Consider the following 57,671-nt stretch of genomic DNA (forward strand, 5'->3'; position numbering starts at 1 on the left):
AAACATAAACTTGGCTCCCCCTCCCCGACTCGAACGGGGGACCTGCGGATTAACAGTCCGTCGCTCTAACCAACTGAGCTAAGGGGGAAGCGTCTTGCCTTTCAACGGGGCGAAATATTAATGATGGAGCCGCAAAGTGTCAACATATAAAAGTCATAAATTGAAAAAAGAGGTTTATTCGTTGTTTTTGTGTTCGATCTGCGTGATTTATAGCTCTATTAAAGCTGTTTTTTTAAGAATTTAAGAATACTAATGCGAGTTTTATTATTGTTGAGTCTTTAAATTGGTTAAATTAAACACGCCATTAAAGCCACTTGTAATTAAAAAACAACTCAAAAACATAAAATTTCATTTTTTACTTTGGGGTATTCTTCGTATTTATTTACTTTTTTATTTTAATTTTCTAAAAATATACCTGCACGAATAGTCATAAAAGTATTTTTCCCTCTTAATAGTGATCCAATTTTGATCTATAAATTGAGCATTTATTATCTTCGCTCAAAAATAGAACAATCAATAACTTAACTTTGTATTAAACGTTTTTTATTTACTAACGTATAACTATGTTAAGAAGAAAAATCGGCAAGCTTGCGTTTTCAGTGTGAGTTTATAAAAATGCCACAATTAGCAAATCAACAATTGGTTGGACCTCAGCGAAAATTGCGAGTCTCTCAAGGCCTTTATAAATGCGGCTTTGAATGAGTTATCCACGGTTTCTGTGGATAACTCTGTTTATGAAACTTTAAGAACATCATCGGCACCAATGTTTTAGGGTGCTACAACGATTTCAAGCTTTTAAATCACTATTTTTTATTCATTGTAAAACAGTAGGTTATGTTTTGGTGGCTAATAGATGTAACTCCATGAATGAATTTTTTCGTAACGATAAACCAAGTAGTTGCTTTGTGTAAAAAAGCATCAGATAACACAGGGTGTTTGTAATAAAAGTTATAAAAATGTGTTTTAATTGTTTTTTGGCGTGTTTAGGCTCTATTTTAACAAAAAGATGTAAAAATCAAGTTTTACTATTTTTTAGAATATTTACTTCCGTAATTACATCAATTGTAGTGATAAATCCGTGGCTTGAACTGCCTTGATGCTTTAAAATGATTCGTTCAGTAAAAAGAGGCCTATTTATTTCATGCGCGCAATTTCAAAATCTCAGACTCGCCCAGATTTACTAAACGATCCTATCTTGCCTACATTAAAGACGATGACCATACCGATGATATTCGGCATGATCACACTAATGATGTTCAATATTGTAGACACCTTTTTTATAAGCTTACTTGGCACCGAACCACTAGCTGCCGTGAGCTTTACATTTCCGGTTACTTTTACCGTTATCAGCTTAGCAATAGGGCTGGGGATCGGTACATCAGCAGTAATAGCGAAAGCGCTCGGCAGTAATAAAATTGATGAAGCACGTTTTGATGCCAGTATTTCTTTAATGGTTGGTGTGGTTCTGGTTATTGTGTTGTCATCTGTTGGATATTTACTGATTGACCCCATATTTACTTTGCTAGGAGCGGGCGCGCAAGTATTGCCGTTAATACACGAATACATGAATGTATGGTTTATCGGTAGCGTATTTTTAATAACCCCAATGATTGGTAATTCGGTACTGCGTGCCAGCGGTGATACCAAAACGCCAAGTATAGTAATGGGCGGAGCCGGGCTAATAAACGCCGTACTTGACCCAATACTTATATTTGGCTTTGGGCCGGTACCCGCGTTAGGAATTCAAGGCGCTGCCATAGCAAGTGTTGTTGCATGGTCGGTCGCTGTGGTTATTATTTTATATATATTAGCGGTTAAAAAACGTTTGTTGAGTCTCAAAGCGGGCAAGCAAACTGTAACTGGCGCTATTCGTAAAATATTAAAAATTGGTTTACCTGCTGCAGGTGCAAACATGCTTACACCCGTTGCAATGGCCGTAATGACCGCCTTAGTAGCGCATCATGGGCCAGAAGCCGTGGCCGCATTTGGAGTAGGAAGCCGGATAGAATCTATTGCAAGTATATTAGTGCTTGCGCTATCGATGACATTACCGCCATTTGTGAGTCAAAACTTTGGGGCTGGCAAATTATGCCGTGTTAAAGAAGCGTATACCGGCACACTAAAATTTGTGATGGTATGGCAATTTGCCATTTACGTATTACTAATTGCATTTTCAGGTGTTATAAGCCAATTATTTGGTAAAGAACAAGCCGTAATAGATGTAATTAAGCTCTTTATTTATACCATCCCACTAAGCTATGGCTTACAAGGGGTGATCATATTATCAAACTCATCGTTTAATGCTTTACACAAACCAATGAACGCATTGGTACTAAGCGTTATTCGTTTATTCATATTTTATGTACCATTTGCTTATATCGGCAACGAAATAGCCGGATTATTAGGGTTATTTATAGGCGCTGCCATAGGTAATTTATTTACAGCAATAGTGGCATATAAATGGTTTATGAAAAAACTAGAAGCGCTGAGCGGCGAATCGTTACAGGAGTGCAATAATTGAGCGACCATTTTCAGTTAAAATCACATTTCAAACCAGCAGGCGATCAGCCTACCGCCATTAAACAGCTATGCGAAGGGTTAGAAGCGGGGCTTGCACACCAAACGTTATTAGGTGCCACCGGTACAGGTAAAACCTTTACTATGGCCAATATTATTAGCGATTTAAATCGTCCAACAATAATAATGGCGCACAATAAAACATTGGCTGCGCAGCTATACGGCGAGATGAAAGAGTTTTTTCCTAAAAACGCGGTTGAATACTTTGTATCGTATTACGATTACTACCAGCCAGAAGCCTATGTTGTATCTAGCGACACATTTATTGAAAAAGATGCTTCGATAAATGAGCACATAGAGCAAATGCGTTTAAGTGCGACCAAAGCATTGCTTGAGCGTCGCGACACCATTATTGTGGCATCGGTATCGGCTATTTATGGTTTGGGTGACCCTAAATCGTACATGAAAATGATGCTGCTTTTAAAAGTGGGCGAAAAAGTAGATCAACGCGACATGCTACGCCGCCTTGCTGAAATACAATATACCCGCAATGATATAGATTTTAGCCGAGGTACATACCGTGTACGTGGCGAAGTAGTTGACATATTCCCAGCAGAATCAGACACATTTGCTGTACGAGTAGAAATGTTTGATGATGAAATAGAACGCTTAAGTATTTTTGACCCGCTTACCGGTGCAATTGAAAAGCACATAGTGCGCGCTACTATTTATCCTAAAACGCACTATGTTACCCCGCGTGAAAAAATACTTGGCGCTATCGAAAAAATAAAAGAAGAACTAAAAGAGCGACGCGCCCAGTTACTCAGTGCAAACAAGTTAGTAGAAGAGCAACGTGTAGCACAGCGAACGCAATACGATATAGAAATGATGACCGAGCTAGGTTATTGCTCGGGTATAGAAAACTACAGCCGTTATTTATCGGGGCGTACGCCAGGCGATCCGCCGCCAACATTGCTTGATTACCTACCTGATGACGCATTAATGATTATTGATGAATCGCATGTAACCGTATCGCAAATTGGCGCAATGTATAAAGGCGACAGAAGCCGTAAAGAAAACCTTGTTGAGTATGGTTTTAGAATGCCCTCAGCAATGGATAATAGGCCACTGCGCTTTGAAGAATTTGAAGCCATAGCACCACAAACTATTTATGTATCGGCAACGCCTGGCGACTTTGAGTTAGAACGCTGCGCGGGCGAAATTGCAGAGCAAGTAATTCGCCCAACAGGGCTGCTCGACCCACTTATAGAAGTACGTCCTGTGGGCGATCAAGTTGATGATTTACTCTCAGAAATATACAAAAGTGTGGAGAAGGGCGAACGCGTACTGGTAACTACACTTACTAAACGTATGTCTGAGGATTTAACAGATTACCTAAGCGAGCATAATGTAAAAGTACGTTACTTACATTCAGACATTGATACCGTTGAGCGCGTAGAAATAATTCGTGACTTACGAGCTGGCGTGTTTGATGTGTTAGTGGGCATTAACTTACTGCGAGAGGGCCTTGATATGCCAGAGGTGGCACTTGTTGCCATACTTGATGCTGACAAAGAGGGTTTTTTACGCTCGGCTCGCTCGCTGATACAAACTATTGGCCGTGCTGCGCGTCACTTAGATGGCCGCGCTATTTTATATGGCGACAGAATTACAAAATCAATGGCAAAAGCCATGGACGAAACAGCACGCAGGCGCGAAATTCAGCATGCATACAACGTTGAGCACGGCATAGAGCCTCATGCTCTGGCTAAAAAAATACTTGATGTAATGGATGTAGGCGAAGAAGCGGCCCCTAAAGACAACCTTAAACTTATTCGTAAAGAGTCTAAAAAGGTTCTTAGTGCGAAAGAAATTGCCGTGCAAATTAAGCAGCTTGAAACCAAAATGCATGCATACGCAAGCGACCTAGAATTTGAAAAAGCGGGCTCTGTTCGCGATGAAATACATGAACTACAACAACAGTTGATTAATTAAAAATGACAGCAAACTTTACACCTCTTATTACTGCGCTTGAAGACGCGCCAATTTTAAAAAATGAACTGTGTCGTGTTTTTCATGGCCGAGGCCACAGCGTCGAAGCATTAAGCCATATTAATTTAGACTTTTACCCGCCCAGTTTATTTTTGGTTTCGTACGACGAAATTGACGAGCAAACACTAAGCGAGCTCACCAATGTTGTGTGGCAGTGGGCACAAGAAAAACAGCCTGAGCTTATTACGTCACTTGTGTACCAGCAACGTGCTGGCGTACAAAGCCAAAACACCGTGGTTTATGGGCAATTACCTAACCCACATGTTGTAACCGAAAATGGCATTCGTTTTTTGGTTGATTTACAGAGCCGTCAAAATACCGGAATATTTCCTGATATGCGTAGCGGCCGTGAATTTGTAATGGCTAACAGCAAGCATGGCAAAGTGCTTAATTTGTTTTCGTATACATGTGGGTTTTCGCTTGCCGCCATGCAAGGCGGTGCAGATCATGTGATGAACATGGATATGAGCAAAGGTGTACTTAAAGTCGGCAAGCAAAACCATCAACTAAACGGTTTTGAGCGCGGGGTAAGTTTTTTACCTCACGATATTTTAAAGTCGTTTGGAAAGCTAAAAAAAGCAGCCCCGTTTGATTTAATAATAGTTGATCCGCCAAGCTTTCAAAAAGGCAGCTTTATATTAACTAAAGATTATCAAAAAGTGCTGCGCAGGTTGCCAGAGCTACTTTGCGACAGCACACAATTATTATTGTGCGCTAATAGTCCAGAGCTTAGCGAAGATGCGTTTAAAGCATTAATAAACGAGCACACCCAAGGCGCAATTGAATTTGTTGAGCGTCTAGCCCCCACCGAGCGTTTTATTGAAGTAGACAACGACAAAAGTTTAAAAGCGCTTGTCTATAAAACGTCACAAATACCTGATTAAATGAAGCTCAGTAAACGCCTAACTGCCATTGATAGATTAATTTCGCAGCATCACGATATTATTTGGGATTGTTGCTGCGACCATGGTTATTTAGGCATGGCGCTATTAAAACGCGCAGCTGCAAACCAGGTTATTTTTGTAGATATAGTCGCCACTTTAATGAACGACTTAGAAGCGCAATTATCATCTATTAATAAATTACAAAAAACCTGTGATAAAAATCCGCAGTGGCAGGTCTTATGTCAGGATGTAGGCAAAATTGAAATTGCTCAAAGTAAAAGCCAAGTAGTTGTAATAGCGGGTGTTGGTGGTGAGCTGTTGTTAAGTTTAGTACAACAAATTATTGCTAATAACGCAGTGGAACATTTAAATAATGTTCGGTTTATTTTATGCCCAGTGCATCACACTTATAAGTTGCGAGTGGGTTTAAAACAACTCGGTTTAGGGCTTATAAGTGAACAAATAGTTTACGACAACAAACGTTTTTATGAAGTGATTGAAGTGAGCTTTAATACTAATAATGAAATTAGCCATACAGGCAACAAAATGTGGGACCTTGCTAGTACAGAGCACACTATGTACCAACGACAACTCATAAATCATTATAATAAAATGCTCAATAAAGATAAGCCATACTATCAAAAAGTTATAACAGACTATCAAGAACTCACCGATAGTTAAAAAAGCCCAAAAGTAGGGCGTACATGTGATCTAATTACGACATTGACGACGTAATGTGTTCATAGTTTATATCGCACAACGCGAGTTTATTTGGTTTATTTATGTCAGATAACAAGAGTCACATTAATCATTTGCTTAGCAATGAGCAAAAATGGCAACACAGTTACGAGCAACCTATTTCTTATGCACCCCTTGTGCAATTAGCTAATAGCAGTTGGGTGGTGCCACAGCATTTTTTACGATACAAGCACACGCTTCAAAGCGTAAACGAAGTACTTGAGAGTATTGAGTTTTCGGCTCACTTTAGAGTGCTCGCTGCACAAAAAGGTGAAGAAATCTATCTGCAAGTAGCAGTGCTGAGCCCTGATAACTACCAAAAAAGCGCATCTACTAACGAAGCCAAGGCCAAAAAACTATTATTTGGCAGACGCTGGATTGTAGAGGAAAACTTACCTACTTCAGAACTTATTCAAACCGCATTTTTAGCGTTAAAAGTAGCGCGTGAACATGAAGTAAGAGAGCTTTTTCAGTTAATGCAAAGCAGCGCAACAAGCACGCCATTTAATAACCATCACGATTTACCTGTAATGGCGCAAAACCCTGAACTTGTTAAAAGCGAAACGGTTACAAGTAACGTTGATGAAGTGCTTAAACGTATTGTATTTGCAGGAAAAAGTATTGAGCTTAAAAGTCAGCAGCAAGTAGCCGAGCAACATTTATATACTGTTGAGCTGTTGTGTGAGGATTGCCAGCTTAGCGAGTTTAATAAAAAAACAATCGCGTTTTTAACAGCAGACTCATCCGCTAATAGCTTTTTACACGCCTTAATTGCAGCATTGGTGGCCACAAGTAATGACTATGTAAACGAGCAATTTAAGTACAAAGGTTTTGCCCGCTTTAGTAAGCACGTTGCAGTTGAACAAATAGGTAACTTAAGTATCGCTATGCGCTCGCCAAGCACCGTAGGGCTTTGCTCTATGGGTAAGCAACATGCTAATCAGTTAAACTTTGAGATAGACAGTGGGCGAGCACCACAGGGCTGCGGGCAAGCTATTGGTGGGTTTTTAGCTGCTCACGGCATTGAGCAGCCAGAAAATGCGCATTTATATCCAAATTACCTATAACAACTTAAAGTTTATTAATTTCATCTTTAACGTTAAAGCTTGAATCAGTAACAATAGCCTCAAGTGTTTGTACACGCTCTTTTAATGCAAGCACTTGCGCGTTTGTTTCAGCTAATTGTTTATTGGCATCGCTGTTGTTGTTTTGCATTTTATGCTTAAACTCAAGATGCTTTTTATACATATCGTAAACTACTCCTGAGCCAACCGAAATTAGCACAATAAGTACAATCATCGTAGTTCCAGACATAACCTCATTCCTTCTCATTTTATTATTCGTTTATGGCTAAAGTATAACCTTTAAGCGCTTTTGATAAAGCTGACAATTGTAACTTAATTTGTATACTTTATTTAATACCAATCTGCTTATATACGGGGTCTATTTAACGTTAAGAAAATTACGCTAGAACTAGGCAAAAGTTTTTGTATCTAGTGTTCTAAATAAAAAATTTTTAACGACGTTATAGTGCAATTTAATTCGTTAAATTGATCAAAGATTTATGCAGGTTGGTATAAGTTCAGCTTTGAGCGTGTTCATCATTTATACACTTTAGATATTGTTTAATAGCTACATAGCCACCATATAATAAACATAATTAGTCAATACAGTGAGTTGCCATGTTAAATAATAAAATTCCACCGGTTATCGTTGTGCTGTTTTTTGCAGGCATAATGGCGCTTATTGCGCATTACAGTGTTATTGATTTCACCGCTTTTATTACCTACCTAGCAGCAAGTTTGGTCATTATTGGGTGTGTTTTTTGTATTGCAGGTGTGGCGAGCTTTAAAATAGCAAACACCACAGTAAATCCTAATAAACCTGAGCAAGCGTCAAAACTTATTACGGGCGGCATTTATAAAATTTCGCGTAACCCAATGTACGTAGGTTTTGCATTTATTTTAGCAGGGTGGGGTGTTTGGTTAAGTTCCTTGTGGGCGCTTTTATGTATTATCGGGTTTATTGCGTATTTAACGTTTTTTCAAATAATACCCGAGGAGCGTGCGCTCACTAAATTATTTGGTGAAGAGTTTACCGCCTATAAAGCGCGCGTAAAACGCTGGCTTTAATCAATACCATTGACTTAAAACCTGACAAACAAAAAAGGCTATCGATGATAGCCTTTTTTTGTTTGCAGCAATTGTATTACTAATTAATTGCGGCTTATTCGTATTCTAACGGGTCTGTAATGTTATTTAGTGCAAATGCTTCAAGGCGTTCTTGGCACGCGCCACATTTACCACAGGCCTTTTCACGGCCGTTATAACAGGTCCACGTTTGGCTGTAATCTAAACCCATTTCAATACCGTCGGTCAAAATACCAATTTTAGTATTATTTAAATACGGGCTAAAAATTTCTACCGCGTCGTAGTTCGCAATACGACACACATCATCCATTTTTTGCACAAATTCAGGACGGCAATCAGGGTAAATAGCATGATCCCCAGAGTGAGCGCCGTAATAAACTTGGCTAGCTTTAAGTGATACCGCGTAACCAACAGCAAGCGAGAGCAAAATCATATTACGATTAGGTACAATCGTACTTTTCATGCTTTCTTCTTCGTAATGGCCTTCAGGTACGTCAATATCATCAGTAAGTGATGAGCCACCAATAAGTTGGTTAATCGCCGAAATATCAACAATTTTATGTGGAACGTTTAATTTTTCACACACACTTGCCGCTACTTTAAGCTCTTTTACATGACGCTGACCATAGTCAAATGAAAGGGCATATACATCATGGCCTTGTTGCAGGGCTTTATTTAATACGGTAAATGAGTCCATACCGCCGGAATAAATAACAACTACTTTTTGCGTCATATCTGTTTTGCTCTTAGTTTTAATAGAGGTTTATATCAGGGCGCGATATACTACACGGCCGCAGCTTAAATAACAATTTTTGCACAGCGCTTTTTGGTTTTTTAATAGTAGCAATTTGGCTGCTAGGTAGTAAGTGAGATCTCTTTTGTACAAAATTAATGAAGTGTTTGAAACCATTCAAGGTGAAGCTAGCTTTACTGGCACACCCTCAATATTTTTACGTCTGCAAGGCTGCCCAGTAGGTTGCTCTTGGTGCGACACTAAGCAAACGTGGGATGTTGATAATGTATATAAAGTATCGCTGGATGAAACCGTAGAAAAAAAAGCCGACTCAGATCATTGGGCTAACGCCAGTACAGAGCAAATTTTAGCGTTGTTTCAATCGCGTGGGTATACCGCAAAGCATGTTGTAATTACCGGCGGCGAGCCATGCATGTTTGATTTAAATCCAGTATGTAACTTATTACACGAACACGGTTTTAGCACACAAATAGAAACCAGCGGCACGTTTGAAATACTCGCCCCAGAGCAAACATGGGTAACGGTATCGCCAAAAATCAATATGCGCGGCGGTTACGAAGTACTTACCAGCGCGATGAAGCGTGCCAACGAAATTAAACACCCCGTTGCCATGCAAAAGCATGTAGAAGAGTTAGAAGAATTATTTGCAAAAACAGGCGTTAACCCAAAGCTTGTTTATTTGCAGCCAATTAGCCAAAAAGTATCAGCAACCAAATTAGCAATCGACACCTGTATTGCCAAAAACTGGCGCTTATCAATACAAGTACATAAGTATTTAGGAATTAGTTAAAGCCAGCTTAAAGTTATATTACGTATGTTGGGTAGAGCGAAGCTAAACCCAACAAACCTCTACTTCCGCACAATTTTCTAATAACGTTTTATAATATTTAAATACGTAGGTCGGATAAGCGAAGCACCACCCGACAACCCTAAAGCTCATATCTTCTTCGCTAATAGCCATAACTAGTTTACTATGCGCGACTTAAAAATATTCTACTACTTACCACTAGGCTTATATGTCCGCAAATGCGCTTTACACCGACCTTTCTGATTACTACGACTTAATGTGTGCAGATATTAATTATCAAGCCCAAAGCAATTCTATTCACAGGCTGCACCAAATTTTTGGTAATGGCGCAAACACCCATCTCGATTTAGCATGTGGCACCGGCCCGCATGTACGCCACTTTATTGATAACGGTTATAAAAGTAGTGGGCTTGATTTTAACCAGCCAATGCTCGATAAAGCAAAAGTTCGCTGCCCAGAAGCGCAATTTTCGTTGCAAAACATGAGTGAATTTAAGGTCACTGAGCACTTGGATTTAATTACCTGCTTTTTGTATTCACTGCATTACTGCGACGGAATTGATAAGTTAAAAGAGTGCCTTGCTAGCGTGCACAATGCATTAAATGTAGGTGGGATATTTTGCTTTAACACGGTTGATAAAAACAAAATCGACAGCGATTCATTTGTAGAGCACACCGCAACAAGCGAAAATAGCTTCTTCACATTTCGATCTGGCTGGCACTACGGTGGCACTGGCAGCAAACAATTATTAAAACTCAGCATAGAAAAAACCACCGCAGATAAAACACTCGTATGGCACGACGAGCACCCAATGGTGGCTTTTAGTTATACCGAGCTTAAAGAAGCCTTAAAACCGTACTTTGAAATCCACATATTTGAACATGACTACGACAAAATAACCCCATGGGCAGAGCGCTCAGGCAACGCCATTTTTGTCTGCGTAAAAATTTAAGATAAACACTCATCAAGAAGAGATAAAAGTTTGGGTAGAGCGCAGCGAAACCCAACGAACCTCCAATATCCACGCCCCTAATAACCCCGCATTATATATTTGAAAACGTAGGTCGGATAAGCGAAGCGCCATCCGACACAGTAAATTATTTGAATTTCTGTGCATATCAATACCTTATTTTTGATATAAAAGTTCATCTTTATAGCGTTACCCTTAATAAAAAATAGGGGGAGCAACGTTATTACCAACTATAACAAATTGACTTTATGAAAGATTTTCTACTTGATATCACAATTAAGATACTACATCATCAAGGTGGGTATTTTAGTTTTCTATTTAAAGGGACATATGAATGAATCTATTGCACTACCTAAAAAATGAAAAAGCCATATCGACAATTATAATTATTGGCGCAATTGTCGTATTTAGTGCATTTCCATTATTTTTTTGGAATGAGATTTCACTGAGTACTTCACGAAAAATTAATGCTGAGAAGTTCGGACAGTTTGGTGACTTTATAGGTGGCTTTATAGGGTCAATTTGGGCACTCGCTGGAGTGTTCCTATTTTATAAAGCCCTTGTAGAGCAAAGAGTTGATTTAGATAATAATCGTCAAGCATTAACACTTCAAGTTGCAGCGCTAGAGCAGCAAATTGAAGAGTTCAAATTGAATAGAAATGAGCAAAAGCTTAGTAGAAGAGTTTATGAAGAACAAAGCAAAACAGCAATGACACAACAATTTGAATCAAGCTTTTATTCATTATTAAACCTTTACTTAAATATAAAAAATAACTTAAATGTCATTAAACCAAGTTATTTTAAAAGCCTAGTTGATGAAGTACTTAACCACAGCGAAACTTATGATGCAAACCCGCTATTGCATAGGAAAAATCTTGTTAACTCGTTTATCGAAGTATATGACAAAAAAAGCGAGGAGCTATCGAGATATTTTAGATCTTTTTATAGGCTAATCATAATAATTGATGATTCACCTAACCTTACAGATAAAGAAAAATTTTATTATGCAAAGATTTTAAGGGCTCAATTATCTGATAATGAGCTCATAATTTTATCCTATAATTCATATACGTTTTTTGGTAAAAAAGTACAGTCCTTTATTTTAAAATATAACTTGCTAAAGCACCTGCCTATCCTACAGTTGCCCTCCTTAGCTAATTTTAAACCACAATGTGATGATGGCTCTTTGATTAATTTAGTTGATCTATTGAGTGCATTTTTAAGGAAAAATTTACCAAGATATTATGATGTTACTAATGATAAACCTAAAATAGAAGAAGATTTTGATGAGTTAAAAGTGATATTTGGTATCTACTTTGATGATGATATAAGCATAAAGCTGTACTTTCAAAATGAAATTGAGAATGGATTAAGCAATATTGATATCGGAGAGTTTATTTACTTATTTTCACATGAAATTTTAATTTTCCAAACATATCTGTTAGATAGAGAAATTACTATAGAAAAATCAAAAATAGAGTTTGAAGAAAAAATAGCATTTTGTATAACCATAAAGACAGATGAATTGATCAACCTTAATGAGGATGAATTTTAAATGGAAAAAACAACTAAAGCGGATCAATTCAGAGATGTTTTTCAGAGTTCATTAAAAATAACTTCTAGAAGCCTTTCTGTTAAAACTCTTTTAAGCGAAAGAAACCTGAAAAGAATAAATTATACTCCATACTACCAAAGGAATTACGTATGGGATAATCAAAAGCAATCATTTTTTATTGAAAGTGTCATTTTGGGTACTGAAGTTCCTCCACTAATTTTTTTCAAAGCTGGTTCAAAGGTCGAGGTCATTGATGGAAGGCAACGTTTTGAAACATTAAAGAAATTTAAAGAAAATGATTTTAATTTATCAAGTAAGGGACTCACAGACTTAATAGACTTGAGTAGAAATTCCTTCAATAAATTACCAGAGTTTTATCAAAGAACCTTTTTAGATTCTAATATTCGTGTGTTTGAATTTGAAGTTATTAATCATCCTACTTTAAACGAAGATATTATTGATAAAGTTAAGAAAGAAATATTTAGAAGGTATAATACTGGTATAACTCCATTGTCTCGAGATGAGTTAGATAACGCTAAGTATGATACAGATAGGTTTTCAGAATTGTTTAAAGATAGAATGAAAAGTGATGATTCATTTTTCATTTCATTTAATCAATGTTTTTTCCCAAAAATAGATTTAGATAAGGTTTATAAGGCTGATACTATTTCTCAAAACTTAGATACAATCAGAAAGTATCGAGTTTTTGATCAATTCCCGATAGCTAAATATGCAGGTTCAAGTGAGCGCACTTCAATAATCGATATTTTATACGATTTCACTAATAATAATTCGGAGGATATTGAAAAAGAATATAATGACTTTTATATTGTTATTAATGAAGTTTTAGATATTCATAATTCACCTTGGATGAAAAGTTACCGTGGTAATAAGTATATTTTTGAAACTTTATTATGGGCTCTTTCTATATTTTATAATGAAAATATTTCTTATAAAGTTGAACCTGATAAGTTTGCCAACTATCTAAAGAAAAATATTGATTACTATTCTACCGATAATGCTCATTATTATGGAAACACTATCTCGAGACATGAGGCAACTGCCCGTTATTTAGAGCAAGATGTTGAATTCGATTTCAGACCCTATATTCGCTCGAACACTTTCAGTAAAGATTTTAAAAATAAGAAACAAACTGCAGAAGAGACGGCCAAATCATTAGATGATCTGTCTAACTTAAGATTACATAAGCCGAACCCTACTTCTGTTGATATTGACGAGATTAGAGAGGATATTAAATCTTCAAACTATATTTTGCGTCCTTCCTATCAAAGGCAAGAGAAAATAAGTTTGTTAAAGTCTTCATCTATAATTGAAAGCATACTTTTAGGAATCAACTTACCTCCAATTTTTGTTTTTAAAAGGATCGATGGTGTCAAAGAGGTTGTCGATGGACAACAAAGGCTACTTTCAATAATTGGTTTCTTAGGCGAAAGTTATAAAAATGAATCAAATAAAGTCGTGTATTCAAAAAATAACAGTTTTAAGCTAAAAGGGCTTAAAGTCTTAGAAGGCTTAGAAGGTAAGAGGTATACCGATTTAGATGTTTTCCAGCAAGATAAAATACTTGACTTTGTTCTAGATGTAATTGTGATCGACGAGCTACAAAATGATAGCTTTGATCCTATAGATTTATTTATTAGGCTGAACTACAAACCTTACCCAATTAAACCAAATTCTTTTGAAATGTGGAATTCAATTGTAGCTCCGGATGTTATTCAAGAGATTAAAAACATTAGAAATAGCAACCTTTCTAATTGGTTTTTCTTTAGAGAAATAAAAGAGGGCAAGCCAGATAGAATGCTTAATGAAGAGCTTATTATTACACTTGCTTACATGCACTACAAAGGTGATCCTAAGGAAGTTATAGGTTTTTTTCCTAGGCAAAAAACTATTACTTGCCGCGTTAAAGATAAAAAAGGGTTTAGTGATTTTCTATTTGATTTAGATAGCACGGCTATTGAAAAACAAACATTTTTGAAAAGTATTAAAAAAACTAATGATTTAATTTGCTTACTTAATGATTTATTTGGTGGTAATACGACTAAAGATTTATTTACTGATTTCTTGAATATTAATAATAATAAATCTTTCAGGAGAACTCTTCAGGATTTTTATGTTACTTGGCTCATCTTGGTTAATGCATCTAGAGATAAAGTTTTAGCTAATAGAGAAGATTTTATTTTTGATATTAGACAATTATTAATGAAAAGGTTAAATCCCCACAATGTCCTGATTGATGAAAAGTACGTTAGTGAATTTCTAGAAATGGTGGAGGTTGCGCAGAAAAAATATTAATGTTTAGTAAAATTAAATTGACTAAACCCAAATATTTAATAACTAGCATAAAAAAAGCGTTGCCCTTGAGCAACGCTTTTCTGTATTTGTCTAATAGCTGGTAGCTAACTTACTCAGCCACAAACTTATTCTGCAGCTAACTTATTCTGCTGCGAGATAATCCAACACTACTTGATGGTGATCTTTAGTTTTAAACTTATCAAATAGGTGTTTAATTTTACCGTCTTGGCCTACTAAAAACGTCAAACGGTGAATACCATCGTACTCTTTTCCCATAAACTTTTTGTAGCCCCATACACCAAATGCTTCAGCAATGGCGTGGTCTTCATCGGCTAATAAATCAAAATTAAGCTCTTTTTTAGTTTCAAAGTTTTTAAGGCGCTTAATTGGATCTGGGCTAATACCTACAACGCGTGTGTTAAATTTAGCAAGCTGTGCTTGCTCATCGCGTAGGTTTTCGGCTTGTACAGTACAACCCGGCGTTGACGCTTTAGGGTAAAAGTACACAAGCACTTGTTGCTCTTTTAACAGCTCGCTTAATGTTACTGTTTCGTCGTTTTGGTTTTGTAGGCTAAAAGCGGGTGCAGTATCGCCAGCTTGTAATGGACTAATTGTGTTCATGTTTAGCATCCTTAACGAATTCGTTTAAAAATATAATCTACGTTTAGTGTGTGAGAAAGGCTCTCAAAACTAATTTTAAATTGATCTATATCTACATCAACAGGTATGTTGAATTCAAGTTCACAACGCATCTTTATGTTGTCTTCTTGGGAATAAGTGTCTGACTTAAGTGAGCAAATACTAATATTATTGTCGGCAAAAAAGCGCGTTACTTTGCTCAATGTACCAGGGGTGTCTATGCCTGTGTATTCTAGTGTGTAACCTGCACAAAACTCGCTAGGAGTATGACTTGCTGTACGCTTCATCATGGTTAGCAGGCCAAGTTCCATGGCTTTAGTGGGCAGTACGTGCTCTATGCGGCTTATTGCCGACATGTCGCCGCTAAGTAGCATTATGAAGGTAAATTCGCAGCCTAAAATAGCAATTCGGCTGTCAATAATGTTGCAGTGGCAATCGCTAACCAGTTGGGTTAGTTCACTTACTATACCGGGTCTGTCTTCGCCAATCGCTGTTAAAACAATTTGATGATTTGAAAATGCAGTCATGAGTTCAAATACCTTGTTACTTGGATTATATCAACCGAGTTGGCAACACCAAAAATACACACGAGAAGTTGCACGGCGGCGAAGTTTAACACAAAAAGGGCTCTAAACTACAGCACACGCTAATTAAGCGCTTTTAAAGTGCGGTGTTTCTTGTTTTTACTGGCACGGGAAAGTACCATAGCTAAAATTTGCTTATTTGCGCTTAGTTGCTTACTAAGTTGAAGTGCTGAACTTTATTGCATTTAGGCAGCCAAATAATAAATGTAAAGTTAATATTGATTTTACACTGAACCAAATCGGTATTACCCACTCATATATTTGTTAAAACAATTAAAGGGTATGCTAAGGAGAAATATCTGTGCAGTATTGGATCCCAAAAGCACTTGCAGTAAGTGTATTGGTAAGTTTATCAGGGTGTAGTGTATTTATTAATAAGGCACATGACGAACGTAACTATCGTACGCATGAGCCTGTAAAAGCACCAGCGTCGTTATCTCAACCAGCTCAAGACCCAGTTTATAAAATGGATGTAGGTCAATACGACAATAATCCTGAAGCTACAAATTACCGCCCACCGGCACAAGTATTAACAATTGCGAAAGGCAGTTGGGTAGAAGAGACAGATAAACAAGCGCGTATTTATTTTGATAAAAATGATGGCATTGCTGATTTAGATGAGTTTCTTTGGGATACGATTAAATCTGTCCTAGCTGATAATAATGCAGGAACTACTAAAGAAGATAAGCTACTTGGTATTATTGAAACTGATTGGTACTCAATCATTAAAACCGAAGAAGGTTTTTGGTGGTGGGGCGATGAAGTTAACGATGATTTAGAAAAGTTTAGATTCACTATTGAAGAAAAATCACATCAACGCACTGCGTCTTTACGTGTAGAGCTGATTGATTTTAAAGGTGATAAAACGCTAACAGACTTACTCAAGCAGCAGCTAGAAGTACGTGCGCTTAACCAAGTAGTGAGCGAGTTTGATTATCGTTACCGTCAACTTGAAGTTGATATGCGTAAACGCCAAGGTATTATTTCTCTTGAAATGGGCTTTGATAATAAAGGTAATGCAGCACTTGTAACTGAGCAATCTTACGAAGCTGTGTTTGACCGTTTCTCTGGGTTTTTAGAGCGCTTGTCGTTCTCTATTGTTGAAATTAACCCAGATACGGGCTTAATTACTGCAGATTATACTAAACCAGAAACAAGCGTTTGGGATTCAATTTGGGGTGATGACGTAGCTCAACTACCTATTGATGAAGGCCAATACCAAATTTTAGTAAGCAAAACTAAAGAAGGCGGTACTAGCTTAACGTGGATGGATGATAAAGGCGAAACGCTTGAGCCAGGTACTATGAATGGTTTACAACAAGCATTAGAAGCAGCACTCATTCAGCGCGGCATTAAAATTTAAATAATAATAAGTTTTACCACAAAAAGAGCGCTATGCTCTTTTTGTGGTTTTTATAGGTTAAACAATATGTCTCAGCTACCTGAACGTTCACACTATACGTGGCGCACTTGGTTTACTTTTTTGGTTCCTTCGTTAATTGGTGTGTTTTTATTTATGACACCCATTAGTACTTCGCAAGGGATGACTATTCCTATTGCCGTTATGGCAAAAGCGGTTCAAGCAATGATGCTTGGCTCTGCTCAAGCAATTATTACCCTCATTATTTGTATTACAGGGGTTATTTCTGTAATTACTAAAGTGTTTAAACCCGCCGCTATATGTAATTCACCTTTGTTAAAGCATTTATTTGATGTGAGCTGGACATGGCTGGTGGTACGCTTATTTGGTATGGCGTTTGGTTTAATGACGTACTTAAGCCTAGGCAGCGAGATGATTACCTCGGCCAATACTGGCGCGCTGGTATTAAATGATTTATTGCCTGTGTTGTTTTCGGTATTTATTTTAGCGGGCTTATTACTGCCGCTATTAATTAACTTTGGCCTATTAGAGCTTGCTGGTACGTTAATGACCAAAGTAATGCGCCCTGTATTTGGTGTACCAGGTAGAAGCGCGGTTGACTGTACTGCATCGTGGTTAGGTGATGGCAGTGTGGGTATTTTGATGACTGCAAGGCAGTACGATCAAAAGCATTATACACAACGCGAAGCGGCTATTATTGGTACTACGTTTTCAGCGGTTTCAATTACATTTAGTTTAGTGGTGCTTGGGCAAGTTAAACTTGAATACCTATTTGCACCGTTTTACGCAACGGTATGTTTAGCCGGTATTGTTGCCGCTATTATTGTGCCGCGATTACCGCCACTGCGCTTTAAAAAAGACTTACTGATTGATGGTACTGAGCCAGATAGAGACGCTGAAACAATTCCGGGTCATAAAACTTTATTTGGCCATTCGTTAGATGTTGCATTAGCAAAAGCTGATAACTCAACGGGTGTTAAAGGCACTATAAAAGAGGGCGTACATAACGCGCTTGATATGGTATTTGGTGTGTTACCTGTAGTTATGGCGGTAGGCACATTTGCACTGATAATTGCTGAGCATACGCCTATATTTCAGTATTTAGGTATGCCGTTTGTGCCATTTTTAGAGCTATTGCAAGTACCCGAAGCAGCCGCAGCGTCGCAAACTATTATGGTAGGCTTTGCTGATATGTTTATTCCGTCAATATTAGCAGCAGGGACTATTGAAAGTGATGTAACGCGCTTTATTATTGCCGCAATGAGTGTAACTCAGCTTATTTATATGTCTGAGGTAGGTGCACTTTTACTTGGCAGTAAAATACCGGTAAATATTTTAGAGCTATTTATTATATTTATTTTGCGAACGCTAATTACTTTACCTGTTATTGCGCTAATGGCGCATTGGCTAGTAGGCTAAATTAGCAAAAATATGATTTAGCGAATTGGTATTATTGAAAAAGCCCTGATTTATCAGGGCTTTTTTGTGTCTGTTGTATTTTTTATATTGGCGTTGGGCTTTATAAACTCCTGTTTTGCAGAGAGTCTAATCAGCGCAATATTACCAATGATAATGGCAAAAACAACAGCGACAATAATTACAATATGCCAAGTTTGCATCGCAGTATCACCTAATTTTTAGTACGTTTAAGTGTGACCGCTTTGCCCTATAACAGCAATTAATTTACTCCAAAAATACAATCAATAACGTTAAAAACGTCTCGCTACCGAAAGCGTTAAAAAGTTAAGCCCAGGGTTTGGCTCTTTAAAGCCTGCGTTTGAATAGTGAATAACGCGAAGGGCAACATTGGTGTGGCCAAAATCGGCTACAAGCCCTATGCGGTCTTCAAATTGGTAGTGAGTACTTATGTTTTTACCGGCAAACTGCGTTTCATCAATCAGTGATATACCAATACCTGCTTCTACATAAAATGGGGTGTTGTTAAAACTAAAGGCAGGAAATTGCAGCACAGGTGACATAGCAAATACTAGGTTTGATTGTGTTTCATCGCCGTGGCGGTATTCCCACATGTTTACGCTGGTTTCAAAGTAAAAGCGTGCATCACCAATAAGGTTTTGCATACCAGGTGCATGATACTGATACGCAAGCTTAACGCCGTTTACGTTACCTTCGCCTTTGAGGAAGTCAACGGCATAACCGTGGTCCGATTGAGCAAAAGCAAGCTTGCCAAAAAGTGAAACTACTAATACAAAAGAGATAATAAGTGTTTTAAGTGACGTTTTCATAGGTGCCAAATGTTCGTTTGATTTAAGTTGATAACTAAATGATAAGGGCGGCCTGTTAACAATTACAATGAGGACAAAATACCGGTTGTATATGAGCTGTTAATGGAGTTTTCTAACTGCTTGAATTTATTTTATTTATTCTATTGGTGCTAATTGGGCATTAATAAGTTGCTTATTTGTGCCTTTTTTATTGCGTATAGTTCGCGTAAATTACAGCCATCTTAATCACACAGACATATACAATTATGAAACTCTTTAAACTATTCGTTTTAGCTACTGCTTTTTTTAGCAGTTCGTTATTTGCACAAGCTCAGCAATCACCAGATCAGTTACTTGAATCGGTAGCCGACAAGCTTTTTGCAGATATTGGCCAAGTAAACTCAAAAGGTACAGCCAGCAAAGACGCGATGGCTGCCATTGTTGAAAAACGTTTAATGCCACATATTGACGTTAAGTTTGTGTCGTTTAAATTATTAGGTAAACACATTAAAGGTATTGAGCGCGAGCAAGCTGTTCAATTTATAGATGCAGTAGAGCATTACTTAACAGGCACATACGCCGGTGCACTAATGAAGTACACGGGTCAAAAAGTAGTATTTGAGCGTAATAACGCAAAAAGTGACTCTGAGTACGCAACAGTTAATACGCAAATTATTGAGCCAAATGCGCCTACTATCGACTTAAGCTTTAAGCTTCGTTTAGGTAAAAACAATGAGTGGAAAGTATACGATATTGTTGCTGAAGGCATTTCACTATTAAGTGCTAAACAAAAAGAGATTATTCAACGCATTTCTGATGTGGGTTTAGAGCAAGTTATTAGTGAGTTAAAAAGTAAATAGACTATTTGTCTGGCTCTGATTAAGCCCAACTCCAACCTCAAAAACGGCCAATTACTTATGTACTTGGCCGTTTTTATATTTTTGCTAAGGACAATACCAATCCACAGTAATACTTAATCATTTAGAACAACTAAATAATGAAATTTTTGCCTTGCTATCACACGGTTTTCTACCTCAAAATAAATCACTTAATTAAGCGAATTGTTATAATCCTAAAGGATTGTTGTTATTGCGTAATTTTGCGCTAGCAGCAAAACAAAGGTGTGCTAGAATATCGGCACTTTGATTAAGCGTGGTGTCAGCTTAAAACTGATATAACTTACCACCCCCAAGCCACACTGGAGTTGTGTTGTTTTAATGGAAAATGTACTGATTTGGCCAAAGGAATACCCATTACTTATTAAAGGACTGGTAGAACAAAACGGTGCCTTTATTTTAGATGCTTTGGAAGCTTGGCCTGCTTGTCGTTCTACAAATGAAGACGATGGTGTATGCACCACCGTGCTGCCACCTATTTATTATTTGGCATGGCTAACCCCGCTGGAGCCATTTGAAGAATGTTACTTTCAACATATCTCTGAATATGACGAAGACGCACAAGCGTATATTAGTGCGGTTAAAAGCCATTACTACGATAATGAATACACCCCTGAAAGCTTAGTGCTTATGCTGTGCCAGCGCCTTGAAAAATACGCAAGCGTGGCTGCACAAAATACAATAGATACGCCACTGTCTTTAGTCGATTTATTTTTTAGTAAACGCTACTTCACCTTAATTGAGCATGCGTTAAATAATAAAAGTAAACTCTCGGCAAAGGACACATTAGCGCTTTGGAAAGAAGTTGATTTTAGAGAGCGCCTAAGTGCGTTTATTCCAGAGTCTATTGCTGATTTAGATACTCTCTCTGAACTTGCCAGCGAAAAAGTAGCTGCGGGTAAAGACTATTTTACGCTGCTTACGCAGGTTTCTCCTGATGTTGACTCTGTTGTACTGCTAGAAAAAGCTTTGCTTACTCATTTACGTAAAAAAACAGCTAAGCAAACAATGGCTATGCGTTTTATTGAACAAGGCGCTACTGGTGTACTTGCTGATGAAAACAATAAAACAGCCTTTATGTGGGCCGCCGAAAAAGGCTTTGTAAATGTGGTTGAAACGCTACTGGCAAAGCAAGACAAAAAAGCGACAGATAACTTAGGTAATACTGCGCTTCATTATGCTGTGTTTGCTAAAAATGAGTCGTTAATGGTGCTGCTTATTAAAGCGGGCTATAACTTTAGAGCACGTAATAAAGAAGGTTTAAGCTGTTACCGTTTAGCGGTGAGTATTAAAGCTAATAACTTAGTTAAATGTTTAGAGCGTGACTTTGGTATTAAAGAACTTTCGCCAGAAGGGCAGTTCGATCGCATTAAAAAAGTGCATGTGCTACATGCTATTGTGACTATATTGCTGCCTTTACAGTTGTTTTTCTTTTTTGATGAAACCCTCTCAATTAAAAGTGAGCTGACGCTGGGTTTAACTATGACTGCAGTGATTTGTTTTTTCTTTGCGACCACTTTAAAACGCTGTGCGCTATATCCACATATTAAACACCCTTGGGGTTTATTTGTGCTTAGGGGCTTTTCGTTTATTAGCTTAATTGCTCAAATAGGGTTGGCGAGTATTGTGGTGCTAGCTGCCTTGAGCGATTTAGTTTAGCTAGCTAGTTTTAAACAGTTAATAAAAAACGCGCTTAAATTACTTTAAGCGCGTTTTTTTGTATATAGCGTTTATGGTTAAGCCTTATTTACCGTGCTCATTTGCTGCTTTTTCTTCAGCTAATTCTTCTTTAAGCTTACGGATTTTTAAACCTTGTTCTTGTCCGCGATGTCTTGCGTAGTAAGTACAGCCAATAAACATAGATGATGCAAATACCAGTTCTAACAACACCCAAATTAATTCATCTGGTGCTGCCCACAGCATGGTAAGACCGTGGATAAAATAAAGCATTACAATAAAGTTAGCCCACGCATAGGTGTATGTGTTGTCTTGAATTATGCCTCTTAGCGGCAGTAGTAAAGGAATGATAGGAAAAAACAATGACACCCAACTAGTATTACCGTCTAGAGGGGGTACAAAATACATCCACAAAGGAATCAGAATAAGTAAACCAACATAGCCAAATAGTGCTGCACGTTGAAATTTTACCGTAATCGGCTTTTTAGCTGGACTGTCAGCTGTAGTCATTTAAGTTTTCTCGCAATGTGAGTAAGGCGTTTACCAACGCTTTGGCATATTTTAATTTCGTCTTTGCTTAGCTGTGCACTATTAGCGCTGCCAGCGACGTGTGTTGCACCGTATGGTGTTCCACCGGTTTGTGTTGCAAGTAGTTCGGGCACATCGTACGGCACGCCCATAAGCACCATGCCGTGGTGTAATAGTGGCAAAGATAAGTTAAGTAAGGTTGCTTCATTTCCTCCATGCATACTACTTGATGACGAAAATACACACGCTGGCTTATCGATTAATTGGCCTTTTAGCCATAAGTCGCTAGTGGTTTCCCAAAAGCTTTTTGCTTGAGAGGCCATCATGCCAAATCGAGTTGGTGTACCAAATGCTAAACCATCGCAATTTATTAAATCATCTTTAGTGATCACAATATCGTGCGCATTTTTAGCCACAAAGGTGCGAAGTAGTGCACTAGCACCTTGTTGCTCTATCGACTCTGCTATCTCGTGAGCCATTGCTTCAACTGAGCCATGGCTTGAGTGATAAAGCACCACTATGGTTGCACTCATTATAAAACGCTTAGTACGTTTTCTGGTGGACGACCAATCGCTGCTTTATTGTTATTAACTACGATAGGGCGTTCAATTAATTTTGGGTATTTAACCATAGCGTTAATAAGTGCGTCCTCATTTGTTTCATCTTTCAAATTAAGCGCTTTGTAGTCATCTTCTTTGGTGCGCATCATTTCACGTACGGATGAAAAACCAAGTTGGATTACAAGCGTTGAAATTTGCTCGTGAGTAAGAGGGGTTTTTAAATACTCTACAACACTTGGCTCTATCGCTTTACTTTGCAGTAGCGCTAGCGTTTCGCGTGATTTAGAACAACGTGGGTTGTGGTAAATAGTAACAGACATAAAATGATTCCAAAGTGTGAATTGCGTCTATTTTAGGGTAAGCGCTTGCAGACTTAAAGTCTTGCAAGCTCTTTTTGTAAAAGTCGATACTGGGTAAGTAGTGCTTTTAAACGTTGTTGCTTTACAAGTTCGGTTGGCTCTACGAAGTTAAGTGCTTTTTGTACTTCGTCTGCGGCTTTTAAATAAGCACCGTATTGAGCCAATACATCGGCGTTCGCTTCATGATATGAGGCTAATTTATCTTGTTTTTTATACGCATCAGCAAGAAGTTGCTTGCCTAGGTTATGATCTGGCTTTTCGAGTAAAAAACTCTTCAAAATATTTTCGGCTAGTTCATATTGCTCAGCTTCAAGTGCTGCGTTGGCATAGTTGAGCGTAATTACCTGATTATTAGGGCGATACTGATTTAAATCAGCTAAAAATTTTACGGCTTCATCTGCCTTTTTTTGCGCGATGAGTAAATCGGTATGGGTATCTATATAAAATAGGTTTTTAGGATCATTTTTTAAAAGCTCGTCTAGTATTGGGGCTGCTTCATCAAGCTTTTTTTGATCAAGTAAGCTAATAGCTAAACCGTACTTTAAAGCGGTGTTATCGTAGCTATTTTCGCGTAGTCGTTTTCTAAATAGGTCTTCGGCGTTTTCTGGTTTGTTGTCGTAGCGCGCAAGCACGCGGCTTTTAGCTAAATTAAACTCAAGACTGGCACTCATATGACGCACAGGAAATTGCTCTGCACGCAAACGTACATCAGATACTCGGCTCTCTGGTAATGGGTGAGTAAGTAAAAACGCAGGTGGTTTATATTTATAACGAATTTGCGCGGCAAGTTTAGTTAAAAATTCGCTCGATGCACGTGCATCAAAGCCTGCATTGTTAAGCGTTTGCATGCCTATGCGGTCAGCTTCTTGCTCGGCTGAGCGACTATGCGTTAACTGACTAAAAGCAGATTGTGTTTGGCTGGCAGATATAATCGCAATACCCGCATCTGGTGCAACAACGGTTGCTAATATTCCGGCTATCATACCGGCAATAGTCAGCGCGCTGTTATCTTGCTGTTGCTGTATTCTTCGCGCTAAGTGGCGCTGTGTCACGTGAGCAATTTCGTGACCAAGCACTGAGGCAAACTGGCTCTCGTTATCGGCTTGAGCTATTAACCCTGTATGTACGCCTACATGGCCGCCATAAAAGGCGAAGGCATTTATTTCTGAGTTGTTTATCCAAAAAAACGAAAACGGAAAGCGCACGTCATTAGCATTAGCAACGAGTTTACGACCAATAGTTGTGAGGTATTCATCTAGCACTGGGTCGTTTATTACTGGTGATGAGCCTCGTATTTGCATCATCATTACTTCGCCAATGGCTTGTTCTTTTTCGAGTGGCAGTGCTTGTAATGCAGATGTTCCTAAATCAGGAAGCGTAAAGTTGGTTTGCGCTTTTAAAGGTTCGCTTATTAATAAGCTAAACGTAAGCGCAGCACTGCATAAAGTGATAAATGCTGATTTTAGCTGCATTTTATTCCTTGTTAATTTGTTCGCCAATTGCAATTTTGGCTATGTCTATTTCGTCACTGCTTGCACGGCTGTCTTTTTCGCACAATTGGTACAGTTCTTTTATTGTGACTCCATCAAGCTTTACAACGTTCAATTCTCGCTGCAAAAAAGTAATAATTTTATGTACTACTTTGTGTGCATGTAAAATAATGGCTTTATCTGCTTTGTCGCCTCGTTCAAAATAAAAGCCAATAAACTTATGTAACTGACTTATTCTGATCAAGTTTTTCATTGAATGTGGGTCCCACACTCTAAATTCCATAAAGCGATTGTTTTTTATGTATTGATCAACAATAACATCTTTAGCATAAGGCTGTGCCCATAGCTCAAAGCCTCTGTCGGTAAATACTTGGTGCAGCGCAATACGTGGCTTATGTTTGGTATGTATTTCACCTAAGTTATCTTCATAGCCTTCTAATAAATCTAAGTTCCAATTGCGTTTATCTAAAAGTTGTTTAACTGCATTGTCGAACCCATGATCTAAAATTCCTTCTGATTCGCTTATTGATGAGGCAACAAGGTGATAAAAAGGAGGTAGTTCGCCCCAATTAATCTGCTTTTTAAACCAATTAATCTCTTTGAGTGTTGGATTACTTGGTAGTTGCGCTTTATTATGCGTGCCAGGCATTAACTTATCCTTACTGCTAGTTATGTTATAAGGATAAACTATTGCAGGAATTGTTTTAACAAAAAGTTACAACGGTTTGAGTACATAAATACGTAGACCGTAAATATGCGACTTATTATTCATTTACTATACGGATAAAGTAGTTATGGTAGAGCGCGATTTAAAAGAGTTTAAGTGTCCTCAGCAATTTGTGCAGTTCAAGCTTGCGCTTCGAAGTGCACAGTCATCAAAACAATGCATCACTTTTAGTCTTAATAAAGGTGAAAGTGCGAACGACATTGAACGTTTTTTGCAAAAAAATGCTTATAGTTACAATTTTGATAAACAACGTGGGTTGTTATTAGTGGAGCCATTACATGTTTGAATACGTAAAAACATGGTACGAAAGGAAGTTCTCGGATCCTCATTCGTCTACCTTATTATTTTTATTATTGGTATCAGTTGCCTTACTTTACTTTTTTGGCGCGTTAATTGTTCCTGTGCTTGTTGCACTGGTTATCGCTTATTTACTAGATTGGCCGGTTGTTCATTTAGAGCGTGTTGGCTTAAAACGTTTTACAGCAACAATTATTGTAATGTTGATATTTATTAGCATTATGCTCACCCTTATTTTAGTTATTGGCCCAGTGCTTTGGAAGCAAACCAGTAACTTAGTGCAAGAAACACCGCATATGCTAGAGCAGGGGAAGTCTTATTTAATGGCTTTACCTGAACAATACCCAAGTTTAATTAATATAGAACAAGTACAAGCAATTGTTGCAATCGTAGAAGCTAAAATTATTGAGTTTGGCCAAGCGGTATTATCGTTTTCACTTACGTCTTTAAAAGATGTTGTTGCTTGGCTTATATATTTGGTGCTTGTGCCGTTACTGGTGTTTTTTATGCTTAAAGATAAGCTGGAGCTGACAGGGAGTATAGCTAAACTGATCCCGCAGCAACGGCGCTTGATTTTACAAGTGTGGAACGAAATGAACCAACAAATTATGAATTACATTCGCGGTAAAGTATTCGAAATTTTAATTGTTGGTGGTGTGTCTTTCATTGCATTTACTGTTTTAGATTTGCGCTATGCAGCTTTACTTGGTGTGCTTGTTGGCTTTTCGGTATTAATTCCATTTATTGGCGCGGCACTCGTCACTATTCCGGTAGCGGCAGTTGCGCTGTTTCAGTTTGGATTAGAAACACAGTTTTGGACCATTTTAATTATTTACGGAATTATTCAGGCGCTTGATGGCAATGTACTTGTACCGCTGTTGTTTTCTGAGGCAGTTGATTTAAATCCGGTATTTATAATTGTCGCGGTATTATTTTTTGGTGGTTTATGGTGGTTTATGGGGGTTTTGGGGCGTATTTTTTGCCATCCCGTTGGCCTCATTAGTAAAAGCGCTAATAACAGCTTGGTCGTCAACGCACGAAGAGATCAGCAAAGAGCTCATTGAATAGTTAAGCAAACAGACTTTTAGTTTAAAAAAGCATAGTAAACGCACCTCTAGTGCTAATTGATTATTACTCATTACCTGTAAATTTATGTACTATTGGTAATAAGATATATTTTTTAGTAATAAGGTGCGTTTTTTAATGTCTGAGTTTTTATTGCACGATGAGCCAGTAAAACAAGTTTACCTTGATGCAAATGCAACGACCCCTGTGTTGCCTTGTATTGCTGCTGTTGTTTCTCATACCATGCAAATATGTTTTGGTAATCCTTCAAGCCCGCACATCACAGGTATTCAAGCCAAGCATTTATTAGAACAAACACGTCAAAAGGCACGCACGGTTATTGGCGCAACTAATGGCGATATCCTATTTACCTCTGGTGCAACGGAGGGTATTCAAACTGCGGTGGTTTCTACACTAATTAATGCTAAAAAGCAGTCTATTAAAAACCCTGTATTATTATATGGCGCTACTGAGCATAAAGCGGTGCCAAATACACTCAAGCACTGGAATAGCGTACTTGACGTTAATGCTCAGGTGCTTGCTATTCCGGTTGATAGTAACGGTATTTTAGATTTAGATTTTATCGCAGAGCATATTAATAACGCTTTGATGATTTGCACCATGGCCGTTAATAACGAAACCGGTGTATATCAAGATTTATCCGCTATAGAGCAGGTAATTCGTAGCCGTAACAAAAATGTATCGTGGATGGTGGATTGCGTGCAGGCACTCGGTAAACAAGCGCTCGCACTGAGTAATACAACTATTGATTACGCTCCTTTTTCGGGGCATAAGCTTTACGCACCTAAAGGTATTGGCTTTTTATATATTCGTAGTGGCAGTGCGTACACACCTTTTATAGCGGGTGGCGGTCAAGAAAGTGGAATGCGCTCAGGCACCGAAAATCTACCCGGTATTGCAGGGTTAAATAAACTATTTAGTATGTTGCTTGATAAATCAGACGATACATTTAAACCAATTAGCATACTTAACTCTTATCGAAGCCAGTTACAAAGCGCGATAAAAGACACCTTTGGCGATATTACATTTAATCATGATTTTGCTTATAGCGTGCCTACCACACTTAACTTTGCGGTAAACGATTTAACGAGCAAAGAAGTGATTGATTTATTTGATGCTGCGGGCATTCGCGTAAGTGGTGGTTCGGCTTGTAGTACGGGTGCATCTACAAGTTTTGTTTTAGATGCAATGGGTGCAAGTAAGAGGCAAAGCGAAAACGCGATTAGGCTATCGTTTGGACCTGCAGCAACACAACACGATATTGATGATGCTTGTGTGCGTATTCGCGCTCTTAAAGCAATACTACAGGCTAACTGTTTAATTGTATCTGATAGCACTACACCACAGCAAGAAGTGTGCGCACTTGGCCTTACTCAGTTTAGGCACCAAGGAGCATGTAGTTGGCTTTATGTAAGCGATGATAAGCACGCAGTTATAATAGACCCGATTGTTGAGCTTATTCCGCGCTTTGAAAAAATAGCTAATACACAAAACTTAACTATATCAGCGGTGCTTAATACTCATCTGCATCAAGAGCGAGAGTCAGCGACTCATTTATTAACCAGTGTTCTTGCATCAAGAGTTGTAAAAGGTGAGGTTGATGCTTTAGGTTGGCCACTAAATGCAGAAAGTATTAGCTTAGCAAATGACGTACTTGAAAAAATAGCGACACCTGGGCACAGCAAAGATAGCGTAAGTTATTTATTAAAAAATATTAATGGCGAAACGCGTTATTGTTTTTGTGGTGATTTAATTTTGCCTGCAGGACTTGGCAATACATCGCTTATAGGTGGGGATGCAAAAGCAATGGCACGCTCTATTTTAGCAATAAGCGAGCAACTTAATAGCACCAGCATTATTTGCTCAGGGCACGACTACCAACAATGTTTTGCCATGAACTGGGCTGTACAACAAAACCAAACGCCATTACTTAATGCGCTAGTAAGCGGCAGTATTTCAGTTGATGAATTTACTATACAAAAGCAGCAGCACGACGCTTCAAAGCAAGTAAATAACACGCAATTGTGTGGCTATGTAAATGCATTGCCTGAGATTGATACACAGCAATTAAATTTTGATGACGCTAAAGCAATGTTAAACACCAGCGATGCATATTTAATAGATACTCGGGAGCCGTATGAACATGGAGCAAATAATGTTGCTCAGTTATTTAATACACTAGATGAAAAAACATTAAATATACCGCTTAGCAGAATGGCAAATGCGGTATTTGAAGGGCAGTTAAGTAAAAATAACAACTATATTTTATTATGCCGCAGTGGTAACCGCTCAAAGATTGCTGCGAGCAATTTAATGCAGCTAGGATACAAAACGGTTTATAATCTAAGTGGTGGGCTAGCGCTTAGTAATTAAGCAAAGATTGTAATTTATACAAAATCGGCTTTATAGCCGATTTTTTGTTTTTAAGGTTTATTTGTTTGCAAGGCAAACAATTACAGTAATTAGTGAATAACTATGAAAAGTAATTAGCAGCGCTTATAAAAATTCATTAATATTTCATTTTGATTGATTAAGCTATGCTGTTGCCTTTAAAATTACAGGTAAATTAATTTATAAAATTTTTATGATACCGGTGTCAAAAGCTAAAAATTGCGTTATCATCTGCACATAAAATTATAAAAACAGCACTTTTTTTGCATTTTTAGTTATACTATTTGCGCTTTAATTTAGTGTGAATAAGTAGTATTAAGAGTTTTGCTTTTATAAAAAACATTTTTAAATCAATTGATTGAAAAAAATAGAGGATATTTCCATGTCTAACCGAACGCAACTAGCAAGTTGGCAAGCACTAGAACAAAGTGCAGCTAAGATGAAACAAACACATCTAAAAACGTTATTTGCACAAGATGACACGCGCTTTTCTCAGTTTTCTACTCAAGTACCAGGCGTATTATTCGACTATTCTAAGCAACTTATTGATAACAATGTTTTTGCTAACTTAATGTCGCTTGCTAAAGAATGCGATATTGCATCGTGGCGCGATAAAATGTTTAGCGGTGAAAAAATAAATATCACTGAGGATCGCTCAGTTTTGCATACGGCACTTCGTAATCGTGCTCACACTCCATTAATTGTTGATGGCGAAAACGTGACACAAGCCGTAGACAACGAGTTAGCTAAAATTAAAGTGTTTGTAGAAAAAGTTCGTAGCGGTAAATGGTTAGGCTATACCGGCAAAGCGGTAAAAGATGTTGTAAGTATTGGTGTTGGTGGCTCTAACCTTGGTCCACAAATGGCAACTGAGGCATTAAAAGCACTTGCTGATGATACGTTAAATGTTCACTACGTATCTAATGCTGACGGTGTACAAATTTCGTCTATATTAAAAGCCATTGACCCTGAAACAACATTATTTGTTATTTCTTCAAAAACATTTACGACGTCAGAAACCATGACAAACGCAAAAACTGCGGTTGACTGGTTTTTACAAACAACAAAAGATGAAAGTACAATTGCAAAGCATTTTGTTGCAGTAAGTACAAATTTAGAAAAAACGGCAGCCTTTGGTATCAGCGACGAAAACGTATTCACTATGTGGGATTGGGTTGGTGGTCGCTTTTCACTTTGGAGTGCGATAGGCTTACCAATTGCTTTATATTTAGGCTACGACGCCTTTGAAGCAATTTTAGAAGGTGCGTTTGAAATAGACGAGCACTTTAAATCTGCGCCGTTTGAGCAAAATATACCATTAATTATGGCATTGCTTAGTGTATGGAATACGAGCTTTTTAGGTTATACAGCGCAAGCTATATTACCGTACGATCAAGCACTGCATATGTTGCCTGCGTATTTACAGCAAGGCGAAATGGAAAGTAACGGTAAACACGTTAACTTTGCAGGCGAAACGGTACCTTATACTACAGTTCCAATTATTTGGGGCATGACGGGTATTAATGGTCAGCATGCCTTTTATCAGTGTTTACACCAAGGTAATGTAATTGTACCTGCAGATTTTATTGCATCAGTTAAGCCACAAGTGAATGTTGATAAGCATCACGATATTTTATTATCGAACTTCTTTGCACAAACAGAAGCGATGATGAGTGGTGTAGATGCAGCGCAAGTTACAGCTGATTTAACCGCTAAGGGTAAATCGCAAGCAGAGATTGATGAGTTATTAAATCATAAAATTCATCAAGGCAATCGTCCTACAACGTCTATGCTATTAGATACAGTAGATGCTAAAACAGTGGGCCGTTTAATTGCACTGTATGAGCATAAGATATTTTGCCAAGGCATTATTTTAGAAATATGTTCGTTTGACCAATGGGGTGTAGAGCTGGGTAAAGGTTTAGCATCTAAAATTGAGAGTGAACTCACTGATGATAGCGTGAAACACGCTCATGATAGTTCTACAAACGGCTTAATGGCGTACTATAAACAAAACCGTACGCAGTAAAAAATTCGCTTACGCAAGTAAGTAAACCGAGTACCTTTGAACGGGTAGCGCTGGAGTGCTTAGGGTCTGTATTTTTGTGAGAGGAGATACAGGGCCCCTAAGGCTCATTTAATAAGCGCAATGATAAACAATAATAATAAATCATCGATACAGAACAATTCAGCAGGCTTTTATTTAAATACAGCTATAAAAGCCATCTAATCTAGCAATAAATAGGCATACCCGCGCATTTACAAAATGTACTGGGTATCATAACGTAGAGAGTAACTATGCTTAATCCTTTTGATATTATAATTTTTGGGGGCGGTGGTGATCTTGCGTTACGCAAATTGCTACCTGCAATGTACAGAGCATATCAAGAAGGTAACTTACCTGAAGGCTCACGTATCCTACCAACAGTGCGCGAAGAATCGAAACGTGCTGAATACATAGAAACAGCGCATAAAGCATTACAAGAATTTTTAAGCAAAGGTGAGTTTAACGCTAAAGATTGGAAAGCGTTTTCTACTTTTTTAGTGCCAGTGGTAAGTAATGTTACAGAAGCAGACGACAACTGGGATGTGCTAAAAGGCATTTTAGATGAGCACGAAAGCACTAAGTCTCGCGTGTTTTACTTATCGCTTCCGCCTGCTGTTTACGGCACATGTTGTGAAATATTATCGACTAAAGGTTTAATTACACCTACATCACGCGTTGTTGTTGAAAAGCCAATTGGTTATTGCGGTGATTCTGCTGAAGCAATTAATGGAAAAATTGCAGAGTTTTTTAATGAAGAACAAATTTTCCGTATTGACCATTACTTAGGTAAAGAAACAGTACAAAACTTAATGGCGCTGCGTTTTTCAAACTCATTGTTTGAAAATATGTGGGATGCTAAATCTATTGATAATATTCAAATTAGCTTGTCAGAAACGGTTGGTCTCGAAAGCCGCGCTGGTTTTTATGATAAAGCCGGTGCACTTCGTGACATGGTTCAAAACCACTTATTACAACTACTTTGCTTAGTTGCAATGGAGTCGCCTAATAAGCTTAACGCTAACAGCATTCGTAACGAAAAACTAAAAGTATTAGAAGCACTTCGCCCGCTTGTAGATGGTGATGTTGATGAAAATATTGTTCGTGGTCAATACGTACCAGGTGACTTAAACGGTAAAATTGTACCGGGTTACTTAGAAGAGCTAAATGAAGGTTCTAGTAAAACAGAAACGTTTGTAGCTATTCGCGCGCATATTGATAACTGGCGCTGGGCAGGTGTTCCATTTTACCTTCGTACGGGTAAACGTATGGCTAAGCGCTGTGCAGAAATTGTGGTTGAATACAAAAAAGTATCTCACAATATCTACGAAGATAACGTGGGTAATATCGAGCCAAATCGTCTTGTTATTCGTTTGCAGCCAGAGGAAACAATTCAACTAACGCTTATGTCTAAGCGCCTTGATAATCTTCAAATGCAACTTGAGCCAGTAACAATGAATATTGAGCTTTCACAAGCTTACAGCAATGGTTTCCACTCAGATGCGTACAAGCGTTTAATGCTTGATGCCGCTGCTGATAACCCGTCGTTATTTATTCACCGTGATGAAGTTCGTCAAGCGTGGAAGTGGATTGATCCAATAATCGACCGTTGGCAAGACAAAGGCAAGCCTGCGCTTTACCGTGCTGGTAGCTGGGGACCTGATGATGCTGATGAATTATTGGCAGAAAACAATCATGTATGGTTTAACACAGGCGATAAGGTATAAGCATGGCAACACTAGTTGAAAAGTTTTTTGATGATAAAGACGCGTTAACAGCTGAGCTTTCTGCAACGCTTGAGCAATCATTACGTGATGGCATTAAAAACGATGGCCGTGCTGTATTAATGGTGTCGGGCGGCTCGTCTCCTGCGCCCGCTTATAAGCATTTATCAACGCTTGATTTAGATTGGCAACATGTTGATGTTGCTATGGTTGATGAGCGTTGGGTAGACCCAAGCCATGAAAAAAGTAATGAAGCATTTATTAAAAGTACTTTATTACAAAATCATGGTAGTGTTGCCAACTTTATTACTATGAAGAACGCTGCAGCAACGGCTCAACAGGGCGCACAAGAGTGTGAAGCGGCTTATAGCGAGCTAAAAAGCCCATATGATGTAACTATTTTAGGTATGGGCCCAGATGGCCATACAGCGTCGTTATTCCCAAATGCAGACGGTTTAGAGCATGGTTTAACAACTGAGCAATCGGTATGTGCAATTAATGCGATACAAAGTGAAGTAACCGGTAGTATTACCGAGAGAATGACGCTTACGTTAAATGCCATTGCGCAATCTAAAGTGGTTAAGCTTTTAATTAGCGGTGAAGAAAAACTCGCTGTTTATAAGCAAGCAAAAGCGGGCGGCGATGTGAATGACATGCCACTACGCGCTGTGCTTAACCATCCAAGTATCAATATTGAAGTATATTGGGCACCTTAATTTAGATGCCAATTTAACTTTTAAAGGCCGCTTATATAAGCGGCCTTTTTTATTTGCTTAAATTTAAGCCTAAACACTGCAAAAAAATAGCTTTGAACTGTTAACCAATGTTAATGAATAACTTTGGTTTGTATTAAAATCAACCACGAAGTGTGTTGTTTTTGAACAAAATTTATGAGTTTGAGCTGTATGTTTTTTAACAACGTTCAGATTTAGTTAAATTTTATTTTTTCATGGTTGTTGTCATAAAAGTTTCCCTTCCTTTTTTAGCTCAAAAGCATTAGCCTAAAGGCATTAACAATGAAACATATAAATTAAAATAAACGGAGCAGTAACATGGCGGAGCAACAAGTACAGCCTTTACACAACGAAAAACATGCCAACACTAAAATTCAAAACGGCATCAATGTAGAATTCATGAAAACTCAACACTTAGTGCCAGTAGTTGCACATGAGTTTGCACGTGTAGCAAACGAGTTTCCAATGTCATTCGTTAAAAATAACGAAACCGGCACTTTTCAAGCAGTTGCTATGTTTGGCTTAGAGCCAGGCGAAAACCTTTTTGTAGAAGATGGTAAATGGACTGCAGCATTTGCACCTATGGCATCTACTCGTTACCCACTTGGTTTAGTTAAACACCCAGATCAAGATCAATACGGTATCGTAATTGACGAAGCAAGTGCGCTTGTTGGTGAAGACGAAGGTAACGCATTATTTGAAAACGGCGAAGAAACAGATTACCTAAAACGTCGTAAAGAAGCGCTAGTATCATTTATTGAGTTTTCTCAAGTAACTGAAGCGTTCACTAAATTCCTTGCTGATAAAGAGCTACTAATTGCGCAAACGCTAACAGTAGACATTAAAGGCGAGAAAAAAGACATCAACGGTATTTACCTTATCGATGAGAAAAAACTAAACGAGTTAAGCGATGCTGATTTCTTAGAGCTTCGTAAACGTGGTTACTTAGCACCAATTTACTCGTTCTTAACGTCTACTCACCAAGTAGCACGTTTAGCGCGTTTAAAAGCTAAACAAGCTTAATTACAAACACGTAAAATTTTAAAAAGCGCCTTAAGGCGCTTTTTTTATGCCATTAAACTCACTTTAGTTGAAATTAAGTCCGTAACCATTCACATTAGTTTATAACTTCCCCATAAAAGAACTCATTATGAAAACACCATTATTAGCCATTTTTGCGAGCAGCCTTGTTGCTTTAAGCAATAGTGCATTAGCTGCAGAGACTCCTTTTGCCATTGCGATTCATGGTGGGGCAGGGACAATTGAAAAAGCACGATTTACACCCGCTCAAGAAAAAGAGTATCGTGCAAAATTAACGCAAGCAGTAGAGACAGGTTATAAAGTATTACACCAAGGCGGCGAAAGCTTAGATGCGGTAATTGCAGCAATTGCAGTATTAGAGCAATCCCCTTATTTTAATGCAGGGCGTGGAGCGGTATACACCTACGATGGCGGGCATGAGCTTGATGCATCCATAATGGATGGTCGAAACCGTGAAGCAGGCGCAGTTGCGGGTGTAAAGCATATTGAGAGCCCAATTAACTTAGCACGTTTGGTAATGGATAACTCTGTACATGTAATGCTTAGTGGGCAAGGCGCTGAAGAGTTTGCTAAAGAGCAAGGTGTTGAGCTTGTCGAAAATAACTTATTTGATACCGAGCCTCGCTACAAAGCGCTTTTAAAAGCAAAACAAAAATTAGATAAAGCCAAAGCAACCAGTAAAGAGTACCAAGCCGCGCACAAAGCATTACCTAACTCTTACAAAATGGGCACGGTTGGCGCAGTGGCGCTTGATAAAAATGGTAATTTAGCGGCAGGTACATCAACAGGTGGTATGACCGCAAAACGTTATGGTCGTGTGGGGGATGCGCCGGTAATTGGGGCCGGAACATTTGCTGAAAATGAATCGTGCGCGGTATCGGCAACAGGGCATGGTGAATATTTTATTCGCTATAACGTAGCAAGCGATATATGTGCGCGAGTTAAGTACCAAGGTAAAACCATTGCTGAGGCAGGGGATGAAGTTATACACGGCGTGCTTAAGCCTATTGGTGGCACTGGCGGCGTAATTATTATTGATACAAAGGGTAATATTAGCTTACCGTTTAATACCTCTGGCATGTATCGAGCAAGTAAATCGAATACGCAAGCGACCTACGTGGGCATTTTTAGTGACGAATAAGCCAACGTCATTTAATTTATTCAATGTAGTTAGCCCTGAAAATAATTGTTTAAAATAAATTTATTATTCACAGTTTAGTTCAATAGCAGCGTTTATATAACAAACAACCCCGCGTTATGCATTTTGTAGGATTAACCCCAGCCGTTTAATTTGATACAATTACGGCTCTTTAACTAATTTTATAAGGTATGCGGGTGGTAAACCTAGGTCAGTTGTTTGGCGAGCTAAAAACGTGCTTAAAAAAAGATCAATTCATTTTCAAAAAACGCTTACATGGCGTAAAAAAAATAACCGATGAAAACAAGCATGCCAACGCGCTTGAAAAAATAGCGGCTGATATAACCCGTAGCCAAGAATTTCGCGATAAACGCTTAGCTGGCCTCCCTAAAGTGACTTACCCTGAGCAATTGCCGGTAAGTCAAAAAAAGGAATTAATTAAAGACGCCATTGCAAATAACCAAGTGGTTATTATTGCCGGTGAGACGGGCTCAGGCAAAACAACGCAAATACCTAAAATGTGTTTAGAGCTTGGTCGCGGTGTTGATGGTTTAATTGGTCATACGCAACCACGTCGATTAGCAGCGCGTACGGTGGCTAATCGTATTGCTGAAGAAATGAAGTGTGAACTTGGTCAGCAAGTTGGCTTTAAAATTCGTTTTAGCGATCAGGTATCTAATAATACGTATATTAAATTAATGACCGACGGTATTTTGCTGGCTGAAATTCAGCAAGACCGTTTTTTAAATCAATACGACACGATTATTATTGATGAAGCGCATGAGCGTAGTTTAAATATTGATTTTATTTTAGGTTACTTAAAAAACCTGCTTCCAAAACGCCCTGATTTAAAAATAATAATTACCTCAGCGACTATCGATCCTGAGCGTTTTTCAAAGCACTTTGATGATGCGCCCATTATAGAAGTATCGGGTCGTACTTTCCCTGTTGATGTGCGCTACAACCCTATTACTGATATTAATAAAGATGATATGGAAGCGGAGGGCGATCAGCTACAAGGTATTTTTGATGCCGTTGATGAGCTGTGCGCTGAAGGCCCTGGCGATATTCTCATATTTTTAAATGGTGAGCGTGAAATACGCGATACCGCAGATGCACTTAGCAAGCGTAATTTAAAACACACCGATGTATTGCCACTTTACTCGCGTTTATCTAACGCAGAGCAAAACCGTATATTTGCGCCGCATTCTCGTCGTCATATTATTTTATCGACTAACGTAGCCGAAACATCATTAACCGTGCCGGGTATTCGTTATGTAATAGACCCAGGTACTGCGCGTATAAGTCGCTACAGCTATCGTACAAAAGTACAGCGCTTACCAATAGAGCCTATATCGCAAGCAAGCGCCAATCAGCGTATGGGTCGTTGTGGACGTGTTGAAGCGGGTATTTGTATTAGGTTGTACTCTGAGGATGATTTTTTATCGCGCCCAGAGTTTACTGACCCTGAAATACTACGTACTAATCTTGCATCTGTTATTTTACAAATGTTGGCGCTAGGGCTTGGTGATATGGCGCAATTTCCGTTTGTACAAGCGCCAGATAGCCGCAATATTAATGATGGCCTAACATTGCTTGAAGAGCTACAAGCGGTAAAACCAGCTAAACGCGATAGTAAAACCAGCCTAACGCAATCGGGCAGAGAGCTTAGTCGATTACCCGTTGACCCACGTTTAGCAAAAATGGTGCTAACAGCCCATAAACTTGGCGCATTGCGTGAAGTGATTATCATTGTGGCGGCGTTGTCTATTCAAGACCCACGTGAACGCCCACAAGAAAAACGTGCTGCTGCTAATGAAAAACACGGTCGTTTTGATGATCCAGATTCTGATTTTATCGCTTTTTTAAACTTATGGAATTACTTAGAAGAGCAGCAAAGCGAGCTTACTAATAGCCAATTTAGAAAGCTGTGTCAAAAAGACTTCTTAGCCTATATGCGCCTGCGTGAATGGCAAGATATTGTTTATCAAATAAGTACTGTGTGTAACGAAATGGGCATGAAAGCAACCAGCCAAGCGGCTGATGGCGAACTTGTTCACAAAGCGTTGTTAAGCGGGATGCTAAGCCATATTGGCTTTAAAGATGAAAAACAAATATACAAAGGCGCACGTAATAGTCAGTTTCATATTTTTCCAGGTTCAGGTTTATTTAAAAAGAGCCCTAAATGGATCATGTCAGCGGAGCTGGTAGAGACAAGTAAGTTATATGCCCGCACAAATGCAAAAATAGACATTAACTGGGTAGAACCATTAGCACAGCACTTAGTTAAACGTAGTTACACAGAACCTCATTGGGAGAAAAAGCCAGGTGCGGTAATCGCGTTTGAACAGCAAACTTTATACGGCTTACTTGTTGTAAATAAACGCCGCTGTGTTTATAGCAACATAGACCCTAAAGTGAGTCGAGAGCTTTTTGTGCGCACAGCATTAGTTGAGCAAGAACTGGGCTTAAACGAGGGCTTTTTAGCGTTTAACCGTGAGCTAATAGAAGATATTCAAGTTCTGGAAAATAAGTCACGTCGTCGTGATATTTTAGTTGATGAGCAAACGTTATTTGAGTTTTACGATAAAAAAATACCCAAACAAATTAATAACCGAGCTGCATTTTTAAAATGGTATAAAACACAAAAACAACAAAATAAGCATTACCTACACATGACTCGTGAAGAGCTAATGCAGCATGGTGCAAGTAATATCACTGAGTTTGACTACCCTGACACATGGCAGCAAGACAATATTATATTGCCGCTTGCTTATCATTTCGATCCAGGCCAAGCAGTTGATGGCGTTGCGGTACAAATACCAGTAGCGCTTTTAAATCAAGTACAAGAAAGTGGTTTTGACTGGCACATACCAGCATTTAGGCATGAGCTAATAAGTGGGCTTATAAAGTCATTGCCTAAATCGCTTCGTCGTAATTTTGTGCCAGCACCAAACTATGCTGATGCAGTGCTGGCAGCTATTGAGCCAATGCAAGGTAGTTTAATTGATGCTTTAGCCACGCGTTTATTAAGAATGACAGGTGTGAGAGTTGATCCCGAGGCATGGGATTTAACCGCGCTTGCACCGCATTTACGATTACAGTTTGAAGTACGTGATGAGAGCGATAAGTTACTTGCACGAGGACTTGATTTAGCCAAGCTCAAAGCAGAGCTGCAAGGTGAAGTAACCGAAACACTGTCTAAAGTAGCCGATAAAGGCATTGAAAAGTCAGACCTAACACAATGGGATTTTGGTGAGTTACCCGCTTCATACGTTAAAAAACAAGGTCAATATGAGATAAAAGCATACCCTGCGCTGGTGGATAAAAAATCAGCCGCTGCAGTGGAGCTTTTTGATAGCGAAGCAAAAGCGCAGCAAGCACATCAACAAGGTTTGCGCCGTTTAGTACTATTAAATGTGCCATCGCCAATTAAGTACTTACAACAAAACTTACCGAATAAGGCAAAGCTGGGTTTGTACTTTAACCCATTTGGTAAAATAGCTGATTTAATTGATGACTGTATTGCCGCAGGTGTTGATAGCTTATTAGTAAAACACGGTGATATACGCGACGAAAAAGCATTTGAAACAGTAAAAGAGCAAATACGCGGTGAGCTGGGCGATGCCGTTGTATCGATTGCAACGCAAGTTGAGCAAGTATTAAGTATTGCTCATGCGCTGCATAAAAAAATGAAAGGGCGCGTTGATTTAACCATGATAACTGCGCACGGCGATATTAAGTCACAGCTTGAGTCACTTATATTTAAAGGTTTTGTGAGCGTGCATGGCGCAGATAAAATAGCGGATTTAATTCGTTATTTAAAAGCGATTCAAAAACGTTTAGAAAAGCTGCCTGTGGATCCAAATCGTGATAGGTTATGCGTACTAGAGCTAGATAAAGTTGCGCAAGAGTATAAAAAAGTAGTTAATAAAACGCCTAAAGGGTTACCTATACCACAAGAGGTAACCGCTATTTTCTGGATGCAACAGGAGCTTAGAGTGTCGCTATTTGCTCAAACACTAGGAACGCCTTACCCAATTTCAGCCAAGCGGGTACTTAATGCGATAAAAGAGATAGAATAAAACTTGCATTTTCTATTAAGCTTAGTACCTTAATAGAAGGATTTATTTTTGTTTTGAAAAGGAAGCGACATAGTTATGTCCTCATCGATTGAACATAAAACAAAGCGACTTTTAGTGGTAGATGACGAGTATTTTAATTTTGAAATGCTCAAAGCCGCACTCGCGTCGAAATTTGATGTTAGTTACGCAGATTCAGGGCAAAGCTGCCTTGCGTCAGCAATTGCGAGTCCGCCAGATATAATTTTGCTTGATGTTTGTATGCCTGGTCTTGATGGTTATGATACATGCCGAATGCTAAAGCACACACCTGAAACAAAAAATATTCCTGTTGTTATGGTATCGGGCCTAGAGTCCCCATCTGAAAAACAAGCAGGGTTTGATGCTGGTTGTAACGCGTATGTTGTAAAGCCATTTTCAGTGGGTTCTTTGTTGGAAAAAATTAACACGGTTGTTTAGAGGTAACATATGTTTACTGATGATAAGCGAAATTTTAGACGCATGCAGATTAACACTCCTGCAAATTTAACAACGATAGAACCAATAGCGGGTTTAAGTTTTGCCGCAGAGTGCGTGGATTTAAGTGCAACAGGTTTATCAATTCATTTAGATGAATTGCTTGAACCTAATACCTTACTGACGGTGAACATTGATTCGACTCATCCAAGTATTGCGCCTTTAAATGCAACTGCAAAAGTAATACGTGCCAGCAAAGAAGATGATGGCACGGTAACAGCAGGTCTTGAAATCATTGAGTTTAACTAAATCGAATTCAGTTAAACTAAATAGTAGATATTAAAAAACCTTACAGATTAAGCCTTTTAAGTAAAAGCCTTCAGGGTAGCTGCCAGCAATTGGATGATCGGCTGCCTGGTTTAATCGCTCCATTATCAGTAGGTCTTTACCTGCATCAAGTGCTGCATCGGCTACTACTTTTTGAAACAAGTTTTGTTCCATTAAACCAGAGCATGAGAATGTTAATAGTGTTCCGCCTGGTTTTAGTATTTGCATGGCAATCATGTTGATATCTTTATAGCCACGACACGCGCCCGTTAGCTGCGCTTTATTATCAGCAAATTTTGGTGGGTCCATTACGATGGTATCAAACTGTCTACCTTCGTCGCGGTATTGGCGTAATAATTTAAATACATCCTGCTTAACAAAGCTCACTTTGTTTAAATCTAAGTTATTATGCTCAACATTACGTTTTGCTGTATCTAAAGCGGGTTGCGATACATCTACGTTAGTTACATGCTCACATCCACCACGCAGGGCATACAACGAGAATGTACCTGTGTAACTAAAGCAGTTAAGGACAGTTTTACCTTTTGAGAAGCGCTCAAGTGCAGCACGGCTGTCACGCTGATCTAAGTAAAATCCTGTTTTGTGACCTTCAATTATATCAACTTCGATTTTTAAGCCGTTTTCTTCAATAAGCACAGGCTCTTTTGGTTCATTCCCCCAAAGTGCGCCTTTAATTGGTTCTAAGCCTTCTTTAGTACGTACATCTACGTCAGAACGCTCATATATGCTAGAGCCGGGGAAAATAGACATCAATGCGCCTACAATCTCGCCTTTATGGCGCTCGGCACCGGCGCTTAATAGCTGGCACACTAATACATTGTCAAACTTATCTATTGTAACGCCTGGTAAGTAATCAGACTCAGCAGCACATAAGCGAAACCCTGTTAATCCGCCTTCTTCAATAACTTGACTACGGGCTTCTAATGAGCGACGTAAACGGCGTTCAAAAAAGTGTTGATCGATGACTTCTTTTTCGTCAAAGCTCCAAACACGTGCACGAATTTGTGAGTGAGGGCTATACGCAGCAGTTGCTAAAAACTTACCTTCGCTGTCGTGAATCGTTACTGTGTCGCCTAATCCAGGTTTACCTTTAATTTTTTTGATGGCTTTTGAAAATAACCAAGGGTGTTTTCTTTTTAATGATTTATCGCGACCAGCTTGTAGGTAAACGGCAGATGACATAAGGCTTCTCAGTAGTAATAAATAAGCGCTGTATTTTAGTCAAGCAAGGAGCAACATACAATGAATGTTTTGCAAGGGGGGCATAAAGCACGGTAAAGTACGGATAATTCATTGATTAATTAGCTTTTTGGAACCTAACTTTGTCTGACGTCGCTTTAAGCCCTGATTTAGAAATACTTAACTCACAATGTAGAGGGTTTATCGCCTCTTTAGTGCATGCTGATGTTGCTCATGACATTACTCATATAGAGCGAGTGGTGCGTGTTGCAATACAGTTATGTAATGCGGAGCAGGCAAACATGTCAGTAGTATTTCCTGCAGCGTGGATGCACGACTGTGTGGCGGTGGCTAAAAACCACCCTGATCGTGCAAAAGCCTCTACTATGGCAGCTGATAAGGCATTGGAGTTTTTAAAATCGATTAATTATGACGAGTCACTTTTTGATGAGATTCATCATGCAATTGCAGCGCATAGCTTCAGCGCAAATATAAAAATTAAAACAGTTGAAGCGCAAATAGTACAAGATGCCGACAGAATGGATGCGTTGGGCGCTATTGGCGTTAGCCGATGCATGAAAGTTGGTGGCTCAATTTCTCGGTTATTATATAACCCAAATGACCCTTTTTGTGTTGAACGCGAGGCTGATGATAAAACATACACGCTTGATCATTTTTTCATAAAGTTATTACATATTGCCGATAGTATGAATACCCCATCAGCTAAAGCAGAGGCGAATAGACGAACAAGGTATATGCATGAGTTTTTAGAGCAATTAAAGTCAGAAATTGGTGAGTAATGTGAATAATACAAGCATACCGAAATTATCTGGCATTGATCATTGCCATTTAAATGTTGATAACTTAGCTAATGCCGTTAAGTGGTATGAACGGGTTTTAGGTTTTAGCGTAGTGCCAGAGCTTGCCTTTTGGAATGAGCATGGGCGAGGCCCTTTAACGCTTGAGGATGCTTGTTCAACCTCTCGTTTAGCATTGTTTGAAGGAGAGGGGCGCAGTAAAGGGATTGCATTTTTGGCCTCAGGGGATCAATTTATTCAATGGCGTATTCATCTTGAGAGTTTAAATATAAAAGTAGTTTTAGCAGATCATGGTGTAACGTTTTCTATGTACTTTAAAGATGAAAGTGGCAATAGCCATGAAATTACGTCACATGACTATCGTTATATAAAATCTTATTACCCAAATGTTGAGCTTGGCTCTCACAGTGCTAAAAAGAATTAGCTTTCTTGATTTGCATTTTTTATAGCAATAATATCGTCTAAGTTTTTTACTAATAGCTCGATTAGAGCGGGATCGAAATGAGTTCCTGCTTGCTCTTGCATATGCAAAACTGTTTTCTCTACGCTCCAAGCCTCTTTGTAAGGGCGTTTTGAGGTAAGTGCATCAAATACGTCAGCTATAGCAACAATTCTACCTTCAACTGATATTTCTTCGCCTTTGATCCCGTTAGGATAGCCTGAGCCATCCCATTTTTCGTGGTGTTCAATTGCAAGTGTATGCGCAAGTTGTAGTAAAGGAGATGATGAGTTTGCTAAAATTTGCGCGCCAATGGTGGCGTGTTCTTTCATATGATCAAACTCTTCAGAGGTTAAGTTTCCAGGTTTGAGTAGGATAGCGTCAGGAATACCTATTTTTCCTACATCGTGCATTGGGGCAGCTTGACGTAAAAGTTCTGCTCGTTGTTCATCCATACCTAGTGCTAACGCTAATACTTTACTGTATTGGCTCATACGCACTATATGTTCACCCGTGTCGGTGTCTTTATATTCCGCTGCACGGCCTAGACGTTCTACTAAATCTAAATGAGCTTGCTTTAATTGCTCTGCTTGTACTAGCGACAAGTGAGTATTAACCCTTGCTCTTACAATGGCAGGGCTTATTGGTTTAGTAATATAATCTACTGCGCCTAACTCAAAACCTTTGTATTCATCGCTTTCATCGCCAAGCGCAGTTACAAAAATAATTGGGATGTGTGATGTTTTAGGATTTCTCTTAACTATTTGGCACACTTCAAAGCCATTCATATCTGGCATCATTATGTCGAGCAAAATTAGCTTTGGTAGTTCTTTTTCAAGTAGTGCTAGTGCGGCATCACCAGATTTAGCAAACGACATACGATATTGATTACCTAACACTTCGCGCATTACTTTTAGATTTGCAGGCTCATCGTCAACAATTAATACCCGTGGCCTATCTGTCGTAAAATCCATTAATTAATACTCATTGTTTGTTAGTTTTTCAATTAAGGTTTCTAGTATTACGTGTACTTTATCAAAATCAAATTCATCAAAGGCTTCGGCTATATCATCAACTTCATTTTGAAAGGTAGAAGGTGCGCCGCGTTGCAACTTTGCGAGTAGTTCATCATTTAATTCTGCGTTTTGCGCATCTTGATGAAGTGTTTCACACAATTGCTTAATCTCATCTATTGATAGAGTGTCGGAGCTATCATCTTCAGGCTTGCTATTTGGCTCATCGCAAGTATTTGATGACAGCAGTTGCGTTATAATAAGTAGTTCGTTTTTGATATCGTCTAAAAGACTAATAACTTTAGCATCACTTTGCTTGTGCTCTAAATCGGTTAATAACTTCATTAACGTTGTTAGCCCTAAGTTACCAGCAACACCTTTGAGTGTGTGAATGAGGCTATCGACATCTTTTATGTTTGATAATTTATCATTAAATAATCTCTCAAACCGCTTATCACTATCACTAACAAACTTAGTAATCTCTGTAAGTTGCTTACACTTAGAACCCCAAAGTGCTAATCCTTTTTCAAAATCTATATGCTGCGCTTTAGGATCGCTTTGCGATATAACCATTTCTTTTGCAATACCAAGCCCCAGCACTTGCGCTATTTCTTGGTTAAGCTGATTTATATCGACGGGTTTATTGGCAAAGCCATTCATGCCTGCTTTTTTAGCCGTAAGCTTATCTTGCTGTAATACGCTTGCTGTGAGCGCGATAATTGGCGTGTACTTAAGCTGCCTTTGGTTTTCTATTGCTCTTATTTTTTGTGCTGCTTGTATGCCATCACACAAGGGCATATGTATATCCATTAAGATGACATCAAAGTCTTGTTCTTCAAATACTTTAATCGCTTCAAGTCCGTTTGACGCTTTGGTAACTGAATGCTGATCGCATGACAGAAGCAAAGACAGTAGTTCTGTATTTTGCTCTATATCATCAACTACTAGCACTCTAAGTGCAGGCAGTTGGGTGTGTAGACCATCAAAATAATCTATTTTAGATTCGTCACCTAAAGTAAGCGGCAATGAAAAGTAAAAACAGGTGCCTTTACCTAGCTCACTTACTAAGTTTATTGTTCCGCCCATAAGCTCTACAAGTTGTTTACTTATGGTTGTACCAAGGCCTGTACCACCAAAGCGGCGAGTAGTAGTGCCATCGGCTTGTTCAAAAGGTTGAAATACAGCTTGAATACGATCTTTTGCAATACCAATTCCGGTATCTTGCACTTCAAAAAACAGATGCTGATTTTGTGTCATGCCAACGGTGACCGTAACAGAGCCTTCTTCGGTGAACTTAATCGCGTTACCAATTAGATTAGTGAGTACTTGTCTGAGTCGATCTGGGTCGCCGTAGTACGTAGAACTTACTGATTCTTTAATATGGAGTTTAAGTTCTAAATCTTTCTTTTTAGCTTCTAGCCAAAAAGTAGAAATAATACTGTCTATCACTGGTTTTAAGCTAAAGTGGACTGGCTCAATGGTGAGCTTACCGCGTTCTAGTTTTGCAGAATCGAGAATTTCATTTAACAATCTTAGCAATGAACGCGCTGCATTATTTACGGTAACCAAGTGCTTTTGTTGTTCTTGATCAAGTGGGGTGTCCATTAATAGATCGCTAAAACCTATTATAGAATTCATTGGGGTGCGTATTTCATGGCTCATATTAGCCATAAAAGATTGCTTTGCATGAGCAGCTTCTTCAGCTTTAAATTTAGCTTGCTCAAGTTTTTCTTCATATTCTTTGCGTTCAGTAATATCGACTAAAACACCATCAATCCACTTTGGGTTGCCTTGAGCATCAAAGTCGATACTCCCTTTATCTAACAACCACAAAATTTTGCCATTTCTATGTCTAATTCGGTATTCAATAGAATATTGAGACTTTGCATCAACAGCTTTAGTGACTTCATCAACTATTTGTTTTTGGTCTGATTTCAAGACCAAGTCATTAAACTCGATACAATGCTCTGTAAACTCGTTTGGGTTATACCCTGTAAGCTCAATTATATTTGGACTAATAAATAAAATAGTCCAGTTGTCATCAAACTTGCATCTAAACGCTACTCCGGGCATGTTATCGATAAGAGAGCGGTATTTTTGTTCTTTCTCTTCTAAACTTTGTTGCAAAGCGCGTTGTTCGGTCAAGTCGGTAATAAAGCCAACATATAAAGGGTTATGGCCCGGCTGATTTACTTCGCCTATACCTAAGCGAATAGGAAAAACATGTCCGTTCATGTGTTTTGCATATACATCACGGTTTATGCCTATTATTTTACCTAGATCAACATTGTGAGCGTTTAAGAGGTATTCGTCGTGGTGCTTGGCAATGTTATCGTCCATCAGCATTTTTACGTTTTTGCCTTGAACTTGGTTTTCTTGCCAGCCAAAAATTTTACTTGCAGCTTCATTAAAACTTAAAATAATACCAGTATGGTCAATGGTAACAATGCCATCTATAGCGGTGCCTAAAATAGCATTTAGACGGGATTCTTTTGCCGACTTCTCCTCAAGTAGCATGCGATAGCGAACCATACCATTTATTACACCAACCACGCTTGTAATCGCGATAGTTGCTGTGGCGACTGCAATGGCGATAAAAGTTAGTCCTGCGGTTGCATTAGCGTCATCATAGATTAGTGGCGATGTAGCTACAAAACGTGTAGCGGCCATACCCATGTAGTGCATACCAGCAACAGCACACCCTAAAATAACAGCGCTAATTGAGTTATTTTGAAGAGGTGATAAAGAGGGTAAAAAACGCTCAAGATTAAAGCGACTGTAAAGGGCTATAAAGGAGAGGGCTACAGCAACAATGATTGATAACGCAAAAATCAATGGATCATATCTAAGTAAAGGAGCAAGATCCATTGCAGCCATGCCGCTATAATGCATAGTGCCAATGCCGGCTCCTAGTAACACAGAGCAAATCGACAATACTTTTAGATTCCCTTTACTATTTACTAGCATTGATACAGCGTACTGACATGCTATAAATGCTGGTATAAAAGAAAGGAGAGTGATTGTTGGATCATAATCAATATTAGTACACAGTGAAAAGGCAAGCATACCAATAAAGTGCATACTCCAAATACCAGCCGAAAAAACAGTAGCAGCGGTCACATTTGCTAAACGTTGGTAGCTGGGAAATTGAGTTGCTTTTGCGAGATCTATAAGTCGAATGGTGAAAAAGGCTGCAAAAATAGCAATTAGCAATGACATTGAAACTAATAGAGGATCGTAAACGCCATTAATGATTAAGCTAGGATCTTGGTCTGTGATAAAAAAAGCTGATAACATAATGGCTCAAAATATAATCTTTATTTATCAAGTTTAATCTAATTAATTAATAAATAAACCGTTAATTCAATGAAGTGAATAAAATAACGAATTTATTACTTTTCGTTTTCTTTTATTTATCAGGGATTAGTTTTTTAGTTGGTGTTTTTTATTCTAATGTATTGCCTTTAACGGGGCTAAGTTCGATTTATATGGTCATATTTAAGTTTCTATCGAGCAACCTTAAGAAAACTAATGAATTGGCTTAACTAAGCGAAAAGTACACTTTATTTGGTTTTATTAATTGCTGGTGAATTTTCTCGTAGCAATATCATTAATGAGTATGAAAGTGTTTGAATATCAGTTAAAGAAAAGTATAAAACGTAAAACGGTTGCCATTAAAGTACATAACAAGAAGGTGACTGTATATGCCCCTCAGTTTGTTAGTAATAAACACATTCAAGAATGGCTTTTTGATAAGCAGGTGTGGGTAAATGATCAATTAACTAAACAGCACAATATTGCTGATAGCAGACAGAACCCGCTCAAAGACAAACAAATTTTAATTTTTGATAGCATTGTAAATATAGAATTTAAGCAAGGTAATAAGTCCGAAGTAATAAGCTGTAACGACAGCTTGCTTATTACGCACTCTTCACGCGTTAAAAATACTTCGCAAAAATATCAGCAACTTCTTGAAGAATATTTAAAAGAGCAACTAACTGCATATATAGAAATGCGTTTAGCGTACTTCTGCGCACAAATGGGTGAAGAATTACCTACGAGTCTAAAAGTAGCTATTTATAAGCGTAAGTGGGGAAGTTGTAATAGTAAGCGAGAGCTAACATTTAATTTGCATTTAATTGGAGCGCCTTATCATGCTATTGATTATGTGATTGTCCACGAGTTAGCGCATTTACGTCACTTAAACCACAGTAAAGCTTTTTGGCAACACGTTGAGCGTTTTTTTCCTAATTATAAAGCATCATCAACATGGCTAAAGAAAAATAGCATGAGTTTACAATGGGTATTTTGAAGTTAACCTGAATATAGGAATATAGGAATATAGGAATATAGGAATATAGGAATATAGGAATATAGGAATATAGGAATATAGGAATATAGGAATATAGGAATATAGGAATATAGGAATATAGGAATATAGGAATATAGGAATATAGGAATATAGGAATAGTAGAGAAGTGGTGGAGGGAGCTGGATTCGAACCAGCGAAGGCTGAGCCGTCAGATTTACAGTCTGATCCCTTTGGCCGCTCGGGAACCCCTCCACACTAATTTTATTGCATTTGGCCCCACTTAACTTAGCGGTAAGAAAAGTGGTGGAGGGAGCTGGATTCGAACCAGCGAAGGCTGAGCCGTCAGATTTACAGTCTGATCCCTTTGGCCGCTCGGGAACCCCTCCAATGCAACGGCGCTGATAATAGCAAATTGCGTATTTAAGTAAAGAAAAAAGCTAAAGAAAATTGAAATAAAGCCGATAAATATCTATCAGTTACCACAATCGACTAAAGACTATGCAAATAGATGATTTGTTAATCACAGAGAGTCAGTTAAACAGTAGGCTCAATAATAGTGTGCATGAAAATCGCCGTGGCGAATTTTCTCTATTATTAGCGATGCTGTCACATGACGCACTTGACTTTAGCCAATTTCATTTACCAAAAACTGAAATAGATAATTTAGTTATAGAAGAAGAGGCATTAAGAAAGCAATTAGGCGCAGGTCCAAAGCAACTTTTAGCCCCTGATGAATACAATATGTTGGTTGGACAGTTTAATGCATCATTAATATCTCAAGAAGGAGAGCGCTGCGGTATGACAAGTATTAAGTTAAGACAGTGCTTAAAGCCTGAACCACTTGCGATTAGAAATGATGATAAGCATATTCCACTTAATATAATAGATAACTGTGAGCTTGCTGTCAGAAGAAGAATTAAAAGCGAACAAACACAACTTGCTAATCCTCCTATAGATGCAGCTGCTTTTTACGACAGCCTTAATAATGATGCAATACATCAACCACTTCAGCTTATTGCGGTGTGATATATGATTGTAATAATCATCAGTTAATATATGCTTTATAACGGGTCTGCTTTATATATTTGCTAATAATTGATTTAATGAAAAAAAAGCATCCAAAAATTAAATGCAATTGCTATAATGGCGTCAAATGGTATGACATGAAATGCCATTATCATTAAACCAAGGTAATTAGGAACGTAATGAAGAAAACATTCACGCTAAATCACGAGAAAATCAAATACCCTCGTATGGTTGATGCTGCAAAGCACGAAGTGAAAAAATATTTGAAAAGAGAGCGTAATAAAACGCTACCTGAAGATGCTGACTATTGGGCATTTGACTGTAAGTTTGGTAACACAGCTGAAGATGCGCAAGTTGTGCACGTTGCTGAATTAAGTAACCAAATTGGCGAAATTGAAAAGCAAGGTTTGACCTCTTTCTACGTAGAGATTTTAGCTCGACCTGCTCAACGTCAGCAATTAGATTTAGATGATGACGAATAATACTTAACTAAATTAAGTATTCAAAGTTATAAAATGAGCCCAAGTGGCTCATTTTTTGTTTTTATGCAATAAAGATTTACTAAAAAGCATTTTTATTAGTAACCAATAAGTAGAACCCCTGTTAATTAACATTTGCATAACAAAATGTGATGCTATAGGCTGTTTTTAATTAAAAAAACAAAACATTTTTACTATGCCAATAAATTACTCTGACCATCAATTAAAACTAAGTTTAAAGAATTCTAAAGTACTTATAGTTGACGATCAGTTATTAAGCTTAATCGTATTGAAAAAAATATTATCTGAGCATTTTAATGTGACAACAGCTGGAAGTGGTGAAGAAGCAATTGAAATTTGTAATGTAAATGTACCCGATATAGTCCTACTCGATATTAGTATGGGTGGAATGAGTGGTATTGATACATGTTTAAAATTAAAAAATAATACTGAAACACAGGATATCCCAGTTATTTTTGTTACATCCTTTGAAAACGAAGAAGAAGAGTGTTGGGAAGCCGGAGCTGTTGATTTTATTAAAAAGCCGATTATAAAAGAAACACTATTTAGAAGGGTTCGTGCCCATATAACGTTAAAATTACAACACGACTTACTCAATCAAAAAGTATTTTTAGATGATTTAACTAAAGTATTCAATCGCCGTTATTTTGATGCACATTTTTCTAAAATGGAACGAAGCGCCTTACGAGAAAAAGTTGACTATGCATTATTACTCATCGATATAGATTATTTTAAGCAATACAATGATATCTATGGTCATGTGCAGGGGGATACGGTGTTAAACCTAGTAGCACAAACTATTACTAATAGTTTGCAAAGGCCAACCGATTTTGTTGCGCGTTATGGCGGCGAAGAGTTTGTAGTTGTTCTACCGCATACAAGCACTGAAGGTGCAATTTGTGTTGCTGATAAAATTAAACAGAATGTGGCCGATTTAGAAATATTACACAAATATTCAGAATATGATTTTGTGACTATTAGTATTGGCGGTGCAACCCTACAACCATACGTAAATAACAAAAACACGTTGCAGATCGCAGATGAAAAAATGTATGAGTCTAAAATGCAAGGGCGTAACAAAGTGTGTTTTTAAGTTTAATTAGCTAATAAATCACTCTGCCACTTAAAAACACCTTTTAGGTGATAAATATTAAATAAGATTATTTATTACATGCTATGACATTTTTTGTACTTTTTATTGCTACCGCATGGGCAGTTATCATTTCTGCCTACTTTAATATCTTCAACAGGATATATAGTGCCATCTAAATAACGCCATTGAGTGTTTTCTTTAATAAACTGCGACTTTTCGTGAAGCTCACAAAATAAGTTTTGATAAAAATATTGGGCTTTAAATTCTACAGTTCCAGTATCGCCATCATGGCTTGAGTCAATTAAATCAAGATTTATAAATCGACAGCTGTTAGCAAAATCATTGATTTCTTTAACCGGGTTTTCAGCTTGTTTTTCTTTTGCGTAGGTTTGATAAACATATTTTGCATTTTTAATAACATAAGCACTGAATCGTGAGCGCATAAGTTGTTCAGGAGTGTCAGCTTGCTTTACAGATAAGTGAAGCGGCTCGCAGCAATCGGCATAATTGTGCCCACTGCTGCAAAAACATAATGTGGTATTGAGTGAAGTCATAATAATAATACAGAATCTAAAACATTAGTTTAACAAGCTTATTGAGCGAGTGGTATCTCTGTTGTTTGAGCGTTTTTAGTAAAACAGTATAGTTTTGTATTCGTTTTACTTAAATCGAACGATAGATTTGTAAGTAGTTGGTTATTAACTATATCGGTCCAGGTAATTACCGCTGCAAAGTTTCCATTATGTAACGCAGAATTTAATACATACTCTAAATTTACTAGGTGCTTCTGTCTAATAACAAGTAATTTGCTTGTATCAATAGAGCATGAGTCAAGTAAAGCTTTGCTCGGTACATGATCTGGCGCAATTAGTAACGTCCATGCATTAGAGCTATTGTATTGGTGTAATACTTTTAAAAGCTCAAAGGTCGCTGAAATTTCATCTTCAATTTGGATCAAATTTACGCAATCGCTTTGCTCGTCTTGTTGGTAACTTTTAACTGTTCTTACGGTAATAGGCTGTAACATAATTTCACTCACTGGGTTTTTATACAGTATTCCTATACAGTAGTTTATACAGTGCTTTCGTGCAAGCATTTTATGCTATTTATTTGTACAGTTATTCAGCCTTTGATCATTGTTTTTTATTTTTAAATCTATAATTATTTATTAATCAACTTGTTATAGGCTTGTTTTTGAGGGGGTATTTCAAAAATAAATTTTTGAGTAATGTTTTAATTTGTGGGTTTTATACTGTGTAGGAGTATCTTTGTAACTATATACAGTATTTTTCAACACTGTATACAGTACTTATAACTTAGTTGGTTTATGTGTCTTCACTCGTGCGAGGGATCATATGAGAAAACTGGAGTTGGTGAATTTGTTCGTACAAACTTGCTGCATAACATTGAGCATCTTTAAATCGCTTAGTTTCGATATGTTTGCGTATATCTGTAACCGCTGCAGTGGCAGGTGCGTATCCTTGGCTACTCGCTAAGCTCAACCACGCTACAGCATGAAATACACTTTGTGGCACGCCTTCACCTTTTACAAAAAATAAACCTAAATAAAACTGGGCTCTATGGTTTCCTGCCATTGCAGCAAGGCGCATCCATTTTACAGCCAATGGAGCTTGATTATTTTTTAAATAATATAGGGCTTTATTAATAGTACTTTGCTCATCTTTTTTATTATCAATGGGCGCGGGGCTGCTTTCTGGTTGAGTAACAAAACCTAAAATGTTGTCTAGCTGTTGCTCTAAGTCTTGCTCACAAGGTGTTGTTTTAAGCATATTGGTTCATTTATTATTTTAACTACTTTAACAGTTTAGTATATAGCAAGGTAAAATGTCCTGTAAAAGATAATTTTTATGTTAAAATCTCGTCACTTTTTACTATCACAAGTTTATTATGTTTGAAGCCTTATTTAAACTCAGCGAAAATAACTCAACAGTTAAACGCGAATGCGTTGCTGGCCTAACTACCTTTATCACTATGGTATACATTGTATTTGTAAACCCGGCTATGCTTGCTGAGGCAGGGATGGACCAAGGGGCTGCATTTGTAGCTACCTGTATAGCAGCTGCGATAGGCTGTTTTATAATGGGTTTGTGGGCTAATTATCCATTAGCATTAGCGCCTGGCATGGGACTAAATGCCTTTTTTACGTATGGCGTCGTATTAGGAATGGGTTATACCTGGCAAGCCGCATTAGGGGCTGTTTTTATGTCGGGTTGTATATTTTTATTTTTAAGCTTATTTAAAGTCAGAGAATGGATTATTAATGCCATACCTCTGGTGCTCAAGCGAGCTATCGCAACAGGTATAGGTGCTTTTTTAGCCTTAATTGCCCTTAAAAATGCAGGTATTATTGTCTCAAGCCCAGCAACATTAGTGCAATTGGGCGACATTACTTCCCCAGGCCCATTATTAGCTATATTAAGCTTTTTTGTAATTGCAGCGCTTTTATACCGCGATTTTAAAAGCGGTGTACTTATTAGTATTTTATTAGTGACTGGCATTGCACTAAGTTTAGGGCTAGTTGAATCTCACGGTGTTATGGCTATGCCACCATCAATAATGCCTACTTTTATGCAATTAGATTTTGCCGCCGCTTTTGATATATCAATGATGAGTGTTATTTTTGCATTCTTGTTTGTCGATCTTTTTGATACTTCGGGTACATTAGTTGCGGTCACTCAAAAAGCTGGTTTAGCTGATGAAAAAGGTAACATGCCTCGTTTAGGACGCGCACTAAGTGCTGACAGCTCAGCAACAATTGCAGGTGCGATGCTAGGCACGTCTACGACTACATCGTATATAGAATCGGTTGCTGGTGTTTCTGTTGGCGGACGTACTGGCTTAACGGCTGTAGTTGTAGGTATTTGCTTTTTACTAATGATGTTTTTTGCACCGCTTGCACAAATGGTACCGGCTTATGCTACGGCAGGTGCTATTTTATATGTCGCTGTACTGATGCTACAAAATTTAAAGTTTGTAAATTGGGATGATATGACCGATGCAATTCCTGTTACTGTAGTATTACTAATGACACCATTAACGTTTTCGATTGCGCACGGTATTGCACTTGGCTTTATATCTTATACAGCGGTAAAAGTATTGTGTGGTAAGCAAGATCAAATCAGTATTAGTGTTTGGATATTGACAGCCTTGTTTGTTTTCAAGTTTGCATTTTTGTCTTAATGACTAACAAATAGACAAAAAAGCCTGCATAAATTTAATTTGTGCAGGCTTTTTTAATACTTTTATAAAAGAATTACCATTTCTTTTTAGGAGCAAACAATATATCTAAGTCGTCTTGCTCTTCTTCTGTTTTCTTTTTAAGTGCGCTTGCATTAGAAGCTCTAAGTTCAACACTAATTGCTTCTAAGTAACCTTCAACTTCTTGGCGTTTTGTTGTTACATATTCATCGGTGTATGTAACTGCATTGAGCGTTGCCTGTGCTTTTTCAAAATACTGCCTTGCAGAGCCAACCATACTCGCTGAGCGGGCAGATAAGCCACGTTTTATTTGGCTTTCGATATTAATACGCAGTTGTAGTTTTTCAAGACGTTTATCTTCTAAAACAAAAACTTGGCTATCAATACGACCTTTATTATGTTCAGAGCGTAAAATTGAGCGTAATTTTTTAATACCTTGAATTAGGCCAACAAGCTGCTTGTCATTACTCGGTAGCGTTAGGGCTTCACTGCTGTTGTCTAGAACTGCATTGGTGAGGTGCGTTTTAGCCTCACCTAAGCGGCTTTTGAGTGCTTTGGATGTTGGCGAACTAGTAACCATCGTGTTTAATGCTTCGTAAATACGGCGTTGCAATACACGGATTATATTTTCAGAAAGAGGTATATTGGCACTATTCATTAGTGCTTCTTCTGTTTCTTCTATTATAGCTTTTTGTTTTGTTAGCTCTTTGCGGCGTTCCGCTTCTTGTTTTTCTTTGTGTTGTTGTACAGCACTTACCCAAAGTGCAATCACAATCAATGCAACTATAAGCACTATTATAATAGAAACGATCATGGTGTAATTCTCGGATATATAACCTAATTATTTAATCTTACATTAAATATACGTTAACAGGGTAGCTTTGCGCCGATTAACTTAAAAAATACACCAAAAAATTGATAGGTTGAGCTCTTTATAAACCGTAGTCATCCTAAGGGCTTATAAACTAAAGCTGAATAAACATCGCTACCTGAAGCATATTTATTATGCTAGCCTTGAGCTCTAATCAGATAATTGCACACCTAAAGACCTAAAGTGATATTTTACGCAAATAACACTTGGTTTTAAGCGGTATTGCCTTTATAAATAATATGAATAATAACGTTAAAATTTGCAGCCATGAAATTACAACAACTCAGATACATCGTAGAAGTACAAAATCATAAATTAAATGTTTCAGCGACTGCTGAGAGTTTATTTACCTCGCAGCCAGGAATTTCTAAACAAGTACGCATGTTAGAAGATGAGTTGGGTGTACAAATTTTTGGTCGCAGTGGTAAACATTTAACGCATGTAACCGGTGCTGGCGAAGATATAATTAATATTTCTCGTGAAATACTCTCCAAAGTAGAAGGTATTAAAGCCGTTGCTAATGAGCATACGCTACCTGATCAAGGTAAGTTAAATATTGCCACAACACATACCCAAGCCCGTTATGCTTTGCCTAACGTTATTCAAGGGTTTATGAAAAAATACCCTGCGGTATCGCTTCATATGCACCAAGGTACTCCACAGCAAATATCGGATGCTGCAGCACGCGGTGATGCCGACTTTGCTATTGCAACAGAAGCACTGCATTTGTATTCAGATTTAGTTATGCTGCCTTGCTACCATTGGAACCGCAGTATTGTTGTTGCTAAAGACCATCCTCTCGCTAAAAAGGCAAATAGTTTAACTGTTGCTGACATTGCCCAATATCCACTCATTACATATGTATTTGGTTTTACGGGCCGCTCAGAGTTAGATAAAGCGTTTAGCGCACACGGGCTTGAACCACACATTGTATTTACTGCAACCGATGCTGATGTTATAAAAACATACGTACGACTGGGTTTAGGAGTTGGTGTTGTCGCTTCAATGGCGATAGATCAAGTGAGCGATACCGATTTAGTGTGTATTGATGCAAGCCACTTATTTGAAGCAAGCACGACCAAAATTGGTTTTAGAAAGGGCAGCTTTTTACGTACCTATATGTATGATTTTATTGAACGTTTTGCACCGCACTTAACTAAAGAGCGCGTAGAGCGAGCAAGCTTGTTACGTAACCAAGATGACGTAGATAAGTTATTTGCAGATATAGAGTTACCCGTTAAATAAGGTGATTGCATTGAACGAACAATAAAAAAGCTGTCTATTTTAAAATAGACAGCTTTTTCTCTTTATAGCGAGCTGATTAACATTCGATAATATTAACTGCTAATCCACCGCGAGCGGTTTCTTTGTATTTGGTTTTCATGTCGTTGCCGGTTTCAAGCATGGTTTTAATCACTTTATCAAGTGATACCTTTTGCTCGCCACTGCCACGAATAGCTAAACGTGAGGCATTAATTGCTTTAATCGCGCCCATTGCATTACGTTCAATACACGGTACTTGTACTAAGCCACCAACAGGGTCGCACGTGAGGCCTAAATTATGTTCCATACCAATTTCTGCTGCGTTCTCTACTTGCACAACATTGCCACCAACAATTTCTGTTAATGCGCCTGCAGCCATAGAGCACGCAACGCCAACTTCACCTTGGCAACCTACTTCAGCACCCGATATAGAGGCATTCTTTTTATATAAAATACCAATAGCAGCAGCCGTTAATAAATAACGTGTGGCTATATCGCGGTCTACTTCTTTCACAAATGTGTGATAGTACATAAGCACAGCCGGTAAAATACCCGCAGCACCATTAGTTGGTGCGGTAACTACACGGCCACCTGCCGCATTTTCTTCGTTTACGGCAAGGGCAAATAAATCAACCCAGTCCATTGCACGAAGTGGGTCGTTACTGACCTCTATATTTAGTTTTAAGTATAAGCTAGGCGCTCGGCGCTTTACTTTTAAGCCGCCAGGTAGGATACCTTCGGTACGCATACCACGGTCAATACAGGCCATCATTACTTTCCAGATATG

The 57,671-nt window shown here is 38.2% G+C and carries 51 protein-coding genes, 3 tRNA genes and 1 pseudogene (1 of these 55 running past the window's edge); 33 read left to right on the top strand and 22 right to left on the bottom strand.

The annotated features are described in order from the left end of the window. Positions 1–11: 11 nt before the first annotated feature. Positions 12–88, bottom strand: a tRNA-Asn gene (locus GQR47_RS06255). A gap of 1,053 nt (positions 89–1,141) precedes the next feature. Between GQR47_RS06255 and GQR47_RS06260 the strand changes: the two genes are divergently transcribed. The 5 genes from GQR47_RS06260 (at position 1,142) to GQR47_RS06280 (ending at position 7,258) form a co-directional block, all read left to right on the top strand. After that, positions 1,142–2,521: an MATE family efflux transporter gene (locus tag GQR47_RS06260; RefSeq protein ID WP_138489356.1), complete on the top strand. Its 1,380-nt coding sequence runs from the start codon at positions 1,142–1,144 to the stop codon at positions 2,519–2,521. Next, positions 2,518–4,512 (top strand): excinuclease ABC subunit UvrB, encoded by a 1,995-nt coding sequence (uvrB, locus tag GQR47_RS06265; protein ID WP_039487290.1) that lies wholly within the window; start codon positions 2,518–2,520, stop codon positions 4,510–4,512. The genes GQR47_RS06260 and uvrB overlap by 4 nt, the downstream gene beginning before the upstream one ends. 2 nt (positions 4,513–4,514) lie before the next feature. Then, positions 4,515–5,453 (top strand): class I SAM-dependent methyltransferase, encoded by a 939-nt coding sequence (locus tag GQR47_RS06270; RefSeq protein WP_024596452.1) that lies wholly within the window; start codon positions 4,515–4,517, stop codon positions 5,451–5,453. After that, positions 5,454–6,134 (top strand): tRNA (adenine(22)-N(1))-methyltransferase TrmK, encoded by a 681-nt coding sequence (locus GQR47_RS06275; protein WP_024596451.1) that lies wholly within the window; start codon positions 5,454–5,456, stop codon positions 6,132–6,134. It abuts the gene before it with no gap. 101 nt (positions 6,135–6,235) lie between these two features. Continuing rightward, positions 6,236–7,258 carry a hypothetical protein gene (locus GQR47_RS06280; protein ID WP_024596450.1) on the top strand — a complete coding sequence of 341 codons (1,023 nt, stop codon included), beginning with the start codon at positions 6,236–6,238 and terminating at the stop codon, positions 7,256–7,258. A 4-nt stretch (positions 7,259–7,262) separates the two neighbouring features. Here GQR47_RS06280 and GQR47_RS06285 read toward each other — a convergent pair whose 3' ends face one another. Further along, positions 7,263–7,505, bottom strand: coding sequence for a hypothetical protein (locus GQR47_RS06285; RefSeq protein ID WP_024596449.1), 243 nt, complete (start codon positions 7,503–7,505; stop codon positions 7,263–7,265). Positions 7,506–7,873: 368 nt separating this feature from the next. Between GQR47_RS06285 and GQR47_RS06290 the strand changes: the two genes are divergently transcribed. After that, positions 7,874–8,323, top strand: a complete 450-nt coding sequence (locus GQR47_RS06290) for an isoprenylcysteine carboxylmethyltransferase family protein (RefSeq protein WP_024596448.1) — start codon at positions 7,874–7,876, stop codon at positions 8,321–8,323. Positions 8,324–8,417: 94 nt separating this feature from the next. Here the strand turns inward: GQR47_RS06290 and queC are convergent, their stop codons facing one another. After that, positions 8,418–9,074 carry a 7-cyano-7-deazaguanine synthase QueC gene (queC, locus tag GQR47_RS06295; RefSeq protein ID WP_002960416.1) on the bottom strand — a complete coding sequence of 219 codons (657 nt, stop codon included), beginning with the start codon at positions 9,072–9,074 and terminating at the stop codon, positions 8,418–8,420. A 145-nt stretch (positions 9,075–9,219) separates the two neighbouring features. Here queC and queE point away from each other — a divergent pair, with 145 nt between their 5' ends. The 4 genes from queE (at position 9,220) to GQR47_RS06315 (ending at position 14,744) form a co-directional block, all read left to right on the top strand. Beyond that, the gene (queE, locus tag GQR47_RS06300; RefSeq protein WP_024596447.1) at positions 9,220–9,885 is read left to right on the top strand and encodes a 7-carboxy-7-deazaguanine synthase QueE; all 666 of its coding nucleotides are present in this window, start codon (positions 9,220–9,222) and stop codon (positions 9,883–9,885) included. A gap of 226 nt (positions 9,886–10,111) precedes the next feature. Then, on the top strand, positions 10,112–10,855 hold the full coding sequence (locus GQR47_RS06305; RefSeq protein WP_024596446.1) for a class I SAM-dependent methyltransferase: 744 nt from the start codon (positions 10,112–10,114) through the stop codon (positions 10,853–10,855). A gap of 352 nt (positions 10,856–11,207) precedes the next feature. Next, entirely contained in the window at positions 11,208–12,428 is a 1,221-nt protein-coding gene (locus GQR47_RS06310) for a putative phage abortive infection protein (RefSeq protein WP_024596445.1), read from the top strand. Then, positions 12,429–14,744, top strand: coding sequence for a DUF262 domain-containing protein (locus GQR47_RS06315; protein ID WP_024596444.1), 2,316 nt, complete (start codon positions 12,429–12,431; stop codon positions 14,742–14,744). Between the two features lie 141 nt (positions 14,745–14,885). Here the strand turns inward: GQR47_RS06315 and bcp are convergent, their stop codons facing one another. Both bcp and GQR47_RS06325 read right to left on the bottom strand, forming a co-directional pair. Then, a complete protein-coding gene (bcp, locus tag GQR47_RS06320) occupies positions 14,886–15,365 on the bottom strand; it encodes a thioredoxin-dependent thiol peroxidase (RefSeq protein ID WP_002963124.1) in 480 nt (159 codons plus the stop codon). Positions 15,366–15,376: 11 nt separating this feature from the next. Continuing rightward, positions 15,377–15,910, bottom strand: a complete 534-nt coding sequence (locus GQR47_RS06325) for an ACT domain-containing protein (protein WP_007583906.1) — start codon at positions 15,908–15,910, stop codon at positions 15,377–15,379. A gap of 358 nt (positions 15,911–16,268) precedes the next feature. Between GQR47_RS06325 and bamC the strand changes: the two genes are divergently transcribed. After that, entirely contained in the window at positions 16,269–17,330 is a 1,062-nt protein-coding gene (gene bamC / locus GQR47_RS06330) for an outer membrane protein assembly factor BamC (RefSeq protein WP_024596443.1), read from the top strand. Between the two features lie 66 nt (positions 17,331–17,396). Continuing rightward, positions 17,397–18,767, top strand: coding sequence for a YjiH family protein (locus GQR47_RS06335; RefSeq protein ID WP_138489349.1), 1,371 nt, complete (start codon positions 17,397–17,399; stop codon positions 18,765–18,767). A gap of 53 nt (positions 18,768–18,820) precedes the next feature. Here GQR47_RS06335 and GQR47_RS06340 read toward each other — a convergent pair whose 3' ends face one another. Together GQR47_RS06340 and GQR47_RS06345 are read right to left on the bottom strand one after the other, a co-directional pair. After that, positions 18,821–18,967 carry a DUF2897 family protein gene (locus tag GQR47_RS06340; protein ID WP_076914920.1) on the bottom strand — a complete coding sequence of 49 codons (147 nt, stop codon included), beginning with the start codon at positions 18,965–18,967 and terminating at the stop codon, positions 18,821–18,823. Between the two features lie 90 nt (positions 18,968–19,057). Continuing rightward, the gene (locus tag GQR47_RS06345) at positions 19,058–19,594 is read right to left on the bottom strand and encodes an acyloxyacyl hydrolase (protein ID WP_024595676.1); all 537 of its coding nucleotides are present in this window, start codon (positions 19,592–19,594) and stop codon (positions 19,058–19,060) included. Between the two features lie 245 nt (positions 19,595–19,839). Here GQR47_RS06345 and GQR47_RS06350 point away from each other — a divergent pair, with 245 nt between their 5' ends. Together GQR47_RS06350 and GQR47_RS06355 are read left to right on the top strand one after the other, a co-directional pair. After that, entirely contained in the window at positions 19,840–20,433 is a 594-nt protein-coding gene (locus GQR47_RS06350) for an ABC transporter substrate-binding protein (RefSeq protein WP_024595677.1), read from the top strand. A gap of 357 nt (positions 20,434–20,790) precedes the next feature. Further along, positions 20,791–22,128, top strand: coding sequence for an ankyrin repeat domain-containing protein (locus GQR47_RS06355; RefSeq protein ID WP_024595678.1), 1,338 nt, complete (start codon positions 20,791–20,793; stop codon positions 22,126–22,128). A gap of 84 nt (positions 22,129–22,212) precedes the next feature. On the opposite strand, the gene GQR47_RS06360 is transcribed toward GQR47_RS06355, so the two are convergent. From GQR47_RS06360 to GQR47_RS06380, 5 genes are read right to left on the bottom strand one after another with little or no spacing between them, the layout of a single operon-like run. Continuing rightward, positions 22,213–22,656 carry a DUF2069 domain-containing protein gene (locus tag GQR47_RS06360; RefSeq protein ID WP_024595679.1) on the bottom strand — a complete coding sequence of 148 codons (444 nt, stop codon included), beginning with the start codon at positions 22,654–22,656 and terminating at the stop codon, positions 22,213–22,215. Beyond that, positions 22,653–23,207 (bottom strand): NAD(P)H:quinone oxidoreductase, encoded by a 555-nt coding sequence (wrbA, locus tag GQR47_RS06365; RefSeq protein ID WP_024595680.1) that lies wholly within the window; start codon positions 23,205–23,207, stop codon positions 22,653–22,655. The genes GQR47_RS06360 and wrbA overlap by 4 nt, the downstream gene beginning before the upstream one ends. After that, positions 23,207–23,554, bottom strand: coding sequence for an arsenate reductase (glutaredoxin) (gene arsC / locus GQR47_RS06370; protein WP_024595681.1), 348 nt, complete (start codon positions 23,552–23,554; stop codon positions 23,207–23,209). The genes wrbA and arsC overlap by 1 nt, the downstream gene beginning before the upstream one ends. A 53-nt stretch (positions 23,555–23,607) precedes the next feature. Continuing rightward, the gene (locus tag GQR47_RS06375; protein WP_039487326.1) at positions 23,608–25,065 is read right to left on the bottom strand and encodes a M48 family metalloprotease; all 1,458 of its coding nucleotides are present in this window, start codon (positions 25,063–25,065) and stop codon (positions 23,608–23,610) included. Between the two features lies 1 nt (position 25,066). Beyond that, the gene (locus tag GQR47_RS06380; RefSeq protein ID WP_024597628.1) at positions 25,067–25,732 is read right to left on the bottom strand and encodes a hypothetical protein; all 666 of its coding nucleotides are present in this window, start codon (positions 25,730–25,732) and stop codon (positions 25,067–25,069) included. A gap of 145 nt (positions 25,733–25,877) precedes the next feature. On the opposite strand from GQR47_RS06380, the gene GQR47_RS20475 reads away from it, so the two are divergent. The 11 genes and pseudogenes from GQR47_RS20475 to GQR47_RS06435 all read left to right on the top strand — a co-directional run bounded on the left by GQR47_RS20475 (position 25,878) and on the right by GQR47_RS06435 (position 41,112). Then, positions 25,878–26,096 carry a hypothetical protein gene (locus GQR47_RS20475; RefSeq protein WP_024597627.1) on the top strand — a complete coding sequence of 73 codons (219 nt, stop codon included), beginning with the start codon at positions 25,878–25,880 and terminating at the stop codon, positions 26,094–26,096. Beyond that, positions 26,089–27,175: pseudogene (locus GQR47_RS06390) on the top strand (AI-2E family transporter). The gene GQR47_RS20475 and the pseudogene GQR47_RS06390 overlap by 8 nt, the downstream one beginning before the upstream one ends. A 135-nt stretch (positions 27,176–27,310) precedes the next feature. Then, complete coding sequence (locus GQR47_RS06395; RefSeq protein WP_165723654.1) at positions 27,311–29,566, top strand: aminotransferase class V-fold PLP-dependent enzyme; 2,256 nt, start codon at positions 27,311–27,313, stop codon at positions 29,564–29,566. Positions 29,567–29,966: 400 nt separating this feature from the next. Next, the gene (gene pgi / locus GQR47_RS06400) at positions 29,967–31,613 is read left to right on the top strand and encodes a glucose-6-phosphate isomerase (protein ID WP_024597625.1); all 1,647 of its coding nucleotides are present in this window, start codon (positions 29,967–29,969) and stop codon (positions 31,611–31,613) included. Positions 31,614–31,882: 269 nt separating this feature from the next. Beyond that, positions 31,883–33,355 (top strand): glucose-6-phosphate dehydrogenase, encoded by a 1,473-nt coding sequence (gene zwf / locus GQR47_RS06405; protein WP_024597624.1) that lies wholly within the window; start codon positions 31,883–31,885, stop codon positions 33,353–33,355. A 2-nt stretch (positions 33,356–33,357) separates the two neighbouring features. Next, on the top strand, positions 33,358–34,068 hold the full coding sequence (pgl, locus tag GQR47_RS06410) for a 6-phosphogluconolactonase (RefSeq protein ID WP_024597623.1): 711 nt from the start codon (positions 33,358–33,360) through the stop codon (positions 34,066–34,068). A gap of 336 nt (positions 34,069–34,404) precedes the next feature. After that, a complete protein-coding gene (locus tag GQR47_RS06415; RefSeq protein ID WP_024597622.1) occupies positions 34,405–35,109 on the top strand; it encodes a SapC family protein in 705 nt (234 codons plus the stop codon). Positions 35,110–35,236: 127 nt separating this feature from the next. Then, entirely contained in the window at positions 35,237–36,268 is a 1,032-nt protein-coding gene (locus GQR47_RS06420; protein ID WP_029753367.1) for an isoaspartyl peptidase/L-asparaginase, read from the top strand. A 194-nt stretch (positions 36,269–36,462) separates the two neighbouring features. Then, positions 36,463–40,350: an ATP-dependent RNA helicase HrpA gene (hrpA, locus tag GQR47_RS06425; RefSeq protein WP_279167433.1), complete on the top strand. Its 3,888-nt coding sequence runs from the start codon at positions 36,463–36,465 to the stop codon at positions 40,348–40,350. Between the two features lie 75 nt (positions 40,351–40,425). Then, on the top strand, positions 40,426–40,806 hold the full coding sequence (locus GQR47_RS06430; RefSeq protein WP_024597620.1) for a response regulator: 381 nt from the start codon (positions 40,426–40,428) through the stop codon (positions 40,804–40,806). Between the two features lie 9 nt (positions 40,807–40,815). Further along, a complete protein-coding gene (locus tag GQR47_RS06435) occupies positions 40,816–41,112 on the top strand; it encodes a PilZ domain-containing protein (protein WP_024597619.1) in 297 nt (98 codons plus the stop codon). A 30-nt stretch (positions 41,113–41,142) separates the two neighbouring features. Here the strand turns inward: GQR47_RS06435 and GQR47_RS06440 are convergent, their stop codons facing one another. After that, positions 41,143–42,333: a class I SAM-dependent methyltransferase gene (locus GQR47_RS06440; protein WP_002961441.1), complete on the bottom strand. Its 1,191-nt coding sequence runs from the start codon at positions 42,331–42,333 to the stop codon at positions 41,143–41,145. Between the two features lie 140 nt (positions 42,334–42,473). Between GQR47_RS06440 and GQR47_RS06445 the strand changes: the two genes are divergently transcribed. Both GQR47_RS06445 and GQR47_RS06450 read left to right on the top strand, forming a co-directional pair. After that, positions 42,474–43,130: an HD domain-containing protein gene (locus GQR47_RS06445; RefSeq protein WP_165723656.1), complete on the top strand. Its 657-nt coding sequence runs from the start codon at positions 42,474–42,476 to the stop codon at positions 43,128–43,130. A gap of 1 nt (position 43,131) precedes the next feature. Then, complete coding sequence (locus GQR47_RS06450; RefSeq protein ID WP_024594723.1) at positions 43,132–43,572, top strand: VOC family protein; 441 nt, start codon at positions 43,132–43,134, stop codon at positions 43,570–43,572. Here the strand turns inward: GQR47_RS06450 and GQR47_RS06455 are convergent. Together GQR47_RS06455 and GQR47_RS06460 are read right to left on the bottom strand one after the other, a co-directional pair. Continuing rightward, a complete protein-coding gene (locus tag GQR47_RS06455) occupies positions 43,569–44,561 on the bottom strand; it encodes a two-component system response regulator (RefSeq protein ID WP_024594722.1) in 993 nt (330 codons plus the stop codon). The genes GQR47_RS06450 and GQR47_RS06455 overlap by 4 nt on opposite strands. Positions 44,562–44,564: 3 nt before the next feature. Then, a complete protein-coding gene (locus GQR47_RS06460; RefSeq protein WP_154903438.1) occupies positions 44,565–47,897 on the bottom strand; it encodes an MHYT domain-containing protein in 3,333 nt (1,110 codons plus the stop codon). Positions 47,898–48,213: 316 nt separating this feature from the next. On the opposite strand from GQR47_RS06460, the gene GQR47_RS06465 reads away from it, so the two are divergent. Beyond that, complete coding sequence (locus GQR47_RS06465) at positions 48,214–48,912, top strand: SprT family zinc-dependent metalloprotease (RefSeq protein ID WP_029753235.1); 699 nt, start codon at positions 48,214–48,216, stop codon at positions 48,910–48,912. Positions 48,913–49,079: 167 nt separating this feature from the next. On the opposite strand, the gene GQR47_RS06470 is transcribed toward GQR47_RS06465, so the two are convergent. Next, positions 49,080–49,164, bottom strand: a tRNA-Tyr gene (locus GQR47_RS06470). A 49-nt stretch (positions 49,165–49,213) separates the two neighbouring features. After that, positions 49,214–49,298: transfer RNA gene (locus GQR47_RS06475), tRNA-Tyr, on the bottom strand. Between the two features lie 112 nt (positions 49,299–49,410). Between GQR47_RS06475 and GQR47_RS06480 the strand changes: the two genes are divergently transcribed. The 3 genes from GQR47_RS06480 to GQR47_RS06490 all read left to right on the top strand — a co-directional run bounded on the left by GQR47_RS06480 (position 49,411) and on the right by GQR47_RS06490 (position 51,531). Beyond that, positions 49,411–49,938 (top strand): VC2046/SO_2500 family protein, encoded by a 528-nt coding sequence (locus GQR47_RS06480; RefSeq protein WP_024595940.1) that lies wholly within the window; start codon positions 49,411–49,413, stop codon positions 49,936–49,938. A gap of 179 nt (positions 49,939–50,117) precedes the next feature. Next, positions 50,118–50,420, top strand: coding sequence for a DUF6172 family protein (locus tag GQR47_RS06485; RefSeq protein WP_002961433.1), 303 nt, complete (start codon positions 50,118–50,120; stop codon positions 50,418–50,420). Between the two features lie 193 nt (positions 50,421–50,613). Then, entirely contained in the window at positions 50,614–51,531 is a 918-nt protein-coding gene (locus GQR47_RS06490; protein ID WP_024595939.1) for a diguanylate cyclase, read from the top strand. Positions 51,532–51,605: 74 nt separating this feature from the next. Here GQR47_RS06490 and GQR47_RS06495 read toward each other — a convergent pair whose 3' ends face one another. The 3 genes from GQR47_RS06495 to GQR47_RS06505 all read right to left on the bottom strand — a co-directional run bounded on the left by GQR47_RS06495 (position 51,606) and on the right by GQR47_RS06505 (position 53,321). After that, complete coding sequence (locus GQR47_RS06495) at positions 51,606–52,085, bottom strand: YchJ family protein (RefSeq protein ID WP_024595938.1); 480 nt, start codon at positions 52,083–52,085, stop codon at positions 51,606–51,608. Positions 52,086–52,123: 38 nt separating this feature from the next. After that, positions 52,124–52,558: a SulA-like leucine-rich domain-containing protein gene (locus GQR47_RS06500; RefSeq protein WP_002961428.1), complete on the bottom strand. Its 435-nt coding sequence runs from the start codon at positions 52,556–52,558 to the stop codon at positions 52,124–52,126. 298 nt (positions 52,559–52,856) lie between these two features. After that, positions 52,857–53,321 (bottom strand): SEL1-like repeat protein, encoded by a 465-nt coding sequence (locus GQR47_RS06505; RefSeq protein ID WP_154903941.1) that lies wholly within the window; start codon positions 53,319–53,321, stop codon positions 52,857–52,859. 118 nt (positions 53,322–53,439) lie between these two features. Here GQR47_RS06505 and GQR47_RS06510 point away from each other — a divergent pair, with 118 nt between their 5' ends. Next, a complete protein-coding gene (locus tag GQR47_RS06510) occupies positions 53,440–54,732 on the top strand; it encodes an NCS2 family permease (RefSeq protein ID WP_165723657.1) in 1,293 nt (430 codons plus the stop codon). Positions 54,733–54,805: 73 nt separating this feature from the next. Here the strand turns inward: GQR47_RS06510 and GQR47_RS06515 are convergent, their stop codons facing one another. Continuing rightward, positions 54,806–55,564 (bottom strand): hypothetical protein, encoded by a 759-nt coding sequence (locus tag GQR47_RS06515; protein ID WP_024594743.1) that lies wholly within the window; start codon positions 55,562–55,564, stop codon positions 54,806–54,808. A 324-nt stretch (positions 55,565–55,888) separates the two neighbouring features. On the opposite strand from GQR47_RS06515, the gene cysB reads away from it, so the two are divergent. Beyond that, positions 55,889–56,866: an HTH-type transcriptional regulator CysB gene (gene cysB, locus GQR47_RS06520; protein ID WP_002961670.1), complete on the top strand. Its 978-nt coding sequence runs from the start codon at positions 55,889–55,891 to the stop codon at positions 56,864–56,866. Positions 56,867–56,942: 76 nt separating this feature from the next. Here the strand turns inward: cysB and GQR47_RS06525 are convergent, their stop codons facing one another. Further along, positions 56,943–57,671: the 3' portion of an L-serine ammonia-lyase gene (locus GQR47_RS06525; RefSeq protein ID WP_024603668.1), read on the bottom strand. Its footprint extends 648 nt past the window's final position; the window shows 729 of its 1,377 coding nt (coding positions 649–1,377); the start codon falls outside the window, past its right edge; the stop codon is at positions 56,943–56,945.

The organism is Pseudoalteromonas sp. Z1A2 (assembly GCF_011378755.1).
GTDB lineage: Bacteria > Pseudomonadota > Gammaproteobacteria > Enterobacterales > Alteromonadaceae > Pseudoalteromonas > Pseudoalteromonas distincta.

What these genes read in the sequence shown, in the direction of transcription:
- GQR47_RS06260 (WP_138489356.1), top strand. Translation starts at nt 1,142, where the DNA reads ATGCGCGCAATTTCAAAATCTCAGACTCGCCCAGATTTACTAAACGAT.
- GQR47_RS06270 (WP_024596452.1), top strand. Translation starts at nt 4,515, where the DNA reads ATGACAGCAAACTTTACACCTCTTATTACTGCGCTTGAAGACGCGCCA.
- GQR47_RS06275 (WP_024596451.1), top strand. Translation starts at nt 5,454, where the DNA reads ATGAAGCTCAGTAAACGCCTAACTGCCATTGATAGATTAATTTCGCAG.
- GQR47_RS06280 (WP_024596450.1), top strand. Translation starts at nt 6,236, where the DNA reads ATGTCAGATAACAAGAGTCACATTAATCATTTGCTTAGCAATGAGCAA.
- GQR47_RS06285 (WP_024596449.1), bottom strand. Translation starts at nt 7,505, where the DNA reads ATGTCTGGAACTACGATGATTGTACTTATTGTGCTAATTTCGGTTGGC.
- GQR47_RS06290 (WP_024596448.1), top strand. Translation starts at nt 7,874, where the DNA reads ATGTTAAATAATAAAATTCCACCGGTTATCGTTGTGCTGTTTTTTGCA.
- queC (WP_002960416.1), bottom strand. Translation starts at nt 9,074, where the DNA reads ATGACGCAAAAAGTAGTTGTTATTTATTCCGGCGGTATGGACTCATTT.
- GQR47_RS06305 (WP_024596446.1), top strand. Translation starts at nt 10,112, where the DNA reads ATGTCCGCAAATGCGCTTTACACCGACCTTTCTGATTACTACGACTTA.
- GQR47_RS06310 (WP_024596445.1), top strand. Translation starts at nt 11,208, where the DNA reads ATGAATCTATTGCACTACCTAAAAAATGAAAAAGCCATATCGACAATT.
- GQR47_RS06315 (WP_024596444.1), top strand. Translation starts at nt 12,429, where the DNA reads ATGGAAAAAACAACTAAAGCGGATCAATTCAGAGATGTTTTTCAGAGT.
- bcp (WP_002963124.1), bottom strand. Translation starts at nt 15,365, where the DNA reads ATGAACACAATTAGTCCATTACAAGCTGGCGATACTGCACCCGCTTTT.
- GQR47_RS06325 (WP_007583906.1), bottom strand. Translation starts at nt 15,910, where the DNA reads ATGACTGCATTTTCAAATCATCAAATTGTTTTAACAGCGATTGGCGAA.
- GQR47_RS06335 (WP_138489349.1), top strand. Translation starts at nt 17,397, where the DNA reads ATGTCTCAGCTACCTGAACGTTCACACTATACGTGGCGCACTTGGTTT.
- GQR47_RS06340 (WP_076914920.1), bottom strand. Translation starts at nt 18,967, where the DNA reads ATGCAAACTTGGCATATTGTAATTATTGTCGCTGTTGTTTTTGCCATT.
- GQR47_RS06345 (WP_024595676.1), bottom strand. Translation starts at nt 19,594, where the DNA reads ATGAAAACGTCACTTAAAACACTTATTATCTCTTTTGTATTAGTAGTT.
- GQR47_RS06350 (WP_024595677.1), top strand. Translation starts at nt 19,840, where the DNA reads ATGAAACTCTTTAAACTATTCGTTTTAGCTACTGCTTTTTTTAGCAGT.
- GQR47_RS06355 (WP_024595678.1), top strand. Translation starts at nt 20,791, where the DNA reads ATGGAAAATGTACTGATTTGGCCAAAGGAATACCCATTACTTATTAAA.
- GQR47_RS06360 (WP_024595679.1), bottom strand. Translation starts at nt 22,656, where the DNA reads ATGACTACAGCTGACAGTCCAGCTAAAAAGCCGATTACGGTAAAATTT.
- wrbA (WP_024595680.1), bottom strand. Translation starts at nt 23,207, where the DNA reads ATGAGTGCAACCATAGTGGTGCTTTATCACTCAAGCCATGGCTCAGTT.
- arsC (WP_024595681.1), bottom strand. Translation starts at nt 23,554, where the DNA reads ATGTCTGTTACTATTTACCACAACCCACGTTGTTCTAAATCACGCGAA.
- GQR47_RS06375 (WP_039487326.1), bottom strand. Translation starts at nt 25,065, where the DNA reads ATGCAGCTAAAATCAGCATTTATCACTTTATGCAGTGCTGCGCTTACG.
- GQR47_RS06380 (WP_024597628.1), bottom strand. Translation starts at nt 25,732, where the DNA reads ATGCCTGGCACGCATAATAAAGCGCAACTACCAAGTAATCCAACACTC.
- GQR47_RS20475 (WP_024597627.1), top strand. Translation starts at nt 25,878, where the DNA reads ATGGTAGAGCGCGATTTAAAAGAGTTTAAGTGTCCTCAGCAATTTGTG.
- GQR47_RS06395 (WP_165723654.1), top strand. Translation starts at nt 27,311, where the DNA reads ATGTCTGAGTTTTTATTGCACGATGAGCCAGTAAAACAAGTTTACCTT.
- pgi (WP_024597625.1), top strand. Translation starts at nt 29,967, where the DNA reads ATGTCTAACCGAACGCAACTAGCAAGTTGGCAAGCACTAGAACAAAGT.
- zwf (WP_024597624.1), top strand. Translation starts at nt 31,883, where the DNA reads ATGCTTAATCCTTTTGATATTATAATTTTTGGGGGCGGTGGTGATCTT.
- pgl (WP_024597623.1), top strand. Translation starts at nt 33,358, where the DNA reads ATGGCAACACTAGTTGAAAAGTTTTTTGATGATAAAGACGCGTTAACA.
- GQR47_RS06415 (WP_024597622.1), top strand. Translation starts at nt 34,405, where the DNA reads ATGGCGGAGCAACAAGTACAGCCTTTACACAACGAAAAACATGCCAAC.
- GQR47_RS06420 (WP_029753367.1), top strand. Translation starts at nt 35,237, where the DNA reads ATGAAAACACCATTATTAGCCATTTTTGCGAGCAGCCTTGTTGCTTTA.
- GQR47_RS06430 (WP_024597620.1), top strand. Translation starts at nt 40,426, where the DNA reads ATGTCCTCATCGATTGAACATAAAACAAAGCGACTTTTAGTGGTAGAT.
- GQR47_RS06435 (WP_024597619.1), top strand. Translation starts at nt 40,816, where the DNA reads ATGTTTACTGATGATAAGCGAAATTTTAGACGCATGCAGATTAACACT.
- GQR47_RS06440 (WP_002961441.1), bottom strand. Translation starts at nt 42,333, where the DNA reads ATGTCATCTGCCGTTTACCTACAAGCTGGTCGCGATAAATCATTAAAA.
- GQR47_RS06455 (WP_024594722.1), bottom strand. Translation starts at nt 44,561, where the DNA reads ATGGATTTTACGACAGATAGGCCACGGGTATTAATTGTTGACGATGAG.
- GQR47_RS06460 (WP_154903438.1), bottom strand. Translation starts at nt 47,897, where the DNA reads ATGTTATCAGCTTTTTTTATCACAGACCAAGATCCTAGCTTAATCATT.
- GQR47_RS06465 (WP_029753235.1), top strand. Translation starts at nt 48,214, where the DNA reads ATGAGTATGAAAGTGTTTGAATATCAGTTAAAGAAAAGTATAAAACGT.
- GQR47_RS06480 (WP_024595940.1), top strand. Translation starts at nt 49,411, where the DNA reads ATGCAAATAGATGATTTGTTAATCACAGAGAGTCAGTTAAACAGTAGG.
- GQR47_RS06485 (WP_002961433.1), top strand. Translation starts at nt 50,118, where the DNA reads ATGAAGAAAACATTCACGCTAAATCACGAGAAAATCAAATACCCTCGT.
- GQR47_RS06490 (WP_024595939.1), top strand. Translation starts at nt 50,614, where the DNA reads ATGCCAATAAATTACTCTGACCATCAATTAAAACTAAGTTTAAAGAAT.
- GQR47_RS06495 (WP_024595938.1), bottom strand. Translation starts at nt 52,085, where the DNA reads ATGACTTCACTCAATACCACATTATGTTTTTGCAGCAGTGGGCACAAT.
- GQR47_RS06500 (WP_002961428.1), bottom strand. Translation starts at nt 52,558, where the DNA reads ATGTTACAGCCTATTACCGTAAGAACAGTTAAAAGTTACCAACAAGAC.
- GQR47_RS06505 (WP_154903941.1), bottom strand. Translation starts at nt 53,321, where the DNA reads ATGCTTAAAACAACACCTTGTGAGCAAGACTTAGAGCAACAGCTAGAC.
- GQR47_RS06510 (WP_165723657.1), top strand. Translation starts at nt 53,440, where the DNA reads ATGTTTGAAGCCTTATTTAAACTCAGCGAAAATAACTCAACAGTTAAA.
- GQR47_RS06515 (WP_024594743.1), bottom strand. Translation starts at nt 55,564, where the DNA reads ATGATCGTTTCTATTATAATAGTGCTTATAGTTGCATTGATTGTGATT.
- cysB (WP_002961670.1), top strand. Translation starts at nt 55,889, where the DNA reads ATGAAATTACAACAACTCAGATACATCGTAGAAGTACAAAATCATAAA.